This is a genomic window from Bacillus sp. ISL-41, assembly GCF_018613235.1.
Classification (GTDB): Bacteria; Bacillota; Bacilli; order Bacillales; family Cytobacillaceae; genus Mesobacillus.
Genome location: NZ_JAGGQP010000032.1, coordinates 1 through 57,671, shown reverse-complemented (window position 1 = coordinate 57,671; position 57,671 = coordinate 1). Strand labels below are relative to the sequence as shown.

Below are 57,671 nucleotides of genomic sequence, written 5' to 3'. Positions count from 1 at the left end.
GCATCGGATGCGTTGAGGATGAAAACTTGGGTATATTTAAAATAGAAAGGGTGATCATCTATGGAAATCCAAATCAGGAAGGCTGCATTGGAAGAGTTAAACAAGGTCCAATTCAGCGAAAACGAAGGAATTAGAATTCTTGCAGAGTTTGTTGGAACATGTTCGATCGCGACGGACATCCAATTGCAAATAGAGGAAAAGCGGGATGATGATGAAGTGATAACAGAAAGCGGCATTAACTTTTTTGTGCCAAAAAAGTCGGTGGAATCTCTCCCGGATAAAATCTTCCTGGATTTCAAGCCAGGGTTTGGCTATAAAATATCCTCTGCTGAAGAGACATTTGGCTATAACTTTAAGCTTAAATCACGAAACGAAAAATAACCCGAGTATGGGTTATTTTTTTTTGAGAAAAGCGGCATCCATTGCCCTTATGGAGACACAAAAAGAAGCGGAACCAGCAAAAAGCGGCATCCATTACCCTTATGGAGACACCAAAAGAAGCGGAACCAGCAAAAAGCGGCATCCATTGCCCTTATGGAGACACAAAAAGAAGCGGAACCAGCAAAAAGCGGCATCCATTGCCCTTATGGAGACACAAAAAGAAGCGGAACCAGCAAAAAGCGTCATCCATTGCCCTTATGGAGACACAAAAAGAAGCGGAACCAGCAAAAAGCGTCATCCATTGCCCTTATAGAGACACAAAAAGAAGCGGAACCAGCAAAAAGCGACATCCATTGCCCTTATGGAGACACAAAAAGAAGCGGAACCAGCAAAAAGCGGCATCCATTGCCCTTATGGAGACACAAAAAGAAGCGGAACCAGCAAAAAGCGACATCCATTGTCCTTATGGAGACACCAAAAGAAGCGGAACCAGCAAAAAGCGTCATCCATTGCCCTTATGGAGACACCAAAAGAAGCGGAACCAGCAAAAAGCGTCATCCATTGCCCTTATGGAGACACAAAAAGAAGCGGAACCAGCAAAAAGCGTCATCCACACCCCTTATGGAGACACCAAAAGGCGCAGGGTCAGAAAAAAGCGACATCCATTGCCCTTATGGAGACACCAAAAGAAGCGGAACCAGCAAAAAGCGTCATCCATCATCCTTATGGAAACACGAGAAGAAGCCATGTCCGCAAATTTTGTCTGCAATTAACGCCAAAAAATGATTGTCAGTCCTAGCTTCCGCCTTTATAATGATATTATTTCGAGTCTAGAAAGATTAGGGGGCTGTTCGGATGGATAAAAGGACCGAACAACAAGCTGGAGTTTTATACGCAGCTTTTTCTTATATATTATGGGGTGTCCTTCCTATTTATTGGAAGCTATTGAATCATGTAAATGCTGATGAAATCCTGGCTAACCGTGTGTTCTGGTCGTTTTTCTTCATTGCTGTCATTCTAGTCCTTAATAAGAAATGGGGACTTTTCACTGGGACATTACTTGGGTTGGCCCAAAATAAAAAGCAATTCGTTGCCCTGGCTGTGGCATCGATGCTAATCAGTATTAACTGGTTCATGTATATTTGGGCAGTCAATACAGACCAGATGATTGAAGCAAGCCTAGGTTATTATATCAATCCGCTCGTAAGCGTCCTGCTAGGGATGGTATTCCTGAAGGAACGTCTTTCCTTGCTGCAATATATATCGTTTGCGCTTGCAGGAATCGGTGTGCTGATCATGACAATTTCCTACGGACAATTCCCATGGATCGCTTTAACACTTGCAATCTCCTTTGGTTTGTACGGATTGGCTAAAAAACTGATAAAGGTGGATTCTGCTGTAGGTCTCGCACTCGAAACACTGGTCGTTATGCCGCTCGCAGCTATCTACATTGGTTACCTTATGATCCAGGGAACGAACTCCCTGTTTGCGGGTTCAATGTCGACTACCCTGCTGCTTGCAGGTGCAGGGGCGGCTACGGCAGTTCCCTTGCTATTTTTCGCGAAAGGAGCGCAAAGGATTCCGCTCGCAACACTGGGTATCCTGCAGTATATTGCTCCAACATTGACGCTCATCCTAGGGATTTTCGTCTATCACGAAACATTCTCGTCCGTCCACCTGCTGGCCTTTACCTTTATCTGGTCGGCATTGATTCTCTACTCCTTATCAAGGACTAAGATGGCCGCAGCATTGACGGTTAAGTGGAAAAAAGAAAAAGGAATGCCTATGTAAAAAAGAGAGCTGCGGACGATTCTGCAGCTCTTTTCTCATTGTGTAGATACAAATTAAGGGAAAATATGTTAAAATATTCTTAACAGAATAGATTGCTGAGTCGGGAGTGGTGAAATGAAGGAGAATTTAAGGTTTGCCTGGATTGCTACTTGGTTTGCGCTTGTTGGACAGCTTGTTTTCTTTCTTGGTGTCTCTGTTTTCACAGGAGAATGGAGATATGTGATGTGGAGTTTTATGGTGAGTTTATTAGCAGGAGTTCCAAGCTTGATCAATACCTGGCAGGCTCAGAAAAGAATCAATATCAATAAAATTGAGTGATAGTATTTGTTGTTAGAAGTCTAAAAAGGTCCATTCTTAAAAAGCCCAGAGTTCACTCTGGGCTTTTTTGGCCTCTAAGACTTGCCGCTTATAAAAAGCTCCTCTTCACTTTTTCCCAGAAAGAGTTGTCCTTGAGTTTAACAGTCTTGATGATTTTGTTGCTCAGCTTTACATCGAATTTCTCGACATGCTGGATGCTCACCGCTTCGTTGTCCATTCCCATGATTGGATAATCATTGCCGTCCTGGGCAACCTTGAAGGTAAGCTTGCGGTCACCGCTAAGGATAAAAGATGAGCCGAGTGTACGGTAATGGTTGTTGTTGACTGAAGCGAGCTCGCTCACCTGCATGCAAGGGAGCAGCGGGTCGACGACTGCGCCATTGACCGACTTGTTGTACGCTGTACTTCCTGTAGGAGTTGCGACGATCATCCCGTCTCCACGGAATGTTTCAAAATGCTTGTCGTCGATGAATACATCCATCACAAAAGCTTTGATGATCGCTGAACGGACGCTGAACTCATTCAGGCAGCCGAATGTTGTTTCCTCATCGATTGTTACCTCGATGGTCGGGTAGCGCCTGACCTCGATTTGGGCATTTGTGATTGCTTCAATCATTTTATCTGTGTCTTCAAGATGGAAATCACAGTACATATTCAGAGAGCCGGTGATCGAAATGCCGGCATACAGACAATCATCTCGGAAGCCTGTCTTTCTGACAGCCTGAAGGAAGGTACCGTCATCACCAATGCTTACGATGATATTTGCGGTACGATGGTCATTCACGATATTGAAATCATAGCGGCGAGCCAGCTCATATAAAGGCTCAACTTTTTCCAGCATGGTTGTGTCTGGCGTATGGTGAAAATAAATATTGCGGCGATCTGGCATTATAAATTCCTCCAAACATTATGTAATTCTTCCATATTTTTACCCACTTTTAAAAACTTTTGCTAAAATAAATGTTATTGACATCAGTTTATCATTTTTTCATAAGGTTGTGAAAGTACAGAAACTTACAAGGGGGCTTCAATATGAATGGTAAAAGGTGGGCGGCTTTAGGGATTGCCGTCGGATTATTCATTGCATCAACAGTTATAAATCTTCTGTCTACATTCGCTTTCAGTGACGCAGAAAGTGCTTTTACAGATATGTTTGCAGTATCGGAAGAAATGTTTGCGGAAGAAATTATCGAAGAAGGTGACATGCTCTCAAAAATAGCAGTATTGTCCATCAATGGAGTGATCCAGGATACTGGTGATGCTGAATCATTTTTTGAAAGTCCACTCTATAATCATAGGGCGTTCATGGAACAGCTTGATTATGTCAAGGAAGCAGATGATGTCAAGGCGATCATCCTGCAAGTGAACTCTCCTGGCGGCGGCGTCGTGGAAAGTGCGCAAATCCATGACAAGATCAAGGAAATCCAGAAGGAAACGAAAAAACCGGTTTATGTATCGATGGGGTCGATGGCCGCTTCTGGCGGTTATTATGTGTCTGCTCCGGCAGATAAAATTTTTGCCAGCCCTGAGACGCTTACTGGATCGCTGGGTGTCATCATGCAGGGAGTCAATTATGCCGGTCTTGCAGAAAAGTATGGGGTCGAATTCACAACAATCAAAAGCGGGCCATACAAGGATATCATGAGCCCATCCAGACCGATGACAGAGGAGGAGCGTGAAATCCTCCAATCGATGATTGACAACTCATACGAGGGATTCGTTAAAGTCATTTCGGAAGGACGCGACATGTCTGTTGCACGGGTCAAGGAAATTGCGGATGGCCGGATTTATGATGGACGCCAGGCAAAGCAGCTGAATTTGATCGATGGATTTGGTTATCTTGAGGATGTCATCGACAGTGTCAGGAATGACCAAAACCTTGGCGACGCTACTGTCGTTAAATACACAGAAAGCATGGGCTTTGGTTCATTTTTCAGCATGGGTGCCCAAAAAATAATGGGGAAAGACGCAGAAATGGCAGGCTTAATGAAGCTATTGTCCCAGCCTAATTCTCCGCGCCTCATGTATTTATATGCGGAATAAGGAGGGGGAAAAATGAATTCGGATGACTTTAAAGATCGGGAAAATGTACCATCTCAAACGGAAGATGGTAACGATATCATGAATAGTTCTGAACCCTCTGAAAACAGATCGGGTTATCAATCGGAAACCGACCGTCCAGCACTCCAGTCTGATTCTGGCAATATACAAATTCAGGACATTCCGGAAGCTGATATTTATATAAAAGGCGGGATTGAACCGGAGAATCATATATATGCCGGTCTCTATGCGGGTTTCTGGACACGTTTTTGGGCGTATTTGCTTGACTTGATTGTAATCGGGAGCATCAACCGGATGATCATCAATCCAGTGTTTCGGGCACTGGATGTATCCTTGATCGAAGATGGAATTTTTTCACCGATGGCCATTGCTACGGCAATTGTCTTCTATCTATACTTTGTGTTAATGACTAAATTTTCCGGCCAAACTCTCGGAAAAATGGTCTTTGGTTTGAAAGTAGTCGAACTGGACGGCAAGGGACTTTCCTGGGGAACCGTTATTTTTCGCGAATGGATTGGCCGTTTCATATCTGCGACCATTATGATTTTATATGTGGTCGTTGCTTTTACGAAAAAGAAACAGGGGCTGCATGATCTGTTCGCAGATACAACAGTCATATATGAACCACGTTAGAATGAACCTGCTGCGGCAGGTTTATTTTTTTGCCTTTTTGTTGATAATAATAAGCTGAAAGGTTGTGGAGGACGATGAAATGGGTGCTGCTTGCCATACTGCTTCTCACGGTGCTTGTACTTATAATCCTTTTTACAAAAGTTAAGATTTTCTTAGATTATTTCCACGGCAATGATAATGACCATTTTAAGGTAACGATTAAAGCATGGAGCGGTTTAATCAAGTTCAAGATAGAGGTGCCGGTTGTTAAAATCGATGATAATTCTCCCACTATCATTGCTGAACAAAAAGTCAAAACAGGTCCCGATGAAAATATGAAACAACAAAAAACCACTCAGGTTGATAAAAAGGATTTACTTGATAGCCTGCATGATTTCAAGCAGCTGATCACCCATATCGCAGGCCTCCATAAAATCATCCGGCTTTTTTTAAAGAAGGTGACCATCAGGAATATTGAATGGCACACCATGGTTGGAGTATCGGATGCAGCAGCCACAGGAGTCATTACAGGTGCCTTTTGGGCAGTCAAAGGCGGAGTGATCGGGCTTCTGAGCAACTATATGAAAATGAAAGAGATGCCTGTCATGACGATCACACCGAGCTTCCAGCAAACCGTATCAATTACTAGTTTTAAATGTATGATTCAAGTCAGAGTCGGGCATGCTATTTTAGCAGGAATAAAGCTGGTTAAATATTGGAGAGGCGGCTGGCCTGAATTTAAATCAAAGCCATTATCCGCTCTTTCCGGTGATAATTCTAATTCTGTCTAAAATAAGGAGGAAACAGGAATGTCCGACCATCCAATTCAAGGACTAATGACAACTGCCATGGAAAGCTTGAAAGAAATGATTGATGTCAACACAATCATTGGGGACCCCGTAGAAACACCGGATGGAAGTGTAATCCTGACAGTTTCAAAGGTAGGTTTCGGTTTTGCGGCCGGTGGAAGTGAATTTGTTCTGGAAGGCTCGAAGGGAGGATCTGGCGGATCTGGTGGATCAGGCGGCTCTGGGGGACAATCCGGAGGAGCCCAGCACCCATTCGGAGGAGGAAGCGGCGGCGGTGTGTCAATCACGCCAATTGCCTTCTTAATCGTCAACTCCAAGGGTGTAAAAATGCTTCATCTTGATGAAAATACACATTTGTATGAAAAGATTCTGGACCTTGCCCCTCAGGCAGTGGAAAAAATCCAGCAAATGATGTCAAAGAAAGACCAGAACAGCCAGAACAGCCAGGATAGCAGTCAGAACAAGGATCAAAAGCAAAATGACTATAATGGCCCGAAAACTGATCTTGATATTTAGGACTAGGCTGCCTTTTCAAAATGAAGAGGCAGTTTGCTTGTGTCAGGAGACTGACCGGGGCGAAGTGATTTTGCGCTTTATTTAAAATAATTGCAAAAAAATTCTTTAAAAGATATATTAACACTGTACATATAATGGACAAGGAGGATGAGCAGGTATGGCATCTGTTACATTTAAGGGGAACCCAGTTACATTGCTAGGAAATGAAGTAAAGGTAGGAGACCAGGCACCAGATTTCAAAGTGCTTGCAAACGATCTTTCCGAAGTGACACTTCAGGATTCAAAAGGACAAGTACGTTTGATCAGTGTTGTTCCTTCACTAGACACAGGAGTTTGTGACGCGCAGACTCGCCGTTTCAATGAGGAAGCTGCCAACCTTGATAACGTTAAAATTCTGACAGTCAGCGTAGACCTTCCATTCGCTCAAAAGCGCTGGTGCGGAGCGGCTGGAATCGATAATGTCCAGACTCTATCTGACCATCGCGAGCTTTCATTCGGAGAAGCTTTCGGAGTAGCAATCAAGGAACTACGTCTGCTCGCTCGCGCAGTATTTGTTGTCGATTCAAACGACAAAGTAACATATGTTGAGTATGTAAGCGAAGCAACAGACCATCCGGATTACGAAGCAGCAGTAGAAGCTGCACAGCAAGCAAACTAATACACACAACATTGGAACAAGCCGCAGAAAGGAACTGCGGCTTGTTTTACTTTGAAAATAACTGTTATCGGACAAACAGAAGGGCGAAAGCAGTGAAAATGTCCGATAGGAGGGCTCTATTGGACAAACAGAGGTCGGAGAATGGAGAAAGTGTCCGATAAAAGTGCTCTATCGGACAAAAGAAGAACGAAAACAGTGAAAATGTCCGATAGAATATCAGCATGGAATTTAGCACCTGAATCCTCTCCATTTCCTTTCCAGCCATATGCCTTGTACACAAGGCGAAACACGGCTAAAATATATAAATATCTATTCAAATCAGGAGGAAGAAAAGTGAGTATGACTCCGGTCGAACAATTATTTACTGCATTCAATACAACTGCAGATATTTTAAAAGAAGAGTTATCATGTACATACTTAGAGGCGCTGGCTGAAAGCGGGGAAAACATGTTCCAGGGCACAGTGCTCCAGGACGAACTGAACGAAGTCACAACAAAACGTCTTGAAAAAGTATATAAGGAGACTAACCTTGATTCTTTTAGCAAAGAAGAAATCCGCAAAGGTTTCCAGCTTGCAATTTTGAAAGGAATGAAGGAGCACGTTCAACCGAACCATCAAATGACACCTGATTCTGTCGGCATGTTCATTGGCTACCTGGTTAATAAGTTTGTCGACAAGAAGTCATTTAGGCTGCTTGACCCTGCGGTTGGAACTGGGAACCTGCTGGCGACGGTATTGAACCAGCAGAATGATAAGGTAATCGAGTCTGTCGGTGTTGAAATTGATGACTTGCTGATCCGGCTGGCTTTCGTAAATGCTAATTTACAAAAGCATCCGGTCGAGTTTTTCAATCAAGACAGCCTTGAACCATTATTCGTTGATCCGGCGGAAGCAGTCATTTGTGACCTTCCAGTCGGCTACTATCCGAATGACCTTCGAGCTGAGCAATATGAGGTAAAAGCAAAAGAAGGCCATACATACTCTCATCACATGTTCATTGAGCAAAGTACGAAGCATGTAAAAGAAGGCGGATATTTGTTTTTCATGATACCTAATGGTCTTTTTGAAAGTGAACAAGCCCCAATGCTTCATGAGTTCATTAAAAACCATCTAATTGTCCAGGGCATTTTGCAGCTTCCGGCTTCATTGTTTAAAAACAAGCAGGCAGCTAAAAGTATCCTTATTCTGCAAAAGAATGGTGCAGAAGTGAAAGCGCCAAAACAAGCACTCCTTGCTGAGCTTCCAAAGCTATCTGACGGCCCAGCCGTGAACAGGATGCTGAATAAAATCGATCAATGGTTTAAAGATAATAAAACGGAACAGCAATAGAACCGGATGGAATTCCGGTTCTTTTTTACTTTTATAGCGCAAGGACATTGCACCTCGAGTTTGTGCTTTTTCCTCATAGTTTCGGGTATATAAAACATGGCAATGTTTTTTTCTAATCCTTAGAAGTATCTGAATAAAAACTCATTTCCTATTTAGAAAAGCTTTGCTTGAAATGTGAAAAAGACAGTGTTTAAATGAGAAAATGAGAGATATAATTGCGGCCTGTGGCACACAATAACTGTGTACTATTAACTGTATTTTTAATCAGGTTGTTATATAAAAGGAGCGGTACAAATGTCCAAAATCATTGCAATTAATGCCGGCAGTTCGTCACTAAAGTTCCAATTGTTCGAAATGCCCAGCGAAGAGGTCATCACTAAAGGGATCGTGGAAAGAATCGGATTGAAAGATTCCATTTTCACTATCTCTGTTAATGGCGAAAAGAACAAGGAAGTTACTGATATCCCGGATCATGAGGTAGCGGTAAAAATCCTTCTTGATAAACTAACGTCTTTAGGAATCATCCAGTCTCTTGATGAAATCGAAGGAATCGGCCACCGTGTTGTTCACGGCGGTGAAGAGTTCAATGATTCGATATTAATTACCGAAGAGGTTTTACAAAAAATCGAAGAGCTTTCAGAGCTTGCGCCACTGCACAATCCAGCTAACTTGACTGGTATTCGCGCATTCCAGCAGGTACTTCCGAATGTTCCGGCTGTTGCGGTGTTTGATACAGCTTTCCACCAGACAATGCCTGAGAACTCTTTCCTATACAGTCTTCCATACGACTACTATAAAAAGTATGGAATCCGAAAGTACGGCTTCCATGGTACTTCACACAAGTATGTTTCCCAGCGTGCAGCAGAAATGCTTGGGCGTCCGGTTGAGCACCTGCGCCTGATTTCCTGCCACCTTGGAAACGGTGCAAGTATCGCGGCTATCGAGGGCGGCAAGTCAATCGATACGTCAATGGGCTTCACTCCGCTTGCGGGTGTGACGATGGGGACTCGTTCGGGTAACATCGACCCTGCTTTGATTCCATATATCATGGAAAAAACAGATAAAACGGCTGATGAAGTATTGGATGTCCTTAATAAAGAGAGCGGTATGCTTGGTGTATCAGGATTCTCAAGTGACCTTCGCGACATCGAAGACGAAGCAGAAAAAGGAAATGACCGTGCTGAGCTTGCCTTGAAAGTTTTTGCGGACAGAATCCATAAATACATCGGTTCATATGCAGCACGCATGTGCGGTGTTGACGCAATTATCTTTACGGCAGGTATTGGTGAAAATAGTACAGCAATCCGTGCACGCGTCCTGCAGGGCCTTGAGTTCATGGGCATCTACTGGGATCCAGCTTTGAACAAAGTTCGCGGCGAAGAAGCTTTCATCAGCTACCCGCATTCTCCAGTAAAAGTAATGGTCATCCCGACAGATGAGGAAGTCATGATCGCTCGTGATGTCGTGCGTTTGGCTAAATAAATCACACTTTTTCAGGCAGAAGCGCAGATGCTTCTGCCTTTTTGTGTAGAGTGGAATTTTGGATTTAGTCAAGCTCCAGCGCTTGTCGGGGCTGACCAAGGCGCTTCTGCTTTTCTTGTGCTATACTGGAAGAAAATTCAGATATGCTGGAGGTTTTTCAATGCCTTTGACTCAACGGGAACAAAAGGTGCTGGATGAATTAAGTGCTTGGGAAAACAATCTCTACGATTATGAACCGAATGATTTTGAATTGGCGTATGATCGATATCTTGAACGGTCTTTTTCGCTTTTGCCAGAAGAGGTTCAGGAACGCTTTTTTACTTTGTTCGACGGCTGGCTTTTCCATCTTCACTCTCTAATTCAGGGTTCACAGCTGCAGATGGATGCCAAGGAACGCATTCTTTCTGCCGGGCGGGTTTTCCAGCCTGACCTTGAAACGATTGAGGATTTAAGGGAGCTGCCGATTGAACAGCTTGATTTCATTGCCAGGCAGCAAATTGCCCGCCACAGACTCTATTCTTTTGTCCAGGGCGGTATGTCGGGAAGCGGTGGAAACCTTGTACTAGGGGCAGATATGCCGGCGATGGCGGTCATAAATCTGCGAATTGTCCAGCTGGTTGCGATGACGTATGGATTCGAAGTGAATACTCCATTTGAAATGATGGTCGCTTTGAAGGTTTTCCATACGGCGACAATGCCTTCAAGGATGCAGAGCGCTGGCTGGGAAGAGTTGAAAAATGACCTCGAACAGGCAGAGGACTATTATTTCTATGAAGGCAATGATGACCTGACGGACGTAACTTGGCTGGAACAGCCAATCAAACAGATTTTCAAGGGAATGGCGATCCTGATGTTCCGCAAAAAGCATGTCCAGGGCATGCCGGTGATCAGCATGGCGATTGGAGCAGGGGCAAACTATCAATTGACGAGAAGGGTTACTGACTTCGCCCATAAATTTTACCAGATGAGATATTTCAAAGAAAAAGGAGCTCTATAGGGTTATGAGTACTCAGGAACACAAGCAAGCTGCACCGAGCCAGGTGCGCTGCAAAGTCATAACAGTAAGCGACACTAGAACGCCGGAAACAGATAAGAGCGGTAAATTGATGATGGAAATGCTCGAGGCCGCAGGTCATAAGATTGTTGATTACGTGATTGTCAAAGATGAGGCAGAACCGATTAAATCAGAAGTGCTGAAAGGCTGCAATAATACTGATGTGGATGTAGTGCTGACAAATGGAGGCACTGGGATTGCAAAACGTGACGTCACAATCGAGACAGTCCAAAGCGTCTTCGAAAAAGAAATACCCGGATTCGGTGAGATTTTCCGCATGCTCAGCTATACCGAGGATATCGGTTCGGCTGCCCTGCTATCGCGCGCAGCAGCCGGAGTAGTGAATGACCGTGCCGTCTTCTCAACACCAGGCTCAACAGGTGCTGTACGCCTGGCAATGGAAAAACTGATCATTCCCGAAATTGGACACGTAGTAAGAGAATTGACAAAGGATTTATAACTAATTGTGGATGGAATCTTAACAGATTTCATCTTTTTTTGTTTTTTAAAAGGAATTTGGGTAATTTGGTTGAATAACTGAATGGAGTTTCCAGAGAAAAGGAAAATGGTTTTTTGATCTGTTAGCAGCGGCTTCAATTCAGACAAGTTTGAGTGGGAAACGAGAAAAGCTGTCAAAAGAAGAGCCAACTTAAGACAGGTTTGACTCAAACACAAGAAAAGCTGTCAAAATAGCAAGGGGGAAGCATACAAGATGTTCGAGTATCGAGAAATTATTAGAGACGAAGAGTTATTGAACCAAGTTGCGGACTTATACCAACAAGTATGGGACCAAGAAGATAGTTCCATTAGGGATCGAGTGGTGAGGCATTCGGGTTATGAGGGCTATAGAGGCATTGTGGCAATTTCTGAGCAGGGGGTTGTGGCTGGTTATGCCTATGGTTACTTTTCTCAGCCAGGTCAGTATTATCATGGGCTGCTGACAAAAGCTTTTAACCAAGAAGAGTATCGAAATTGGCTAGAAGATTGTTTTGAATTCGTTGAGTTAGGGGTGCATCCAGCATTTAGGAATCAAGGATTAGCAAAGCAATTGGTAACCCGGCTGGTAGATGGTGCAGAACATAAAACAGCGGTTTTAACAACGCAACATAATAATGAATCTGCCCGAGGTCTATATGAATACCTGGGGTGGACTGTTTTAAATGATGCCTTTTATCCAAATGAAACAGGTGAAGCTTATGTCATTATGGGAAAAAAACTTACAAGGCAGCATACATGAAGTTTGTAATCACGGTTTGTTTTTGTAATGATTGGCAGCATCCTTAATTGGTTAAACCATAGGAAATCGAAAACAATATGTTGTGATTAACAGGGGCGTTATTTTAATAGCAGCCGTTTATTTCTTCAATAAAAATAAACACAAAAAATAGCCTGGAGCTGATCCAGGCTATTTTTTATGCAAATGAAAGTATTATCGATGTATTTTCTCAGCTGAAATGTCCTGCTGGGTGCGATACCAGAGCCAGAGGTCATTGATGATGGACGCAAGCTCGGAAATTTCGCTGTTCAATTCACAGGAGCGGATGAAGTCGCTTTCATCGGAAAGCTGAGCTTGCTTCAGGTTGATTGTTTTTTCGAGCTCTGCGATCCGGTCAGGTATGCTGCCGCGAATTTTTTCCCAATGGAGGAGAATTGCGTGCCGTGTATCAAGGTTGTAATCTTCCCAGTTACCTTGTAGGTCTGGCAGGGGAATGCCCAGTCGGCTGTTAAAAAGAAAAAATTGTTCCATTTCTGATGGTGCCCCCATTCCGGTAATCTTGCTTACATTCTACTATACTTTTAATCCTGCTTCCAGACCAGTCTGATTTATGAGCAGATGTACTGGATTAAAAAAAAACATATTTTATCTTGAAATGTGCCCAAAAACCTGTTAAGTTTATAAACATGAATAAAAATTTATATTTATGTATAAATATTCGACAAAAAGGAGTATGAAAAATGACTGAAAATAAAGTGGTGCTTGCTTATTCCGGCGGGCTTGATACATCTGTTGCGATCAAATGGCTGAAGGACCAGGGTTACGCTGTAATAGCTTGCTGTCTTGATGTTGGTGAGGGAAAGGATCTTCAGTTCATAAAAGAAAAAGCTTTGAAGGTCGGCGCGATCCAATCATACGTTTTGGATGTCAAAGAAGAATTCGCCAATGAATATGCACTTTTCGCCCTGCAGGCCCATGCATTATACGAAGGCAAATATCCGCTCGTATCAGCATTATCTCGTCCCTTAATTTCTAAGAAACTAGTAGAAGTAGCTGAAATGGAGGGTGCAACAGCTGTTGCGCATGGCTGCACTGGTAAAGGAAATGACCAGGTGCGATTTGAGGTTTCAATCAAAGCATTGAATCCAGATCTTAAGGTCATTGCTCCTGTCCGTGAGTGGAAATGGTCACGTGAGGAGGAAATTGCTTATGCAGCCAACAATGGCATCCCGATTCCAATCAATCTAGATAGCCCGTTCTCAATTGACCAGAACCTTTGGGGAAGAAGCAATGAATGCGGAATCTTAGAGGATCCTTGGCAGGCCCCACCAGTAGAGGCTTATGAATTGACAGCGGAACTTGAAGACACGCCGGATACACCGGATATCATCGAGATTGAATTTGTTGAGGGTGTTCCAACAGCTATTGATGGCAAAACTTATCCTCTTTCAGAATTGATTCTTGAGCTTAACAGTATTGCAGGAAAGCATGGTGTCGGAAGGATTGACCATGTGGAAAACCGTCTAGTCGGCATTAAGTCACGTGAAGTGTACGAAGCTCCTGCTGCGATCACCTTGATTAAGGCGCATAAGGAACTGGAGGATATCACACTTGTAAAAGAGGTAGCCCATTTCAAGCCGGTTATTGAGAAGAAGATGACAGAATTGATTTACGAAGGGCTCTGGTTTTCACCGCTTCAGGATGCCCTGGCAGCGTTCTTGAAATCAACACAGAAGCATGTGACGGGTACTGTCCGTGTCAAGCTTTTCAAGGGGCATGCAATCATTGAAGGCAGAAAATCTCCATATTCTCTATACAATGAAAAGCTGGCCACTTACACTGCAGACGATGAGTTCGACCATAATGCTGCCGTTGGATTCATTAACCTGTGGGGACTGCCAACAGTTGTTCACAGTATGGTCCAGGGCAAGAAGGTGACAGTGTGAAGAAATTATGGGGAGGCAGATTCACCGGCTCCGCTGAGGAATGGGTCGATGAATTCGGGGCATCGATCGGCTTTGACCAGGAACTGGCGAAGCAGGATATCGAAGGCAGTATCGCCCATGCAACTATGCTTGCGAAGTGCGGAATCATATCAGAAGCTGAAGCAGACAACATTATTCAAGGATTAAGGAAACTGGAGAAGCAAGCAAGTAATGGTGAGCTGAAATACTCAGCCAAACTTGAGGATATCCATTTGAATATTGAGCAACACCTGACAGAATTGATTGGTCCAACCGGCGGCAAGCTCCATACGGCAAGAAGCAGAAACGACCAGGTGGCAACGGATATGCATTTATATCTGAAGGAGCAGGTATCTGAAATCGTCGAGCTGATCTCTGAGTTCCAAAGAACCCTGGTACAACAGGCAGAACAAAATATTGAGACATTGATGCCCGGGTATACTCACTTGCAAAGGGCACAGCCGATCTCTTTTGCCCATCATCTGATGGCGTACTTTTGGATGCTTGATCGCGATAAACAGCGATTTGCGGATAGCATGAAAAGAATCAATCTGTCTCCGCTTGGGGCGGGGGCGCTTGCCGGAACTACTTTTCCGATAGACCGCCATATGACAGCAGAAATTCTGGGGTTTGAGGGCATTTATGAAAATAGCCTGGATGCTGTTAGCGATCGTGATTTTATTCTCGAGTTCCTCTCAGATAGCTCGATTTTAATGATGCATCTGTCACGATTGTGCGAAGAACTTATCCTCTGGTCGAGCGAGGAATTTCAGTTCATTGAGCTTTCAGATGCCTTTACCACAGGGAGCAGCATCATGCCGCAGAAGAAGAATCCGGATATGGCTGAACTGATCCGCGGTAAAACAGGCCGTGTCTATGGAAGCCTGATGGGACTCCTAACGGTATTGAAGGGCTTGCCGCTGGCGTACAACAAAGATATGCAGGAAGATAAAGAGGGCATGTTTGATACGGTTAAAACAGTGAAGGGCTCCCTTAAAATTTTCGCTGGCATGGTCAGTACGATGAAGGTGAAATCGGGGGAAATGGGAGAATCAGTCAAAAAAGATTTTTCAAATGCGACAGAGCTGGCTGATTATCTGGCGGCGAAAGGCGTACCTTTCCGTGAAGCACATGAAATCGTCGGCAAGCTGGTCCTTGAATGTATCCAAAAAGGCTGCTATCTTGCAGACCTGCCACTGGAAGCCTACAAATCCATGAACCCATTGTTCGAAGAAGATATTTTCGAGGCATTGAATCCTTATAATGCAGTGAAAAGACGAAACAGTGCTGGAGGCACAGGTTTTTCACAAGTGAAACTTCAGATTGAGAAAGCAAAAAAGTCATTATAATGGAAAAAAGCACGAAGTATCGTAATGAAGATACTTCGTGCTTTTTGTATGTCAGTCAGGTTAATTCTCTTTGTCAGTCCGGACAACCAGGACATCACATGATGCATAGCGGGTGATGTGCTCTGAAACACTTCCGATGAAGAAGCGTTCCACTGCGTTCATGCCTGTTGCTCCGCAAATAATCAGGTCGGCGTTGTATTTTTTTGCAACATCTTTCGCAATCTTGACCTTTGGTGATCCATAATCGATGTCATACTCTACATCTTTGATACCAGCTTCGAGTGCCTGCTGTTTGTAGCTTTCCATCAACTCTGTAGCAAACTGTGTCGCACGCTCTGAGATGGTGCGGTCATATGCCTCTACAGTAGCAAAGGTGCGTAAATCGATTATGTGGGTCATGACCAGACTCGCGTCGTTTCTTTTTGCGATTTCAATGGCTTTTTTAAAAGCCCATGCTGCTTGTTTAGAACCATCAACGGCAACTAAAATGTTCTTATAATAAAGTGCCATAGTTCTCGCCTCCTTTACCTATATTATACAACAGTTTCTTTGGTATAGCTGTGACAATCCAACGAAAACTATAGATGCAAGCATCATATTTAAGGAGGATTTCACATGGATAAAAAGGAACAGCGCGGCCAGTCATTTTACGATTACGATGATCAGGGTGTCATGCAGGTAAGTCAGCAAATCATGGATTCATACAACAGCGGAGTAGTCCCGCAGGAACAGATGAAAGCAGCAGCAGAAAACAACGAGGAACATAGATAAAAGCTTTATTTCCATAGTTACAGGCTTTCATAACGCTTGCTAACCTCTCTATTGAAAATTGAAAATAGTCTGGCTGAAAGGATAGGGTGGCTTGCTGAGAACCAACGCTCGGCAAGCCTTTTCATTTTCCATTACCACTTCCTCAAAAATTAAAAATATACAGAATAGTATATTTTAGGGAAATTTGTACGAATTGTTTTGCCAAAAGCATTTTTTTCTACTAAAATGAAAGTGTTTTCATCTTGCCTCAATATTTCTTTACTCATTGAAAAAATGATATAGTGGTGGCAAGGCTGAAATGGTAGGCAATTATTATATAGGAGGTATGCAATAATGCGTATCGGTGTACCTAAAGAGATAAAAAATAATGAAAATCGTGTGGCTATGACGCCTGCAGGAGTAGTTAACCTAGTAAATTTCGGGCACGAAGTTTTCATTGAGACTGGAGCTGGAATTGGCTCAAGTTTTACAGATGAAGATTATAAAGCTGCCGGTGCTCTGATCGTTGGAAGTGCAGAAGAAGCATGGGCACAGGATATGGTCATGAAGGTTAAAGAACCTCTTGCAGAAGAATACGGGCATTTCCGTGAAGGCTTAATTTTATTTACATATTTGCATCTTGCTCCAGAACCAGAACTGACTAAGGCATTGATCGAGAATAAGGTTGTCGGTATTGCCTATGAAACGGTACAGCTGGCTAACGGTTCGCTTCCATTGCTTACTCCTATGAGTGAGGTTGCTGGCCGTATGTCTACACAAATCGGTGCACAGTTCCTTGAAAAAGTTCACGGTGGAAAAGGAATCCTGCTTGGAGGAGTTCCAGGTGTACAAAGAGGGAAAGTAACAATCATCGGCGGCGGTGTAGCTGGAACAAACGCTGCTAAAATGGCTGTCGGCCTTGGTGCTCAGGTCACAATGATCGACTTGAACCCAGACCGTCTTCGTCAGCTGGATGATATCTTCGGTTCTGACATTACAACGCTAATGTCCAACCCTTTGAATATTGCTGAAGCAGTCAAAGCATCTGACCTAGTAATCGGTGCTGTATTGATTCCAGGTGCGAAGGCTCCTAAGCTTGTGACAGAGGAAATGATCCAGTCGATGAACCCAGGATCAGTCGTTGTCGATATCGCAATCGACCAGGGTGGAATCTTCGAGACAACAGACAGAATCACAACACATGATAACCCTACTTATGAAAAGCACGGCGTTGTTCACTACGCAGTTGCCAACATGCCGGGTGCAGTTCCTAGAACATCCACAATCGCCTTGACGAACGTGACAGTGCCATACGCTGTCCAGATTGCGAACAAAGGCTACAAGCAGGCTTGCCTGGACAACGAAGCATTGCTTAAGGGAATCAACACGCTCAATGGCTATGTGACTTACCAGGCAGTAGCAGAAGCGCATAACCTTGTATACTCTGAAACAAAAACATTATTAGAGCAAATTTGATTTTTCTTGATCCGGATGAAATATTCCGGATCTTTTATTTACTCTCTTTCCGTTATAGCAGCAGTGAAAACCAATGCTATTTAGCACAAAGCTGTTTAAAATCTTTCAATTTTAGCGTATATTATTTATGGGATATACGGGTTCTAGTTGCTAGAATGACCGTGTTAATTTGTTATTGAGGAGTGTCATGATGGAAAAAGTACTTGTTTTTGGACATAAAAATCCTGATACGGATACAATCTGCTCTGCCATTGCCTATGCTAACTTGAAGCAACAGCTTGGTGTCGATGCGGAAGCGGTACGTTTGGGCCAGGTTAATGGTGAAACTCAGTATGCTCTTGATTACTTCAAAGCTGAAGCACCACGCCTTGCAGGAAGAGTTTCGGAAGAAGTGGACAAGGTAATCCTTGTTGACCACAATGAACGCCAGCAGAGCGCTGATGATATTACAGATGTTCAAATCGTTGAGGTTATCGACCACCACCGTGTGGCGAATTTCGAAACGAGTGATCCACTATATTTCCGTGTTGAGCCAGTAGGCTGCACAGCTACAATCCTAAATAAGATGTACAAAGAAAACAATGTGGAAATCGAAAAGAATATCGCTGGACTAATGTTATCAGCGATCATCTCTGATTCATTATTGTTCAAGTCCCCGACTTGCACAGACCAGGACGTTGCAGCTGCACGTGAATTGGCTGAAATCGCAGGAGTGGATGCTGAGGAATACGGTCTTGAAATGCTGAAGGCTGGTGCGGATCTTAGCAGCAAAACAATCGAAGGGCTTATTTCCCTTGACGCCAAGGAATTCCAGATGGGAGAATCTAAGGTTGAAATCGCACAGGTAAACACAGTGGATGTCAATGATGTTCTTTTGCGCAAGGTAGAGCTTGAAGAAGCTTTGATCAATAAGATAACTGAAAAGAACCTGGATCTGTTCTTGTTGGTCATCACTGATATATTGACGAATGATTCTGCAGCGCTTGCAATTGGTAAAAAGGCAGCAGCTGTTGAGGAAGCATTCAATGTAACTCTTGAAGATAATACTGCGACACTAAAGGGCGTTGTTTCCCGCAAGAAGCAGGTCGTTCCAGTATTGACAAACGTAATTGCGAAGTAAATTATGATAGAAAAACCGTCCTGGCCGATTAAACTGGCAGGACGGTTTTTTTTGGTTATGCGAATTTTTCTGTTCTGGCAGATGCTTTCTTTAGCTTTAATGTAATATAAGCAAAATAAACAAAAGCAGCAATTGAGAAGTAAACCCAGGCAGTGGCAACCTGGTCTGTTTTCCATAAGCCAGTCATCGACAGCAGTGCCGGGAATGTCAATGTCAGCCAAGACTGGACCATCGCTACTTTTCCTATATATGCATCTATTTTCTTGTTCAATCCCATTGATAAGAAGAACAGGAACCAGAGGTAGGCCCACATCAACCATGTAAGCGCGTTGACAATGTCATTAAAATGAATATAGGCAATCGCAGCATAAATGATGGCGAGGACGGCAACCCAGAGGGAATACCAGCCAAGGCCGGTGCCATCAAGGTTGTTCCACAAGGTCAATCCGACATATAAATAAGTAAAACCAAATAGAAAGATGCTTGCCAGACTGTAGACCGTCCAATTATTCTGGTCTGATACGGCAATCAAGTAAAAGGGCACAATTACTTGTAATGCCCCGATGAATAAATTGAATACTGCTACACTTTTAGCGTTAGCCTTTCCTAAAAGCATCAAGCTGTTCAGGAAGAGTGCTGCGCCTGATAGTAATAAACCTGCGTCTCCCATGATGTATGCCGCCCAATAATTGGGGCAGCTCTTTCCTCCTTAAACGTTCAAATAAGAAAGAGCAACTCTTTAGGAGTTGCCCCTTGTTAACTTAAAATAATCAATTTATACCATTTTCTTGGACATATCAACCTTATCCATATCCTTGGATGTAAAATATCCGGGAAGGATTTCGCTGATTGTCGTTTCCTTTACATCGCCATTCAGATTGGCAAGGTAAATTTTCGTTTCGTCAGTTGCGAACTCTGCAATTACCTGGCGGCAGGCACCGCAAGGAGAAACAGGACCTTCGGTGTCAGCGACTACTGCAATCGCCTTGATCTCTGTGTCACCTTCAGAGACTGCCTTGAAGATGGCTGTTCTTTCGGCACAGTTTGTCAATCCATAAGATGCGTTTTCGATATTGCAGCCCAGGAATACATTATCGTTACTTGTTATGATTGCTGCGCCAACCTGAAATTTAGAATATGGAACGTATGCTGTGCTTCTTGCTTCAATTGCTTTTTCAACAAGCGTGTTTCTATCCATCGTCCATTCCCCATTCCCTTTTGGTTTTTGTTAATCTTAGTATGAAGAGTCTGAAGTCAGGCCATTAACGATTGCCACGCCAGAGCTTGCGCCGATTCTTGTTGCGCCAGCTTCGATCATGTTCTGTGCATCTTCAAGACTTCTGACTCCGCCGGAAGCTTTAACCCCAACATCAGGGCCAACAGTTTTTCTCATTAGAGCGATATCTTCTACAGTCGCTCCGCCTGTTGAGAAACCAGTTGAAGTCTTGACGAAATCTGCGCCTGCTTTGACAGAAAGCTTGCATGCGATTTCTTTTTCCTCGTCGTTAAGAAGGCAAGTTTCGATGATGACCTTTGTCAGTGCTTTCCCTTTTGCAGCGTCAACTACTGCTTTGATATCCTTTTCAACCAAATCGTATTGCTTGTCTTTCAAAGCACCGATATTGATGACCATATCGACTTCAGTCGCGCCGTTTTCGATTGCATTCTTTGTTTCGAATGCTTTTGTTTCTGAAGTTGTAGCACCCAGAGGGAAGCCGATTACTGTGCAAACTTTTACTTCTTCAGCATCCTTAAGAATTTCAGCAGCCTTCTGTACCCATGTCGGGTTAACGCAAACAGAAGCAAATTTATATTCTTTTGCTTCCTCAGCCAGCTTTACAATCTCCGCTTCGGTTGCATTTGCTTTAAGTAATGTGTGGTCAATCATTCTTGCTAAATCGTTTGTCATTAAGTTCAAACCCTTTCTGTAAAAAAATAGTTGAAACGCTTTCATCTAAATGAAAAATATATAGCCCAAATTTATTATGTGTCACTTACATGAATAATATATCAGGTAGGTGAACATATGTAAATAACCTCGTGAACATATGTAAAAATAAAAAATGGAAATACATGAATTTGTCATATTTCCTCTCAAAATTTTCTTTTGACTTTGAAAGGGGATTTCATTATAGTTGCTATATAAAAATAAATAAATCATCCTGCATTCGCGGGAGAGGTTCATAGCGGACACCCTCTATAAAAAACTATGGCTTTGAAAAATTTCAACCATATCCCAGAGGATATGGTTTTTTATTTGATAAGCAGAGTTCCTGGGCCTCAAAAGCGTTTGCAGATCAAATAGGAGGCTTTAAAATGGCTGGAAGAAAAGATGAAGAAATGAAAGATTTGACACTGCTAGGCAATCAGGGAACAAAATACTTGTTTGAGTACTCACCTGAAATCCTTGAAACGTTTGAAAATAAGCACCCATATCGGGATTACTTTGTAAAATTCAATACCCCGGAATTCACGAGCCTTTGCCCGATCACAGGCCAGCCTGATTTTGCTTCGATTTACATCAGCTACATTCCTGATAAATTAATGGTCGAAAGCAAAGCGCTGAAATTATATTTATTCAGCTTCAGGAACCATGGTGATTTTCACGAAGATTGCATGAACATCATCATGAATGACCTGATCAAGCTGATGGATCCAAGGTATATTGAGGTTTGGGGCAAATTCACGCCAAGAGGCGGCATCTCGATCGATCCGTATACTAACTACGGCAAGCCTGGAACGAAGTATGAAGAAATGGCAAACTACCGGATGATGAACCACGATATGTATCCGGAAAAAGTGGATAATCGCTAAATAGGGAAGAGCAGCTGCTTGTGCTGCTCTTTTTTTACTGGAAAAAAACGCGGATATTTTCCAACTCGCTATAAAAAGTCGAAACTCGCTATAAAAAGGTGAAAGTCGCTATAAAAGATAAAAACTCGCTATATAAAAGTGAAACTCGCTATAATAAAAAAATTTCGTACATATAAAAATGAAAGTCGCCTATAGAAAAAGATATTTTCGCAGAAAGGCGCTATAAAAAAGAATATTTCCGCTAAAATCACCAAAACAAACCGCCTGGATTTGTGACCTCAGGCGGTTTTTGGTTTATTTTACGATACAACGACCAATTCTTTAGGGAATTTCGTTAAAATTTCGATTCCATCCTCGGTGATGACGACATCATCTTCAATTCTTACGCCTGCAACGCCAGGTACATAAATCCCAGGCTCAGCGGTGAACACCATTCCTTTTTCCATTTTTAAAGGATTCGTGCTGGTCAATGATGGATATTCGTGGACGCTTACTCCGAGTCCGTGCCCAAGGCGGTGAGGGAAGTAGTCGCCGTATCCAGCTTCTTCAATCACACGGCGTGCAGCAAGGTCAACCTCCGAGCATGCAACACCAGCTCCTGCAGTATCCAGGGCTTTCAGCTGTGCTTTTAAAACGGTGTTATAAATTTCTTCCTGCTGTTTGTTGATCTCACCGTAAGCAACGGTCCTTGTGATATCAGAACAATAGCCATCCATCACAACACCAAGGTCAAACAAGACGAGGTCACCTTTCTTGATCTTTGTCAGGCCAGGCGTCCCGTGCGGAGCTGCGGCATTTTTACCAGTAAGGACCATCGTTGAAAACGACATTTCTGTTACGCCTTTTTTCTTCAATTCATATTCAATCGCTGCAAGGACATCTAGCTCGGTTTTGCCTTCCTGGATTTCATTTACCCCTGTCTGGATGGCAAAGTCGGCCAGCTCACATGCAACTCTCAATTTCTGCAATTCTTCTTCTGATTTGATCATTCGCATCAGGCGCAGTTTTTCTTCTGCAGAAACGAATTCGGAGCCGCCAAACAGGCCAGCCATTTTTTCATAACGCTCCACATTCAATTGTTCCTTCTCAATCGCAGTTTTCTTAATAGAAGGAACGCGCTTTTTAATCGCATTATGAGCAAGCTCCATTGAATCATCCGTATCACTGTAGCCGATGATTTCAAGCTCCCATCCGGCGTTTTTCGCATTTTCCTTATCCATTGCCGGGCAAATCATGAAAGGCTCGGCATCCTGGAATACCGCTACAGCCAGCAGTCTTTCGTGAGGGTCGCTTAAAAATCCGCTTAGGTAAAATACATTGTCAGGAGATGTAACAAAAGTGACATCGACACCATTGTCCTTCATCCATCCTGATAACGCAGCCAATCTTTCCGTCATAGAAATTCCTCCTCTGATATGTACATCACACTATGAGAGTAGCAATTCACAGGTGAAAAGTAAAACTTTTAACGAAAGAGGTTGTTGGGTAAAAAGAAATTGGTAGAAGGAGATAGACAGTGCGTGTTGAAATAATTTTAGTGAAAGGGCTTTTTGTGCTAAGGCTGCAGGTTGCCGCTGGTTTGATGCAACAGCCTTTGCCAAAAAGCCTAGAATGAAAGGAGCGATAATATGAAAGTATCTTATCACGGACATTCGGTTGTTAAAATCGAATCAAATGGGAAAACAATCTTGATTGATCCATTCATTACAGGCAACGACCTGACCGATCTGAAGGTGGAAAATGTGAAGCCGGACGTCATCATCCTCACCCATGCCCATCGCGACCATCTTGGCGATACGGTCGAGCTGGCGAAAAAGCATGATGCGCTAGTAATCGCCAATTTCGAAGTGGCTACATATTTAAGCTGGAAGGGCTTGAACACCCACGGCATGTCAATTGGCGGAGCTTATGAATTTGATTTTGGTAAGGTCAAAATGACACCGGCCTTCCATGGAACAGGCATGGTCACAGAAAACAATGAAATCCTTTATGGCGGCATGCCTGCTGGAATTCTGTTCATGGCAGAAGGAAAGACAGTGTTCCATGCAGGTGATACGGGGCTGTTTTCAGACATGAAGCTGATTGGAGAGAGACATCCAATTGACCTGGCATTCCTGCCGATCGGCGACAATTTTACAATGGGGCCGGAAGATGCGGCATTGGCAGCGGAATTCCTGAACGCGAAGCAAGTGGTGCCGATTCACTTCAACACATTCCCGCCAATCAAGCAGGATCCGCATGCTTTTGTAAAAATGCTTAAGAAAAATAAAGGCACTGTTCTCGAAGCAGGAGAGTCAATTGATTTATAGAAGTTACGAGCTGCACAAAAAGTTGTGCAGCTTTTTCTTTTTGACATGCTAATTTTGGCTCTGGAAGCATAGATATAAACCAAGACAACCTGTAGGAGGGGGAAAATGAAGAAGAACCGTTACTTGCTCTACTTGCTTTTGTGCGGCATGATGCTTTACATAGGAATGCCGGAGCTCAACTTCCAGATGGGAGGAAAAGAGGCTTTATTTGCCGGTTCATGGCTGTTCCTGGCTCTGCTGGTCTTCGCGGGAAATCTGGCAGCCTTTTTATACACGCCGAAAAAACGTTCTAGTGCAGGCAGCAAGAAGATGGAAAACAGCTTAAAAAGAAAATCGCGCGTTTACACTGGCTGAGTGGATCAGCCAGTTTTTATTTTTATAGGATGTGTATGCTAAATGTTGTTTTTACATCCTGTTGATTGTAGTGGAAGGCGCGTAGACTCCTGCGGGATCAGCAAGTCATGGGGAGACCCCGCAGGCGCATAAAGCGCCGAGGAGGCTCCCCGACTGCAAGGAAGAATTGGTTTTTGAAAAATCCGGCCTTTGGGATTTTTCATTATTCTTCCCCGCGGAAAGCGAAGCGCCTGGAACGAAAATCAACAGCCTGATTTATAAGCGCATTTTAAGAAGCAAATTCCTCGATTCCTAATTAAATTGAATCCAACCCTTATAAACCTTATAATAATAATGGATAGAACTACTTTGTACGGAAAATTATTAAAAAGGGTGAAAGTCTTGGCAACTAAGCATGAACAAATACTTCAATATATAGATGAATTGCCAATAGGAGAAAAGATATCGGTACGCCAAATCGCCAAGGCGCTGAACGTAAGCGAAGGAACTGCATATAGAGCCATTAAGGATGCTGAAAATAAAGGGTATGTCAGCACGATTGAGCGTGTCGGCACCATCCGGATTGAACGGAAAAAGAAAGAAAACATAGAGAAGCTTACCTTTGCGGAGGTCGTCAATATCGTAGATGGACAAGTACTGGGCGGACGTGCCGGGCTTCATAAAACATTGAACAAATTCGTCATCGGGGCGATGAAGCTTGAAGCGATGATGCGCTACACTGGAGCGGGCAACTTGCTGATCGTCGGGAACCGCGACAAAGCGCATGAGCAGGCATTGCGGGCAGGAGCAGCTGTTTTAGTGACCGGTGGTTTTGATACTGAAGACCATGTGAAGAAATTGGCCGATGAATTGCAGCTGCCAATCATCTCCAGCAGCTATGATACTTTTACAGTAGCGACGATGATTAACCGTGCGATTTACGATCAGTTGATCAAAAAGGAAATTATCCTTGTTGAGGATATTCTTACACCGGTTACTGATACGATTTTCCTTAAGGCCAATGACCGTGTGTCAGATTGGTATCGACACAAGGATGAATCCCTGCACAGCCGTTTTCCGGTTGTGGACCAGAATATGAAAGTAATCGGGATGATCACATCGAAGGACGTTATGGGGCATGAACAGGATACATTGATTGAGAAAATCATGACAAAACAACCGATGACCGTAAGCGGTTCGACGAGTGTAGCCTCATCTGCTCACATGATGGTGTGGGAGGGCATTGAAGTTCTGCCAGTTGTGGACGATGCCAACAGGATTCAGGGCATTGTTAGCAGACAGGATGTGTTGAAGGCTCTGCAGATGATCCAGCGACAGCCGCAGGTAGGGGAGACGCTTGATGATACGGTTACGAACCAGCTGGTTTTGGCAAAAGGTAAAACAAAGGATGAAGACATTTTCCGCTGCCAGGTAACTCCGCAGATGACGAACCACCTTGGGACGATTTCATATGGTGTGTTTACAACAATCGTCACAGAAGCCGCGAACCGTGTGCTGCGGGGGTATAAAAAAGGTGACCTGGTTGTCGAGAATATGACGATCTATTTTATCAAGCCGGTACAGATTGACAGTGTCATAGAGATTTACCCGAAGGTTCTAGAGGTGGGAAGAAAGTTCGGTAAGGTCGATATTGAAGCCTTCAATGACGGCGTTCTCGTCGGTAAGGCAATGATGATGTGCCAGCTGATCGACAGACATTAATGTATGTGAAAATGCTGATCGATCGGCATTAATAGATGTAAAAAGCCGATCCATAACCGGATCGGCTTTGTTGTTTCTTAGGAAATTATAAAATTATTTAGTTGTGGATAACTTCATGCAGTTTTCTTAATCCAGCTCCAGCGCCTAGCCCCTCGAGTCGCTTCGTTCCGCCCAATGAAGTCAAAGAAGGACTTCACCGGTCGGCCCTCCAGCGCTTGTCGGGGCTGAACAAGGCGCTTGCGCTTTTTGTTGTGCTCTAATTTTCCTGGGCTTCCTTGGCAGCGTGTGGAAGGTAGAACTTGTATGCTTTCATTCCGCCCCAGACGCTCAATGAACCAATGACAATGAAAATAGCACCCACGATGTATGTGACAGCAGTCTGGAAAAGGAACAATTGATTGATTCCGAATAAGGCGACGAACAAACCCAGGGCAATGCTCGATTTGGCAGAAAGCCAGCTGCGCTCCGCAGGCCTTTTGCTGCGGACATATTTAATCTTGTAAAAGATATAGAAGACAAATGAAAGAACGATCAATAAAACGAGAATAGGCATTGCAATTCCTCCAAATTCATAATCTACTCTATTTTACAGCTTATCCATGGAGATTGCCAAGCAAAGGTTAAGACTGGGATAGAATGCCGGTAACTTGCCAGATGAGGTTTCTGCTTTTCTTTTCCAAAAAATATGTTCATAATTAAGATATGAAAAAGATGGAGGAGCATTTTTATGAAAGAGCAAATACTTGAGGCTATTGAAAATTATGAAACGATCATTATCCATCGTCATGTAAGGCCGGACCCTGATGCGTACGGTTCGCAGGGAGGGCTGGCTGAAATCCTGAAGACTTCCTATCCTGAAAAGAATATTTACACTGTCGGCACAGAGGAGCCATCGCTTAATTACTTGAGAAGGCTTGACTCTATCTCGGACGATACTTTTAAAGGCGCGCTTGTCATTGTCTGTGATACAGCGAATGCCGAGCGGATTTGTGATGAGCGTTACCGTTTAGGTGAGCAGCTTGTCAAGATTGACCATCATCCGAATGAAGATCCGTACGGTGATCTTCAATGGGTGGATACTTCAGCAAGCTCTACGAGTGAAATGATTTATGAGTTTTACCTTACCTTCAAGGACCAGGGCCTGAAGATGTCAGATGAGGCAGCCAAACTGCTGTATGCCGGAATCGTTGGCGACACTGGCCGGTTCCTTTATCCGAGCACTACAAACAAAACTTTTGCTTACGCAGGAGAACTGATCCACTATAACTTCTCGCGTACAGAGCTTTATGACAAAATGTATGAGCTGGCGCCAAATGTGGTGAAGTTGAATGGTTACATTCTCCAGAACTTTGAACTGCTGGAAAATGGTGCGGCCAAGGTAGTGATGAAACGTGAGCTGCTTGATCAATATTCAGTCAAGCCATCTGAAGCATCATTGCTTGTAAGTGAGCTGGGCAATGTTAGAGGCATCAAGGCATGGGTATTCTTCATTGAGGAAGAAGATCAAATCAGGGTTCGCCTGCGTTCCAAAGGGCCTGTTATTAATTCAATCGCCAGAAATTACAATGGCGGGGGCCATCCGCTGGCTGCAGGTGCATCCATTTATTCATGGGACGATGTTGAACGGGTTCTTGCAGACTTAATCAAAGCATGTGAGGAATAGAGAACAACAAAAAAAGGTGCGTTTCAATACTGAAGCGCACCTTACTTATGAACATCATCTGTTATTAAAATAAACCTTTAAAGCATCCCTTATTTCCGAATTCAATCCATCGGTATGGATCTTGTAGTGGTCACCGTCAAGGGAAGCTGTAAAATCAGTGATTCCCTGCTGCTTTAAGAAGTCATCGATGTCTGAAAGATGTTCACCTTGATTTTTAAGGCTTTTTTGACCGACAAAATCATCATTCACATATATATCATACTGGTCCTCATTCAATTTTACCTGGTTTTCACCATTAGCGTTGTTCATGGCGTACGCCGGGAAAACACCTCCGGCAACACCACTGCCGCTGTTTCCAGCTCCATTGTTAAAACTCATATGAATCCCTCCTGTCCATTCCTTCGCATATGCTTATATTTCCCGTTTTTATCAGGAGTCACACAAACTGAAGGGAACTGGAGATAATTCCCTTTATTTTCTGGCGGGAATTTGACAGCTACTGCTTAGAACTCCTTAAAGGTAAGCCGGAATCGTGACAGGTTTTATGCGAAAGGCTCTAAAGCTGTCATAATTAAGCTGGAATCGTGTCAGGGTATGCGTGGCAAGCTTAAAAGCTGTCAGGAAAACGTGATTATTGTGACAGGTTTCAGGGTTCAAAGCTCAAAGCTGTCAAGAAAACGTAATTATTGTGACAGGTTTCAGGGTTCAAAGCTCAAAGCTGTCAAGAAAACGTGATTATTGTGACAGGTTTCAGGGTTCAAGGCCCAAAGCTGTCAAGAAAACGCAGTTATTGTGACAGGTTTCAGGATTCAAAGCCCGAAGCTGTCAAGAAAACGCAGTTATTGTGACAGGTTTTAGGGTTCAAAGCTCAAAGCTGTCAAGAAAACGTGATTATTGTGACAGGTTTCAGGGTTCAAGGCCCAAAGCTGTCAAGAAAACGTGATTATTGTGACAGGTTTCAGGGTTCAAGGCTCAAAGCTGTCAAGAAAACGTGATTATTGTGACAGGTTTCAGGATTCAAAGCCCAAAGCTGTCAAGAAAACGCAGTTATTGTGACAGGTTTCAGGGTTCAAAGCCTAAAGCTGTCAAGAAAAATCCGGGATTGTGACAGCTATCATGCAAAACGCTCCTAAGCTGTCAAAAGCAACTGTAATCGTAAGATTTTCCCTTGTTTTGACCCAAACCAGGCACGAAAACTGGCTCCCCGATCAATCCAAACTAATCTCCACCTGGATGCTCACCGAAGTATAGATGACCATCGATTTGATTTTCAGCTTATAACGTTTGTCATTCACCTTGATGGATTTGTTCTCAATGACCTTGGTGATCAAATCCCTGCTTTTAAAAACCGAATCTAGATCCTTGGCAAGCAGCATGTTCAACTGCCCTTTGGTTTCCTCCTCGATCTCGTAGATGCTTAGGGTATCAAGCTGCTTATATTTTTTATCATTGACGATTTTCACTTTGATCTCCTGGACAGTCAAATTCTCTTGATTCTTTTTGTTTAGCTCTTCGTAATCTTCCATCCAGATCTGGATATCGCTTTTCAGGTCGGCTATTTCATCCTTCTGCTGCTCAATTTTTTTTGCCTGTTTTTCCATCCAAACACCATTAATGTATAAAAATAATACCCAGCTCAGGAGAGCGCCTATGGCCATACCAGAAAAAAATCTCTGCCACTCAGGCCTGCGGTAATATGGCGGAATCCTCATTTCAAACATGCTCCTGCGTCAGCCAGTTGATTAGCAGTGCTCCTGTCTGTGCACCGCCCATGGCTGTGAGGATCAAAAGGAATTGCTTGAAAATATCTTTCGTTTCACCGTTTAAAAGCCCGCGTTCAAAGCTGTAGACAGTATCAAAGGTACCGCCGATCGCAGCGATGATGGCCCATATCCGGATGGAACTTGAGAAGCGCGCAATTTCCGTCATTAAAGGCTGTCCTGTCAAAAAAGCGGCCAATCCGCCAATCAGCGAGCCGCCAAGCAAAACACCGAGCGCGATAAAATAAGCTTCGAACAGATGGGAAGCAAATGGCTGATTCAAATAAAACACCCTCAGTTAATGGTAGATTTTTTCCTCGTAATTCATCATATGGACAATCTGCAATCAATATGTTTAAACTTCCTTGAACAAATGAGAACATATTTTCTTTTTTTGCCTGAAAAGCCTATAATGAAAGAAGATGAACCTAACCTTTAAGGGTGTGAGAGAAATGCCATTTATTCACCTTCATGTCTATAGTGCATACAGCCTGCTCACGAGTACGGCGACAGTAGAGCAGCTAGTCCGCGATGCCAGGGCAAAAGGATTTTCCGCACTCGCACTGACGGATCGCAATGTAATGTATGGAACAGTCGCATTTTACAAAGAATGCCTGAAGAACTCGATCAAACCTTTGCTGGGCCTGACGGTTGACGTTGTCAGCCAGACTTTGGAACATGAGTCTTTTCCGCTTGTGCTGCTTGCGAAAAACAACGAAGGGTTCCAGAACCTGATCAAGATTTCAAGTGCTGTACAGACAAAATCTCCTGAGGGAATACCGGTGAAATGGCTGAAGCATTACGCTTCTGGACTAATTGCACTCACTCCGGGGACCCAGGGAGAAATCGAGTATTATTTAGCAAATGGTGAAAAAGAGAAAGCGCTAAAGACGCTGGATTTATATAAGCAGATATTCGGCAAGGATCATTTTTACCTAGCCTTACAAAACCAGGGCCTCCCGGGACAAGGGGAGCTGGTTGAACAGCTGGCAAGGATAGGTAAGGAGACCAACACCCCACTGGCTGCTTCCAACCAGGTGCATTATCTGGAAAAAGAGGATTCTTTTGCCCAGGAATGCCTGCTGGCGATCAGAAATGGCGAGAAGCTCCAGGATGATACCCGTGAAAAGCTGGGCAGCAGTGAATTTTACCTAAAGCCGGCAAAAGAAATGGGCGAGCTGTTTTCGGAGTATCCAGAAGCATTGGAAAATACCCTGAAAATAGCAGATTACTGCAATGTCATGCTTGATTTTGAAACAAGGCATCTGCCAAAGTACCCGGCAGAACCGGGGGAAAATGCTGATGGGATGCTCGAAGAATTATGTTTTAAGGGACTTGAAGAGCGATATGGAAATCCGTCCCAACAACACAAAGACAGGCTGACATATGAGTTGTCAGTCATTAAGAAAATGAATTTCAGCGATTACTTCCTGATCGTCTGGGATTTCATAAAATACTCGCGGGAAAGAGGAATCCTCATCGGACCGGGACGTGGATCCGCGGCTGGTTCAATCGTTTCATATGTATTGTACATAACGGATGCCGACCCAATTGAACATAATCTTCTCTTTGAAAGGTTCCTGAATCCAGAACGTATTTCAATGCCAGATATCGATATCGACTTCCCTGATAACCGCAGGGACGAGGTTATTGAATATGTCGCGTCAAAATACGGGGAGCTTCATGTAGCACAGATTGCAACTTTTGGAACACTTGCTGCAAAAGCAGCGGTAAGGGATGTTGGCCGCGTATTCGGCTTGAACGCGAAGGAGCTCGATCGTCTGTCTCGGCTTGTGCCATCAAGGCTTGGCATTACCCTGAAAGATGCAGTCGAGGAGTCTGCCGGGTTAAGGAGTTTTATCGAAGAATCGTCCAAGAATAAAAGAATCCTTGAAACGGCAATGAAACTCGAAGGTTTGCCTAGGCATACGTCCACACATGCTGCGGGTGTTGTGATCAGCGAACAGCCGCTTACAAATGTCGTGCCGATCCAATCCGGGCAGTCGAAAGTGTTCCTTACTCAATATTCAATGGATCACCTTGAAGAATTAGGCTTGTTGAAGATGGACTTCCTGGGCCTGAGGAACCTGACCTTAATAGATTCGATCCTTCAGTCCATCAAGCAAAAAACAAGGCGCGAGCTGGACATTCACGATATCCCGGCTGAAGATAAGCTAACCTTCGAGATGCTTGGAAGGGGTGAAACGACAGGTATCTTCCAGCTGGAATCTGAAGGGATGAGAAAGGTACTGACAAGGCTGGAACCAACGAGGTTTGAAGATATTGTCGCGGTCAATGCCCTTTATCGTCCAGGTCCGATGGAAAATATCCCATTGTTCATCGACCGCAAACATGGAAGGCAGCCTATAGACTATTACCATAAGGACCTCGAACCCATTCTCCGGGAAACATACGGGGTCATCGTTTATCAGGAGCAAATTATGCAGATTGCTTCAAAGCTGGCTGGATTTTCTCTGGGAGAAGCGGATTTGCTGAGGAGAGCAGTTTCAAAGAAGAAGAAGGAAGTTCTTGCCCAGGAACGTGAACATTTTGTGAATGGTTCTTTAAAGAAAGGATATGACTCGCAAACAGCGAATCTTATCTATGATTTGATCGTCCGATTTGCTAACTATGGCTTTAACCGAAGCCATGCGGTTGCATATAGCATGATTGCCTACCAGCTGGCGTACCTCAAAGCTCATTATCCGCTTTATTTTATGGCGGCGCTGCTGACGTCGGCAATCGGCAATGATGTTAAAATCGCACAATATGCAAGAGAGCTGCAGCAAATGGGGATCAAACTTCTTCCTCCTTCGATCAACAAGAGTGCCTTCAGCTTCCAGCCAGAAGGGGATGCAGTTCGCTACAGCCTCGCCGGAATAAAAGGAGTAGGAATCGCCTCACTGAAGGAAATATTCCAGGCTAGACGAAACCAGCCTTTTAAGGACATATTCGATTTTTGCATTCGTTTGCCCCAAAAGGCTGCTACAAGAAAAGTGCTCGAAGCACTGATTTATTCAGGCGCATTCGATGAATTTGGCCAGGACCGCGCCGTCCTTTTAGCAACGGTTGATGTTGCGATTGAACATGCACAGCTAGTAGCTCCTGATGACTCCGGCCAGATTGATATGTTCGCAGAAGCGGAGTTCTCCCTGAAGCCAAAGTATACCGAGGTCGACCCGATGCGAGTTGAGGACAAGCTTAGTCTGGAAAAAGATGTGCTTGGAGTTTATTTATCAAAGCATCCTGCTTCCATTTATGAAAAGGAATTCAACGCAGCCGGCGTCAAAAAGATAGCCTCAAAACCTCCTGGTAGCAAAGTCAGGCTTGGCGTCTATATCACTGAGGATAAGAAAATCCGGACGAAAAAAGGCGAAGCAATGGCTTTCCTTACCATTAGTGATGCTAGCGGGGAAACAGATGCTGTTGTATTCCCGGCTGTCTATAAGCAATATGGAAATGTTTTAGGCCAGGGGAAAATGGCGCTGCTGGAAGGCAAGTTCGATGAACGGGAAGGGAAGAGCCAATTTATCGTCAACCAGGTCCTTGAGCTTGATAGGGAAGCAAAAAAAGAGCCAGTTTTATATTTGCGGATTGCTAAAGGGTCGGACAGTGCCAAAAAGATGAAAGAACTCAAAGCTTTATTGAAAAAACATCCAGGTGCTGTGCAGGTAATAGTGTATAACGAAGAAACCGAAAAATCGCTGCTGCTGCCTGGTGAGTTCAGCGTGAACACAGAACGAGGAAGTATGGAAGATCTAAAGAAGGTATTGGGTGACAATAATGTTGTACTGAAAAATTAGTTCTTTACAAGTATAATAGATGTGTTATATTGGAAAAAGGATATGTGTGGTCAGACCACTGAAGACTTTTTTTTATAACCAGGTATTTTATTATTGTCGTTTTGGCGAAAATATTGCTCTTCTCTGGTTCATAGCTGAATGGAGTACGGCAAAAGCCAAATTTTGACGAAGAAAGCCTATAACTAAGGAGTGGACCTGAGTTGACTTTACGTGAAGAAGCTTTGCACATGCACCGTGTAAACAAAGGGAAATTAGAGTCAAAATCAAAAGTGCCTGTAAAGAATGCAAGGGACTTAAGCCTTGCTTATTCGCCAGGGGTGGCGGAGCCTTGCAAGGAAATATATGATAAGCCGGAAACTGTTTTTGATTATACAATGAAGGGCAATATGGTAGCCGTTGTTTCTGATGGCACAGCCGTATTGGGCCTGGGGAATATCGGTCCTGAAGCCGCACTTCCAGTAATGGAAGGAAAAGCTGTTCTTTTTAAGAGCTTTGCCGGAGTCGATGCCTTTCCTATTTGTTTGAATACAACAGATGTTGATAAGATTGTTGAGACTGTAAAGCTGCTTGAGCCGACTTTTGGCGGAGTCAACCTGGAAGACATCGCTGCTCCAAACTGTTTCGCTATAGAAGAACGCTTGAAAAAAGAAACGAATATTCCGGTATTCCATGATGATCAGCACGGAACTGCGATTGTCACCGTGGCTGGTCTCGTAAATGCCTTGAAAATTGTCGGCAAAAAAATGAATGAAATTAAAGTGGTCGCGAACGGAGCAGGAGCTGCTGGAATTGCGATCATTAAGCTTCTCTATTCTTACGGAGTCCGGGACATCATCATGTGCGATACAAAGGGTGCGATTTATGAAGGCCGCCCTAACGGCATGAATGCGATCAAGGACGAAGTGGCTAAGTTCACGAACCGTGACAATGTTGAAGGATCACTCGCGGATGCCATCAAAGGAGCAGATGTATTTATCGGAGTTTCTGTCGCTGGGGCACTGACTTCTGAAATGGTCCAGACAATGAATAATGATCCTGTTATTTTTGCTATGGCAAATCCAGTGCCGGAAATCATGCCTGATGAAGCCAAGGCAGCTGGAGCAGCAGTCATAGGTACAGGCCGATCCGACTTCCCTAACCAGGTGAATAATGTTCTTGCATTCCCGGGAATCTTCCGCGGAGCATTGGATGCCAGGGCTACCCATATTAATGAAAAGATGAAGGTAGCAGCAGTTAATGCGATCGCCAGCCTGATTGAGGAATCCGAGCTTTCAAGTGATTACGTCATTCCAGGCCCGTTTGACCCGCGTGTGGCACCTGCTGTTGCGGCGGCTGTTGCGAATGCGGCGATGGAAACCGGCGTCGCACGAATTAAAGTGGATCCGGAAGAAGTCAAAGAGCGCACCATGCGTCTTGCATTAATTGGAAAAGGTGAGTGATCTCTTAGTGGCACAGCCTGAAAAAAGCACAAAGGTATATGTGGAAATCGTCAGGCAGCTAAGGGAAATGATTAATAAAGACGGCTTAAAGCCAGGGGATAAAATTCCATCCGAACGTGAACTTTCAGAGCGCCTGAATGCCGGGCGCTCCTCCGTTCGCGAGGCATTGCGTGCCCTAGAGCTTCTCGGCTTGATTGAGACGAGAAGGGGAGAAGGGACATTCATCAGGGACTTCCGCGGCAACCAGCTTGTCCAATTATTAAGCACCTTTATCCTGCAGGATGAAAAAGCAAAAGATGATGTTGTCGAAACAAAAAATATGATTGAGGTCGATTGTCTATACCTGGCAGCTGAAAAGATACAGGAAGACGAAATCAGAAGATTAAAGGTCTGGATAGATGACCATAATTTTGAGGACGAGGAATTTTTCAGGAAAATTGCCGAACTTGCCGACAATCATCTTTTTTATCGAATCTGGTATATACTGAATGACTATTATAATGCACTTCAGCTGAAAGTATCACATGCTGAAAAAGAAGATTATCACAAACTGGCAGACTCACTTGAGACAAAAAGAGGAGATCTGATCCTGGAAAGGTATCGCAAGCTGCGGAAAATGTCGACAGAATGACGACAGGAAGTAACATCCTTTGATGAAAGGATGTTATATACTTGTGGACATGCCTATGATGCCTGGAGGGCAGCCTCTCTTTCTTTTTTGAAATAGCGGTCTGGCCACTTAGTGCTTTGTTCCTAAATTTAGGATATTACAAAACAACTAGTATTATTCGGAGGGGGTTTTAACTTGCTTAAGGAGCTTTTTACGAAAACGAAAAAGAAAAAGTACGCGACAATTCCTTCTGAAGCAGCGAAGCAGGATGTTCCTGAAGGAATCATGACGAAATGCCCGAACTGCAAGAAAATCATGTATACAAAAGAACTGAATAAAAATTGTAAGGTGTGTTTCCAATGCGGTTACCATCATCAGATGAATTCAGCAGAACGGATTGATAGCTTCCTTGATGCAGGAAGCTTCCGCGAGCTGGACCGCGAGATGGTCTCAGGCAATCCATTGGGCTTCCCTGAATATGAGGAAAAGCTCGAAAAGGACAGGGAAAAAACAGGATTAAATGAAGCGGTAGTAACCGGGGTAGGCAGTGTGAATGGCTGTGATGTCGCGATTGCGATTATGGATGCGACTTTCAGGATGGGAAGCATGGGTTCCGTCGTAGGCGAAAAGATTACGAGGGCTATTGAAAAAGCTGATGAATTATCCATTCCATTCATCATTTTTACCGCATCGGGCGGAGCAAGGATGCAAGAAGGTGTCCTCAGCTTGATGCAAATGGCCAAAACAAGCGTAGCATTGAAAAGGTTCAGTGATAATGGCGGGTTAATCATCTCGATCATGACTCACCCAACAACAGGAGGAGTTTCCGCGAGCTTTGCCTCATTGGGGGATTACAATCTTGCAGAACCAGGAGCTTTGATCGGATTCGCAGGACGAAGAATCATTGAACAAACAATCCGCGAAGAACTTCCAGAAGACTTCCAGACGTCGGAATTCTTGCTTAAGCATGGTCAGCTAGATGCCGTGATTCCGAGGACAGAACTGAAGGAGAAAATTGCGGGAATACTTGAAATCCATCAGCCAGGAGGGACATTCGAATGGCAGGAGAACTAGAATTTGAGAAACCGGTGTTGGAACTAAGAAAAAAAATCAGCGAGCTAAAGGAATTTACCAAGACAGCGGATGTCGATCTCACTTCTGAAATAGATAAACTTGAAGCGAGGCTCCAAAAGCTCGAATCGGAAATTTACGAAAACATGAAACCATGGGACAGGGTGCAGATTGCCCGTCACCCGAGCCGTCCTACTACACTTGAATATATTTCTTTGTTATTTACCGATTTCTTCGAATGTCATGGTGACAGGACATTTGGAGATGATGAAGCTATCGTTGGCGGTATTGCGAAGTTCCATGGCTATCCGGTGACAGTCATTGGCCATCAGCGCGGTAAGGATACAAAGGAAAATATCCGCAGGAATTTTGGCATGCCACATCCAGAAGGATACAGAAAAGCTCTCCGTTTGATGAAGCAAGCTGAAAAATTCAGGCGCCCAATCATCTGCTTCATCGATACGAAGGGAGCTTATCCCGGAAAAGCCGCAGAAGAGCGCGGGCAAAGTGAAGCGATTGCCCGAAATCTATTCGAGATGGCTGGACTTACGGTTCCGGTAATCTGTGTTGTCATCGGCGAAGGCGGAAGCGGCGGAGCACTGGCTCTTGGAGTCGGTAATTATATTCACATGCTGGAAAACTCGACCTACTCCGTTATTTCACCTGAAGGCGCAGCGGCCATTCTCTGGAAGGATTCTTCATTGGCGAAAAAAGCCGCCGAAACGATGAAGATTACAGCTCCGGATCTGAAGGGGCTTGGGATCATTGATGAAATCATTCCCGAAGTAAAAGGCGGAGCACATAAAGATCTGAAGCAGCAGGCGAAGTATATGGATAAAGTTTTAAAAGATTCGATGTCCGAATTGCTTGTGCTGGATGAGGAAACACTGCTGAGCCAGCGCTATGAAAAATACAAACGAATTGGAGAGTTTTCGTTTCCAACTGAATTTATAGGGGTAAAATAAAACGTGCCAATCTGCACGTTTTATTTTTTATTTTATAAAATTAAAGCTTGACAACTCGGATAAGTACCTAAAATCAGTCAACAATGCGGAGGCAGCTGGGCTAAAAACCCTATTGAAGCGCTTGCAATTACGTGATAATTCCGTCTTATTGTCAATATTGAGGATTCAGTTGAGATACGGTATTCTACGTGGTATTTTAGAAATATTCCCGGGTATTCTGTTCATAATAAGATAAGCTAATAACAGGATACTACAGTGATTAGTTTTTGGTACAGTACATACTGAATGAGGTGAAAAGATGAAAAGAATTGGTGTTTTAACGAGCGGCGGGGATTCGCCTGGCATGAATGCTGCCGTACGTGCGGTTGTTAGAAAAGCCATCTACCATGATGTAGAGGTTTATGGTGTATATGGCGGTTACGCTGGCTTGATGAGTGGAAATATTAAAAAGCTGGAACTTGGATCTGTTGGTGATATCATCCATCGTGGCGGAACTTTCCTTTATTCCGCAAGAAGTGAAGAATTCAAGACAAAAGAAGGCCAGCAAAAAGGAATCGAGCAGTTAAACAAGCTTGGTATTGACGGACTAGTCGTTATTGGCGGAGACGGTTCTTACAGAGGGGCGAAGGCGTTGACGGAGCAGGGATTCCCTTGTGTAGGTGTGCCTGGAACCATCGACAATGATATCCCAGGAACTGAATTCACAATCGGATTTGATACAGCGCTTAACACTGTCATCGATGCAATCGATAAAATCCGCGATACTGCTTCTTCGCATGAAAGAACGTTTGTTGTCGAAGTGATGGGACGCAATGCTGGAGATTTAGCATTATGGGCTGGTCTGGCAGGCGGTGCGGAAACAATCCTGATTCCTGAGGATCCGCATGATATGAAGGATATATCTAACCGCCTTAAAAAAGGGCATGAACGCGGAAAAAAACACAGTATCATTGTTGTAGCTGAAGGTGTCATGAACGGATATGATTTCGCGAAGCAACTGCAGGAAGAGACTGACTTTGACACACGCGTAACAGTCCTTGGCCATGTTCAGCGCGGCGGAACGCCTACAGCATTCGACCGTGTACTGGCAAGCAGGCTGGGAGCACGGGCAGTAGAGCTTTTATTGGAAGGTAAAGGCGGACGTGCTGTCGGAATGGAAAATAATCAGCTAGTTGATTACGATATCATTGAAGCTTTGGCAAAAGAACATACTGTTGACTTGAACTTATATAAATTATCGAAAGAGCTTTCTATTTAATCTCTTTACAGTAAACCAGGAGGTTGCAAGCTATGCGCAAAACTAAAATTGTTTGTACAATTGGTCCCGCTAGTGAAAGTGTAGACAAATTGGTTCAATTGATTGAAGCAGGTATGAATGTTTCCCGTCTTAATTTTTCACACGGAAATCACGAGGAACACGCAGCACGTATCAAGAATATCAGAGAAGCTGCAAGTAAAACAGGGAAAAATGTTGGTATTCTTCTTGATACAAAAGGCCCGGAAATCCGTACGAACGATATGGAAAACGGAGCGATCGAGCTGACGACTGGCCAGGAGTGCATCGTTTCAATGACAGAAGTTCTAGGTACTGCAGAAAAGTTTTCTGTAACTTATGACCAGTTGATTGATGATGTACATCCAGGGGCGAAGGTTCTCCTTGATGACGGATTGATCGGGCTGGAAGTCATCAGCATCGACAAGTCCAGCAATGAAATTAAAACCAGAGTTCTCAACAGCGGAACACTTAAGAATAAAAAAGGCGTCAATGTCCCTGGTGTATCTGTTAACTTGCCAGGAATCACGGAAAAAGACGCAAAGGATATTCTTTTCGGTATCGAGCAAGGCGTAGATTTTATCGCAGCATCTTTTGTTCGCCGCGCGACAGACGTGTTGGAAATCCGCCAGCTTCTTGAGGAAAACAACGGAACTCATATCCAAATCATCCCGAAAATTGAAAACCAGGAAGGCGTCGACAACATCAATGAAATTCTTGAAGTTTCTGATGGCCTGATGGTTGCCCGTGGAGACCTTGGTGTTGAAATCCCGGCTGAAGAAGTACCACTTGTGCAAAAAGAACTGATCAAGAAGTGCAACACACTTGGAAAGCCTGTTATCACAGCAACACAGATGCTTGATTCTATGCAGCGCAACCCTCGTCCTACACGCGCGGAAGCAAGTGACGTAGCAAACGCGATCTTTGACGGTACAGATGCCATCATGCTTTCCGGCGAAACAGCTGCAGGACAATATCCAGTTGAAGCTGTACAGACAATGCATAACATCGCATCACGTGCAGAACAAGCGCTTGATCATAAAGAGCTATTATCAGCTCGCAGCAAAGACACAGAGCACAATATCACGGATGCTATCGGACAATCGGTTGCACATACAGCGTTGAATCTTGAAGTCAATGCAATCATCACGCCGACTGAAAGCGGCCATACAGCACGTATGATCTCCAAATACCGCCCGAAGGCTCCAATCATTGCAGCGACTTCGAATGACCATGTTCTTCGCCGCCTGGCTCTTGTATGGGGAGTTTATCCACAACTCGGCCAGAAAGCAGAAACAACAGACGAAATGCTCGCAATCGCAGTAGAAGAAAGTGTGAACAGCGGCCTTGTTTCCCACGGTGACCTCGTCGTCATCACTGCAGGAGTCCCGGTTGGAGAAGCAGGCACAACGAACCTGATGAAGATTCATGTGGTAGGCGATATCCTTGCAAAAGCTCAAGGTATCGGACGTAAATCTGCATACGGAAGAGTAGTTGTCGCGAAGGATGCACAAGAAGCGATCAGCAAGGTAAAGCAAGGCAGCATCCTGGTAACAATCGGTTCAGACCGTGAAATGGTGCCGGCACTTGAGAAGTGCAGCGCCTTGATCACGCAAGAAGGCGGCTTGACAAGCCACGCAGCAGTAGTCGGATTAAATCTTGGAATCCCAGTCATCGTTGGCGTAGAAAACGCCATGCAACTATTTAAAGATGGCCAGGAAATTACCGTTGACTCTGCAAGAGGTGTCATCTACAAAGGACATGCCAGCGTTTTATAATCTAAGATAAGTTCCAAATTTAGCGTGAAATCAACTTTGATTTCACGCTTTATTTATGAGGATTAATGAAGGCACCTTATGGGCAGACAAAACCGAATCTGATCATGCCTGAAATGTCCCTTCGAAGTTACCACAACGGGTTGTGTTCGGCTCAAGGCTGTAGATGACACATTAAGTTCAGACAGGTTTCACAGAAAACGATGAAAAGCTGTCAAAAGTAGAATCAAGTTCAAACAATGCAGCGTGTAAACATGCTCGATGTCCGAATTCGAGCAATCCAGGTTCAGTCATGCTTTATATCTTCACTCGTTCTTCTCATTACAAATCTCCAGCAATCATATTATTGTATTCTCGCCATCCCGGCACGTATAATAGAAGGACACGCTATTCCAAAACATTGAGGTGGAGAATGAAATATATTTTTTTATTTTTAGTTATTGTTCCGGCTGCTGAGATAGGGATCCTGCTTCTTTCAGGTCAAACAATCGGCATATGGCCGACGATTCTGCTCATCGTCCTTACAGGTTTCCTCGGGGCTTTTTTGGCGAAGCAGCAGGGTTTGGAAACGATAAGAAGAACTCAGGACCAGTTAAGCAGAGGCATGATGCCCGGAGATGTCATCCTGGATGGGGTGAGCATTCTCGTCGGCGGTACCCTTCTTCTTACTCCGGGCTTCATTACTGACACTCTCGGATTTTTACTACTGGCACCACCGACCAGGAAGTTTTTCAAGGCATTAATGCTGAAATTATTCCGTAACTGGATAGATAAAGGTACGATCAAAGTCATTCGTTAACTTAGAAAAGCGCAAGCGCCTTGGTCAGCCCAGACAAGCACTGGAGGGCCGCTCAGTGAAGTCGTTTCTTTGACTTCATTGGGCGGACCGAAGTGACTCGAGGGGTAGGCGCTGAAGCTAGACAAATAGAAAAACGCCAACCCCTATCGGTTGGCGTTTTTTAGTATAAGCGTTTGATTTCAGGTCGCATCATTCAGACTGACGATAGCCTTATTTAACAATAATTTCGTCTTTGCCCTTGATGAATGTCCAAATATCCTGGAATACATTCGCGCGCTGAAGGGTATTGAAAATCACCAGGATGACTGGACCGACGATGAGTCCAAGGAAGCCGATGGTCTTGAAGCCGACGAACAGAGCGATCAAGGTCGCCAGCGGATCTAGGCCTATGCTTGATGAAAGAATTTTCGGCTCCATTATCTGTCTCTGGACCAATACAACAACATACAAAATACCTAACCCGATTGCTGTACTCATCTCGCCGGCAATCGCCTCATAGATAATCCACGGGACGAAAACCGCACCTGTACCGAGATAGGGAATGATATCGACTATACCGGTAACCAGAGCAATCGTGATGGCATAATCGATACGAAGGATCAGCAAACCAATCAGAATGATGACGGTAGTGATTGAAACCAATGTTGCCTGAGCCCTGACAAATCCGAATAAGGCTTTTTTTAAATCGTCAAAAACAGTCTTGCTGCTTGTCCTTGCGCGATTAGGCAAAAGCTTAGTGCCCATTGATGATAATCTATACCAGTCCTTACTTATAAAGAAAGTACCCAGCAGCGAGAAAATGAGGACAGTTGCTGCGTTCGGGAACCATGACAGAATGTTAGGGATTTTTTCAAAAAAGTCCTTGATAAAATTCCCAGCCGTTGTTCCGATGGTGGCGCCCACATTCTGGATATTATCCATTATGGTATCCTGCTGGCCTGACTCAAGGCTTTGGAACATACCGGTTAGCTGGTTGTAAATGGGTATGAGTTGAGCGGCAAATAAATGTTCAATATAATCAATCAGGGTAATCAGATGTTCAGGGACTACTTTCGCAAGGTATTCTGCACCCGAAGCAATTTCCACCACAAGCAATGTGACCAATCCTGCGAACAACAGCATTATCAGCAAAAGGGAAATGAATACTGCCAGGGCTCTTGGCATTTTTGCCTGTGTCTGGAAGAAATTGACGAGCGGATTCATCATAAAGGCAATCAGGAAGCCGATGATGAATGGATAAGTTACCTTGGAAATGAAAAAAAGTGCAAACGCGCCGGCCACAACGGCACCGATGACAAAAATGAAACGCAATGTTCTATAAAGGTATACGGGATTCAAACAGGTTCCTCCTTTTGGAATGGCCAACTGGTTGCCGGTACTTTTTGCATATCTTAAAATTTTGAAGCCAGTCCTGAAAATTACCTAAAATATACGGCTTTCCTTTTTAAAAGATTCGATTTATTTTTTAAAAATCCTTTAAAGTCTAAAATATCCCGTTTATGACCTGATTCAGGATTGGATCTTGTTTTCTAATGAAATCCTGGCATCCTTATCGCCAATGAAAAAGGAATTATGAATAATTAAATTTACTTTATTAAGGTAGCTTTTCGTAAAGATCCTGCATCCTCATTGTTAAAAGCAGCTTGGCTCTTTTAGAGGAGACTTCCGAACTTAAATGCGTAAAAGAGTCATAACATGGATTGCGAAAGCTGCAAAGTTTACGGAAACCGCCCATATAAAAAAAATCGAATTTAAACAAACACCTGAGGCGTATAATCAGCAGGTGCATTAATCTAAACCCTACTTGTTTGGTGTAATATTTTTAATTATGTTACAATAGTTTTAACCGTGGAAGGATGACAAAATTATGCTAGAGCCTATGCTTTTTTTACTAACTTTATTGGCGATCGCTTTTCTGGCGAAAAACCAATCACTAATCTTTGCGGTGCTGGTCCTGATTGTGATGAAGATTGCCGGATTTGAAGCCAAGACATTTTCGCTGCTGCAGGGAAAGGGTATTAACTGGGGTGTAACGGTAATCACTATTGCTGTCCTGGCACCAATCGCCAGTGGTGATATCGGCTTCAAAGATTTAGGCGGTGCTTTCAAGTCACCTTATGCATGGATCGCTCTGATTTCAGGAATGGCAGTTGCTCTGCTTGCAAAAGGCGGGGTCACCTTGCTGGCTGAAGATCCCCATATAACAACTGCACTTGTACTGGGAACAATTTTGGCCGTTTCATTATTCAAAGGAGTAGCAGTAGGCCCTTTGATTGGTGCAGGTATCGCATTTGCAGCTATGAAAATCTTTGAATTCTTTAAATAGCCTTTTTGTAAAATAATATTTTATATTGATTTAAGTTGTTTTCATTCACAAATGTCAGATAATTGTTTATAATAGGACTTGTAACTGCTTCCATCCCTCTACATAGGCCTGGGGATGGAGTGAGAATCCACGGTTTTTTTATTTAACAAAATGTAAGCATTTTCTTTTTGCCGGTTGCCTGAGCAAGCGCTCGATACCCATAGCATCATATAATGGCATTTCGGCTGAAATCGGTCTGTCGCCGGCGAATGGTCCGGCTTTTCGTATAAAGTGTCAGAAATTTCTATTTTCTGATATCGCTGTTTTTAACAGCAATCCAACATACAGACAAAATGGGATATGGGGAAATTAACTACAAAGGAGAGATTGAGTATGACAGTAACACGTGGTCTTGAAGGGGTAGTGGCAACAACATCTTCTATCAGCTCTATTATCGATGACACGCTGACTTATGTAGGCTATGACATTGACGATCTAGCAGAAAATGCTAGTTTCGAAGAAGTGATTTACTTATTATGGCACCGCAAGCTTCCTACAGCGGCAGAATTGGACGAATTGAAGAAGCAGCTTGCAGAGAATGCAGCTTTGCCAAAAGAAGTACTGGAACATTTCAAGATGTACCCGATTGACAAAGTCCATCCGATGGCTGCAGTTCGCTCAGCTGTATCTCTTTTAGGATTGTACGATGATGAAGCTGATGTGATGGAAAAAGAATCTAATTATCGCAAGGCGATCCGCCTGCAGGCTAAGATGCCGGCTATCGTTACTGCTTTCGCAAGAGTAAGAAAGGGTCTTGAGCCTATCGCGCCAAGAGAAGACCTTAATTTCGCGGCTAACTTCCTATACATGCTGACTGGGGAAGAGCCTGATGAAATAGCAGTAGAAGCAATGAACAAGGCATTAGTCCTTCATGCTGACCATGAACTTAATGCTTCAACATTCACAGCCCGTGTATGTGTTGCGACTCTGTCTGATGTGTATTCTGGAGTCACAGCAGCGATCGGTGCATTGAAAGGACCTCTTCACGGAGGAGCAAATGAGGCAGTTATGAAGATGCTGACAGAAATCGGCACTCTTGATAATGTAGAGCCGGCAATCCGTGGAAAGCTTGCGAACAAGGAAAAAATCATGGGCTTTGGACACCGCGTATATCGTCTGGGCGATCCGCGTGCGAAGCATTTGAGAGAAATGTCCAAGAGGCTGACTGGACTGACTGGTGAACCTCACTGGTACGAAATGTCCACAAAGATTGAAGAAATCGTGACAGGCGAGAAGAACCTTCCGCCGAATGTTGACTTCTACTCGGCATCTGTATACCACAGCCTTGGCATCGATCATGACCTGTTTACGCCAATCTTTGCTGTAAGCCGTGTATCTGGATGGCTTGCGCATATCCTTGAGCAGTATGACAATAACCGACTGATCCGCCCTCGTGCTGATTATACAGGCCCTGGCAAACAGGAATATGTTGCTATTGAAATGAGATAATTTAAAGAGATAGAGGAGCAATATTTTACTTTTTAGTGAAAAATTGCTGTAATAGGAGAGTAAGGAAATTCAAGCACCCTTTTCAGCTCCTTAATAGGTGAAAAGGGTGCCTGATATTTCCGTGTGCAAGGTTAGTGGCAACTTAGCCTGCTAACCTTTGATTCTGTTAATGAATGAGGATTTTGGAGGGAGAGAATAACATGCAAGGTGAAAAAATCACAGTTAAAGATGGAGTATTAAACGTACCAAACAATCCAATCGTTCCTTTTATCGAAGGTGACGGTACAGGTCCTGACATCTGGGCAGCTTCTGTCCGCGTTCTTGATGCTGCTGTTGAAAAAGCATACAAGGGTGAGCGCAAAATTGTCTGGAAAGAAGTTTTTGCTGGAGAAAAGGCATTCAACCAGACTGGTGAGTGGCTGCCAAGCGAAACTTTAGAGTTAATCAATGAGTACTTAATCGCGATTAAAGGACCTTTAACAACACCTATCGGCGGCGGAATCCGTTCCCTTAACGTTGCATTGCGCCAGGAATTGGATCTATTCGTATGCCTGCGTCCTGTCCGCTGGTTCGAAGGTGTTCCTTCTCCGGTAAAACGCCCGCAAGACACTGACATGGTTATTTTCCGTGAAAACACTGAAGATATCTATGCTGGTATCGAGTATGCAAGCGGATCTGATGAAGCTAAGAAACTTCTTGAATTCCTGCAAAATGAAATGGGTGTAAACAAAATCCGTTTCCCTGAAACTTCAGGTCTTGGTATCAAGCCTGTTTCCAAAGAAGGAACAGAGCGCCTTGTACGTTCAGCGATCAATTACGCCATCACTGAAGGCCGTAAATCAGTAACGCTTGTACATAAAGGCAATATCATGAAATTCACAGAAGGCGCGTTCAAAAACTGGGGTTATGAACTTGCTGAAAAGGAATTCGGGGATAAGGTATTCACTTGGGCTCAGTATGACAAGATTAAAGATGAACAGGGTACAGATGCAGCGAATAAAGCTCAATCTGACGCAGAGGCTGCTGGCAAGATCATCGTTAAAGATGCGATTGCAGATATCTTCCTTCAGCAGATCCTTACACGTCCGAAAGAGTTCGATGTTGTTGCAACAATGAACCTTAACGGAGACTACATTTCTGATGCACTTGCAGCACAGGTAGGCGGTATCGGTATCGCTCCTGGAGCGAACATCAACTATGAAACTGGCCACGCTATTTTCGAAGCTACTCATGGTACTGCTCCTAAATATGCTGGTTTAGATAAAGTTAACCCATCTTCAGTTATCCTTTCAGGCGTACTTCTGCTTGAGCACCTTGGCTGGACTGAAGCAGCGAACCTGATCGTCAAGTCTATGGAGAAGTCAATTGCTTCAAAGGTTGTAACATATGACTTTGCTCGTTTGATGGATGGCGCTACAGAAGTCAAGACTTCTGAGTTCGGTGATGAACTGATCAAGAACATGGGCTAAAAATGTGCGGAAGGCTATCCTTTATAAGGATAGCCTTTACATAAATAACATATATTTTTAAAAATATATTCGTTCTGAGGAGGAAGCCTTATGTCATTGAAACGCAAAAAGATTTCAGTCATTGGTGGAGGATTCACAGGAGCAACAACAGCATTCTTGCTAGCACAGAAGGAACTAGGGGATGTAGTATTAGTCGATATCCCGCAAATGGAAAACCCTACAAAGGGTAAAGCGCTTGATATGCTTGAAGCGAGCCCAGTCCAGGGTTTTGACGCTAACATTACCGGTACTTCCAGCTATGAAGATACGAAAGGCTCAGACATCGTTGTTGTAACAGCTGGTATTGCACGCAAACCTGGCATGAGCCGTGATGACCTAGTCCAGACGAACCAAAAAATCATGAAAAGTGTAGCCCAGGAAATCGCCAAGCACTCTCCTGAAAGTTTCATCGTTGTATTGACTAATCCGGTCGATGCGATGACATACACTATTTTCAAAGAGTCGGGCTTTCCTAAAAATCGCGTAATCGGCCAATCGGGAGTATTGGATACTGCCCGTTTTCGTACTTTTGTTGCCCAGGAATTAAACCTGTCAGTTAAGGACGTAACAGGTTTCGTTCTTGGAGGCCATGGCGATGACATGGTTCCACTTGTGCGTTATTCATATGCAGGAGGCATTCCTCTTGAAACACTTATTCCAAAAGATCGCCTGGATGCTATCGTTGAACGCACCCGCAAAGGCGGCGGCGAAATCGTCAACCTTCTTGGGAATGGCAGCGCTTACTATGCGCCAGCGGCTTCTTTGGTTGAAATGTGCGAAGCAATCTTGAAAGATCAGCGACGTGTATTGCCTTCTATTGCCTATCTAGAAGGAGAGTATGGATACGAAGGCATCTACCTTGGTGTTCCAACAATCCTTGGAGCAGGAGGTATCGAGAAAGTAATCGAGCTTGAATTGACTGCAGAAGAAAAAGCAGCGCTTGATAAGTCTGCAGAAGCTGTCCGCAACGTCATGGCAGTACTTGCTTAATCGATAAAAGATTACTAGTAAATAGGCTGTGTTAAAGTTTAATTGTTATTATTTTGTCCTGTTGATTGAAGCGCCTGGAACGGAAATCAACAGCCTACCTAACACAGCAAAAAAAATCGGGGAATATTCCCCGATTTTTTTACACAGTTTATAAAGTATATGAACTTGGGATCAGAACTTCTATTGCAAAGGGGTAAATGCTATGCTGCTTGGAAGAAAACGTAAGCTTGGCAGGAAAATAGAAGAAATCACTGTCGGAGAAAAATTGACTTTAACAGAAAAAATCGAGGACAAAGATCTCCTGTTGTATCTGGGATTGACGAATGATGCGAATCCTTTATATATCCAGCATGATTATGCGTCACAGACACCATATGAAAAGCCTATAGTTCCAGCAATCATGCTGAATGGAATCATCACTTCGGCTGTTTCAAAGTATCTGCCAGGACCAGGAAGCCATATTCTGAAACAGGATATTGAGTATGTTAAGCCAGTTTACCATTATGGAACAGTCCAATTCTTTTTTGAAGTAACTGAAGTGATCAAAAGCAAGCATAATGTTGAGATTACGATTATCGGAAAAAATGAAGAGGATGAGACAGTTGTAAAGGGGAAACTGCTCGTCTGTCCTCCATACCCCGTCCAGCGTATGGATGGTAAAGCACTAGAAAACTTTTAAACTTTTGGGATGCACAATATTTGTGCATCTCTTTTAGTTTTAAATTTGATTTTACCTGTTGGATTGATATTATAATGTAAATAGAGCTATTGGATGAAGGCTGTTTTCGTAAGATTGTTGTTAAAATCCTAAAGCCGATTTTAACGTGATTAAAAGACAATTTGTAGGTCGGTATTAAGTTTGCAAGCTCTTTTCTCATGAAAAACTTTAAATTTGTAGTGAAACATTGGTCATTCAATTAAATTTTGTAGTCACTAGCAGCAAAGTTTGAGAAAAGAGCCTGGATGAAACAGGGGTAATAACTTTTTTGGAGGCTCATATGAACAAGAAGGTCTTGGTTGTGGATGATGAACAATCGATTGTGACACTGCTGAAATACAATCTCGAGCAGGCTGGCTATTCAGTGGTAACTGGAATGGACGGTGAGGAAGGGATCCGCCTGGCAGCAGATGAGAAGCCGGATTTAATGATTTTGGATCTGATGCTCCCGAAGCTGGATGGTATGGAAGTATGCAAACAGCTCAGACAGATGAGAATCAATGTGCCGATTTTAATGCTTACGGCAAAGGATGATGAGTTTGATAAGGTGCTTGGCCTGGAGTTAGGCGCTGATGATTACATGACCAAACCATTCAGTCCGCGTGAGGTTGTAGCGAGGGTAAAGGCGATTCTCCGGAGGACACAGACACAGCATGAACCAGTGGAAGAAAAGCAGGAGGACGAGGGACAGATCAGAATTGGCGAGCTTAAAATCATGCCAGAATTCTATGAAGCTTATTTTATGGGACAATTACTTGAGCTGACACCGAAAGAATTCGAATTGCTTCTCTATCTGTCGAAGAATAAAGGCCGGGTTCTTACACGTGACCAGCTGCTCAGTGCTGTCTGGAATTATGACTTTGCAGGGGATACAAGAATTGTCGATGTACATATAAGCCATTTGCGTGAAAAAATTGAACAAAACACAAAGAAGCCATCCTATATCAAAACCATCCGAGGCCTTGGTTATAAGCTGGAGGAACCAAAGGGAGAATGACTAAGTACCGGACTCGTCTCCTGTTTGCCCTCATTACCTTGATCATCATCGTGTTGATAGGCCTGGGGCTGCTTTTAGGGCAATTATTCAAAAATTATTATATAAATTCATTTAATGAACGACTGAAGATTGAAATTAATCTACTGACCTCCAATATCGAGCAAAATGGAGGGCTCGCCTCACTGGATAACGAAGAAATTTCAAGGATGAGCGATCTGCTTAACGCAAGGATTACGATTGTTGATCTTGAGGGTGATATCCAACATGATACGGGAGAACTATCAAGCACTAAAATCAACCGGCACAGGGATATAATTGGCGACATCGTGGAAGACACACCGTCGGAACAGAGTGACCTTGAGGTGGGTGGGGGCTTTGATCTGCATTATTATTGGAACCCGCTTATCCATGATGGTAAAAAAGAGGGGTATGTATTTTTAACAACAAAGATTGATGAACTGCAGAAAGCTTACCGGCAAATCTGGTGGATTCTGACCATCAGTCTTGGCATGGCGTTGATTGTGATCATCCTTCTTGGTACAAGAATCACTAACCGATATACGAAACCAATCGAGTCTGCGACAAATGTGGCGATCGAGCTGGCAAAAGGGAATTATCGGGCCAGGACTTATGAAGATCACATTGACGAAACGGGCATGCTGAGTTCATCGATTAATATCCTGGCAAGAAATCTTCAGGAACTAATGAAGCTAAAGGAATCCCAGCAGGACAGACTGACGACACTTATTGAGAACATGGGCAGCGGTTTAATTCTGATAGACAGCAGAGGCTTTATCAACTTGGTCAATAAGCCATACAAGGAAATCTTTAATGTAGAACCTGCTGAATACCTGTACAAGCTTTATTATGAAGTTATTGAGCATGAAGAAATCTCCCATATGGTTGAAGAGATTTTCATGACCGAGCAAAAAGTACGGAAACAAGTTGTTTTGCCTATGGAAATCGAAAGGCGGCACTTCGAAGTATACGGAGTTCCAATCATCGGTACAAACAATGTCTGGAAGGGAATCCTTCTGGTTTTCCATGACATTACCGAACTGAAAAAATTGGAACAGATAAGGAAGGATTTCGTGGCGAATGTCTCGCATGAGCTTAAGACGCCGATCACCTCGATCAAAGGATTCTCGGAAACGCTGCTGGATGGAGCGATGAATGACAAAGATACGCTGGAAGCTTTCCTTGAAATCATTTTAAAAGAAAGTGACCGTCTCCAGTTACTAATCCAGGAATTGCTAGACCTGTCTAAGATCGAGCAGCAAGGCTTCCGACTGACAATAGGAAAGGTTGATCTTGTAAAGGAAGCTAATGAGGTCATCGAAATTTTAAAAGGAAAAGCTTCTCAAAAGGATATCCTTCTGAAACTTGGTCAATCGGGCGATAATGCGGTTATTGAAGGAGATGCAGACAGGCTGAAGCAAGTGCTGATCAACCTTGTCAGCAATGCCATCACCTACACCCCAAATGGCGGCAGGGTTGGAATTTCTTTATCTGTCCAGGAAGATTCCGTATCTGTTGTGGTCAAGGATTCCGGTATAGGGATTGAAAAAAGTGAAATAACGAGGATATTCGAACGATTTTACCGAGTGGACAGGGCAAGAAGTCGAAACTCCGGAGGGACGGGCCTTGGCCTGGCGATTGTGAAACACATAGTTGAAGCTCATAAAGGACATATCGAAGTCGACAGCCAGATAGGCAAAGGAACAACTTTTACGATCAAGCTTTTTAAGAAGCTGCCTCAATAAAGATAAGTTAGTTTTCTCGAGTGTTAATTCAATGAGCATACCATCCCAGCCCAATTCGAAACTGAATTGGGCTATTTCCTTTTTTAAAAAAGCTCTTTTCTCAAACTTTGTTGCTGTTTTCCGCAAAAAAGTATGGAATGACGATGTTTCTTTGCAAAGTTAACTATAATAATGAGAAAAGAGCATGCAAACTTTATACCGACCTACTAAAAGATTTATATTACGTTAAAATCGGCTTTAGGATTTTAACAACAATTTACGAAAACAGCCTTTAATATAGAATTTACATTCCCTTAACAACAGGTTTATTTTTCCTTAACACTTCCTTGCTACAATCATTAGTGAAAACCCCTTCATCCAAGGAGCGAGAAAGAAGCACAAGCCAACCCCGCTTGTGCTTTTTTCATTTCCTTTTTCCCCCAGTTTTTGAACCCTTCACAAAACCAAAAAACACCATTGTTTCAAAACTGTTACTCAGTTATCATTCTTTTGAAACTTTTACGGTTTTTAAACGTAAAAACAAACATAGACAGAAACATAGGAAGAGGGGAATGAGATGGTGAGCTTAAAGCAAATTTACGTGACGAGCGGGATTGTCGTCCTGGCCATTATTTTAGGTGTTTCAGCGTTCACGACATGGTATACGGTCGATGAGTCAGAACAGGCTGTCATATTGACTTTTGGAAAAGTGGAGGAAGGTATTAGCGAACCGGGCTTGCACTTTAAGCTGCCTTGGCCAATACAGAGTGTCGAGAAATTATCGAAAGAAACATTCAGCCTGCAGTTTGGTTATGAGGAAAAGAATGGGGAAATCAAAGAATTTCCTGATGAAACAAAAATGATTACTGGTGACGAAAATATCGTCCTTGCTGACCTGGTTGTTCAATGGAAAATAACTGACCCTGAAAAATATTTGTATAATGCAGATAATCCAAGAGAAATCTTATATGACGCTACATCAGCGTCTGTTAGGAGCATTATCGGAAGTTCTCTAATCGATGACGCATTGACTTCAGGTAAAGCTGAAATCGAAGCAGAGGTCCGTGACTTATTGTCCTCATTGATTGAAAAGTATGATATGGGTGTATCCGTCCTAGGTGTAAAGCTTCAGGATGTTGAATTGCCAAATGAAGAAGTGCGAAAGGCTTTTACCGATGTTACGGATGCGCGTGAAACAATGAACACGAAAAACAATGAAGCAAATAAGTACCGTAATCAGAAGATGAACGAAGCGCAAGGGGAAAAGGATGCGCTGATCTCAAGAGCGGAAGGGGAAAAAGCAGCGAGGATTGAACGGGCTAGAGGTGACGTGGCGGTATTCAACAAGCTGCTTGTTGAATACAAAACCAATCCGGACATCACAAGACAGCGTTTAATTTTGGAAACCCTTGAGCAAGTCCTGCCGGGTGCGGAAATCTATATCATGAATGATGATGGCAATACACTGAAGTATTTCCCGATTCGCCCGCTTGAAGCAGATAAATCGAAGTCAGAGAAGGAAGGCAGTGAAAAGAATAATGGCTGATCAAAACGTGATTGATATAAATGAACGCAGTGGTGGTTCCTGGCGGAAATATACCAAATTCGGAATTTTCCTGGTCATCCTTATTGCACTGCTTGTCTTCATTTTCACTAATGTTTTCATCGTGAAACAAGGCGAGTATAAAGTGGTAAGGCAATTTGGAGAGGTTGTCAGGATTATCGATGAACCTGGTTTAAATTACAAAGTCCCGTTTATCCAGAGTGTCACAACTCTGCCTAAATACCAGATGACATATGATGTTTCCCAGGCGGAGATCAACACGAAGGATAAAAAGAGAATGTTGATCGACAATTATGCCATCTGGCGAATTGAAGATCCTAAAAAGATGATTTCCAATGCGAGAACGCTGGAGGGTGCGGAATCGAGAATGGAGGAATTCATCTATTCGGTTGTCCGTTCTGAGCTTGGTAAGCTGGACTATGACGAAATCATCAATGATGAAAAGTCATCCCGCGGATCATTGAATGACAGGGTGACTGAAAAAGTCAATGAGCTGCTCGCTGGCGGCAATTATGGGGTCGTTGTGACAGATGTCCGAATGAAGAGGACCGACCTGCCAAAAGAAAATGAAATGTCTGTTTTTACAAGGATGATCTCTGAGCGTGAGTCTAAGGCGCAGGAATATCTTTCGATGGGGGATGCCCAGAAAAACAGAGTCATCGCCCAGACGGACAGGGAAGTGAAAGAGCTTCTGGCAAAGGCATCGGCAGACGCTGAAACCATCCGAGGTGAAGGGGAAGGGGAAGCTGCTAAAGTTTACAACCAAACTTTCTCCAAGGATCCAGAATTCTATACGATGTTCCGAACACTGGAATCCTATAAAAAGACAATCAATGGCGAGACCGTTATTGTCCTTCCATCTGATTCACCGTATGCAAGAATGCTGATGGGTTACACAAATTAATAGAGCCAACCAAAAGGCCGTTATTTTTCTTTCTATCATCTCTCATGATAAAATAGAAAGGAATCTAACGGTCTTTTTTCTATATAAAATCATGCAATCGAAAATTTGCAAGAACCGGATTTTTCTTTTAGGCTCTGTTAAAGGTCAATGATGTTTTTACTCCTGTTGATTGTAGTGGAAGGCGCGAAGACTCCTCCGAAAATGCTAACGCATTTTCATCGTGCGTGGGTAAGTTCGAGGAAGCTAAATCAATGGCCTGCGGGATCAGCAAGTCATGGGGAGACTCCGCAGGAGCGTAAAGCGCCGAGGAGGTTCCCCGACTGCAAGGAAGAATTTGATGTTTGAAAAAGCCGGCAGTTGGGCTTTTTCATAATTCTTCCCCGCGGAAAGCGAAGCGACTGGAACGAAAATCAACAGCCTTGTTTAACAGAGCCTTCTTAACAAAGAGGAGGAATATCATGTCTAAAAAGCTTGTGTTGATAGATGGCAACAGTATTGCGTACCGTGCGTTTTTCGCACTGCCGCTATTGAATAATGAAAAAGGAATACATACGAATGCAGTTTATGGCTTTACGATGATGCTGATGAAAATTCTCGAGGATGAGAAGCCCACGCATATTCTTGTTGCTTTTGATGCCGGGAAAACGACCTTCAGGCATAAAACCTTCAGCGAGTATAAGGGCGGAAGGCAGAAAACGCCGCCGGAGCTTTCTGAGCAGTTTCCATTTATCCGTGAATTGCTGACGGCCTATGGAATTTCGCAATATGAGCTGGAGAATTATGAAGCTGATGATATTATCGGTACCTTGAGTTTGCATGCTGAAAAAGAAGGCTTTGAAACAAAGGTCATTTCAGGTGACAAGGACTTGACCCAGCTGAGCTCTGACAAGACCACAGTCAGTATCACAAGAAAAGGGATCACTGATATTGAAGAATATACACCTGAGCATATCAAGGAAAAATATGGTCTGACTGCCGGCCAGATCATTGACATGAAAGGTCTCATGGGTGATGCATCGGATAATATACCGGGGGTACCTGGTGTAGGGGAAAAGACGGCAATCAAGCTGTTGAAGGAATACGGCACACTTGAAAACCTTTTAAATTCGGTTGAACAAGTCAGCGGGAAAAAGCTTAAGGAAAAGCTGGAGGAGTTCAGAGACCAGGCTGTCATGAGCAAGGAACTCGCAACCATCACTCGTGAAGCCCCTGTAGGACTAGAGTTGAGCGAGCTTGAGTATGAAGGCGCAGAGAATGAGAAGCTCGTGAAAATGTTCAAGGAGCTCGGGTTCAATTCCCTGCTGGACAAGCTGGGCGCAGTTGCGGAAGCAGATGTTGCAGAGCTTGAAGACATCGAGTTCAAGCAGCTGGATAAAATTGAACAAAATATTTTTGCAAAAGAAAATGGCTTTTATGTTGAAGTACTTGAAGATAACTACCATTACGCCGATATCATCGGCTTTGCTGTTGTAAATGAAAACGGCAGCTTCTACCTGCCTGTAAAAGTTGCCCTGGAGTCTGAAGAGTTCAAGAAATGGGCCGAGGATGAGTCCTGCAAAAAAACAGTTTATGATGCGAAACGATCTGAGGTATCACTGCGCCATCATGGCATCCACCTGAAGGGTGCTGACTTCGATGTGTCACTGGCATCCTATATCATCAATCCTTCCGAGTCGCCGGACGACCTTGCGGCAATCGCGAAACAGCATGGATTCACGAGCGTACAGTCAGACGATACTGTCTATGGCAAAGGTGCTAAACGAAAAATTCCGGAGGAGAGCGTCCTTGGAGAGCATCTTGTGCGCAAGGCGGCTGTACTTGTGTCATTAAAAGAAAAGCTTGAGCAGGAGCTGTGGGACAACGACCAGCATGATCTGTTCAGCAGCCTTGAAATGCCATTGTCACTTGTGCTTGCGGATATGGAATACCAGGGAGTCAAGCTTGATATGGACCGCCTGGATAAAATGGGCGAAGAAATCAAAGGGCGTTTAGCCGAAATTGAGACAAAGATTTTCGAAATGGCAGGAGAACAATTCAACATCAACTCTCCTAAACAATTAGGTGTCATTCTGTTTGAAAAACTGGGACTGCCTGCTGCGAAAAAGACGAAGACCGGTTATTCTACTTCGGCGGACGTCCTTGAAAAATTGGCGCCGAAGCATAGAATCATTGAAGAAATTCTTAACTACCGCCAGCTGGGAAAGCTGCAATCTACCTATATTGAAGGACTGCAAAAGGTCGTCAATAAAGAGACGGAAAAAGTCCATACAAGATTCAACCAGGCTTTAACAGCTACAGGCAGATTAAGCTCAACAGACCCTAACCTGCAGAACATCCCAATCAGGCTTGAAGAAGGCCGGAAAATCAGGCAGGCATTCGTCCCTTCAGAAAAAGGATGGGTAATATTCGCGGCTGACTATTCGCAAATCGAACTGCGAGTCCTCGCCCACATTGCGGGAGATGAGAAACTGATCGATGCCTTCCGGAATGATATAGACATCCATACGAAGACGGCGATGGAAGTGTTCAATGTAGGGAAAGATGAAGTCACTTCCAATATGCGCCGGCATGCGAAGGCGGTCAACTTTGGGATTGTGTACGGAATCAGTGATTATGGATTATCCCAGAGCCTGAATATCACAAGGAAGGAAGCGGGCGAATTCATTGACCGCTATCTGGAAAGCTATCCTGGAGTGAAGGAGTATATGGACGAGATTATCAAGGATGCAAAGGCCAAGGGCTATGTCCAGACATTATTGCATCGCCGCAGATATATTCCGGAAATTACCGCCCGCAACTTCAACCTGAGAAGCTTTGCGGAACGGACGGCTATGAACACCCCGATCCAGGGCAGTGCCGCAGATATTATTAAAAAGGCAATGATTGATATGGCAGAGAGGCTCCGCGAAGAGGGCGTAAAGACAAGACTGCTTCTTCAGGTACATGATGAATTGATTTTTGAAGCACCTGAGGATGAGATCGAACTGCTGAAAGAAATAGTGCCAGATGTCATGGAGAATGCCATTGAATTGAAAGTACCGTTAAAGGTGGACTTTTCATACGGCCCGACGTGGTATGACGCAAAATAGGAATTGCATCAGAATACTTACAGAGAAAGGCGGGATAAAAAATGCCTGAACTACCAGAGGTCGAAACCGTCAGACGGACGTTAGAAGTCCTGTCGATCGGCAAAGAAATCAAACAAGTCTCCGTTTTTTGGCCTAAGATGATTAAGCGCCCGAATGAGGTCGAGCAGTTTAAGGATGCATTGGAAGGCCAGACAATAAAAGAGATTGGCCGGAGGGGCAAATTCCTGATCTTTTACACGGAAGTTTTCGCGCTCGTTTCCCACTTAAGGATGGAAGGGAAATATGGAGTGTTCAATGCTGATGAACCTGTGGAAAAGCACACGCATGTCATTTTCCATTTTACCGATGGAACAGAATTGCGCTACAAGGATGTCAGGAAATTTGGCACGATGCACCTTTATGAAAAAGGGAAAGAGTTTGAAACGCAGCCTCTTGCTGATTTAGGTCCAGAGCCATTCTCGGACGATTTTTCCGTGAAATGGCTGTCAGAAAAGCTGAAAAGGACAAATCGAAAAATAAAGCCTGCTTTGCTTGACCAGAAAATCCTTGTTGGCCTCGGGAATATCTATGTGGATGAGGCACTGTTCCGGGCGCAAATCCATCCGGAAAGGATTGCTAATTCTCTGACTCCAGATGAGGAGGCAGTGCTTTATAAGGAAATCGTCAGCACTTTGTCTGAAGCTGTTGAGAAAGGCGGCAGCACCATCCGTTCCTATGTGAACTCACAAGGACAGATTGGCATGTTCCAGCTTCAGCTTTATGCATACGGGCGCAAGGGTGAACCGTGCAAGACTTGCGGAACACCATTGGAGAAAACCGTCGTTGGCGGACGGGGAACGCATTACTGTCCCTCGTGCCAGAAGCTTAAATAATAATATCAGAATTTATATCATGTCACTTCGAGATTTGTCTAGCTCCAGCGCCTAGCCCCTCGAGACGTTTCGGTCCGCCCAATGAAGTCAAAGAACGACTTCACCGGTCTGCCCTCCAACGCTTGTCGGGGCTGAACGAGGCGCTTGCGCTTTTCTATGTCCAGCTCGAGCGCCTAGCCCCTCGAGACGTTTCGGTCCGCCCAATGAAGTCAAAGAACGACTTCACTGGTCGGCCCTCCAACGCTTGTCGG

General features: G+C 43.8%; 55 protein-coding genes. 43 read left to right on the top strand and 12 right to left on the bottom strand.

What is annotated here, in order from left to right; all coding sequences use genetic code 11:
- The first annotated feature begins 60 nt into the window (after nucleotides 1-60).
- The 4 genes from J7I80_RS17195 (at nucleotide 61) to J7I80_RS17180 (ending at nucleotide 2,490) form a co-directional block, all read left to right on the top strand.
- A complete protein-coding gene (locus tag J7I80_RS17195) occupies nucleotides 61-381 on the top strand; it encodes an iron-sulfur cluster biosynthesis family protein (RefSeq protein WP_214739785.1) in 321 nt (106 codons plus the stop codon).
- A gap of 41 nt (nucleotides 382-422) precedes the next feature.
- Nucleotides 423-1,154: a hypothetical protein gene (locus J7I80_RS17190; RefSeq protein ID WP_214739783.1), complete on the top strand. Its 732-nt coding sequence runs from the start codon at nucleotides 423-425 to the stop codon at nucleotides 1,152-1,154.
- An 82-nt stretch (nucleotides 1,155-1,236) separates the two neighbouring features.
- Nucleotides 1,237-2,172, top strand: a complete 936-nt coding sequence (gene rarD / locus J7I80_RS17185; RefSeq protein WP_214739781.1) for an EamA family transporter RarD — start codon at nucleotides 1,237-1,239, stop codon at nucleotides 2,170-2,172.
- Nucleotides 2,173-2,286: 114 nt separating this feature from the next.
- Nucleotides 2,287-2,490, top strand: a complete 204-nt coding sequence (locus J7I80_RS17180) for a hypothetical protein (protein WP_214739779.1) — start codon at nucleotides 2,287-2,289, stop codon at nucleotides 2,488-2,490.
- A gap of 88 nt (nucleotides 2,491-2,578) precedes the next feature.
- Here J7I80_RS17180 and J7I80_RS17175 read toward each other — a convergent pair whose 3' ends face one another.
- Entirely contained in the window at nucleotides 2,579-3,379 is an 801-nt protein-coding gene (locus J7I80_RS17175) for an NAD kinase (RefSeq protein WP_214739777.1), read from the bottom strand.
- A gap of 143 nt (nucleotides 3,380-3,522) precedes the next feature.
- Between J7I80_RS17175 and sppA the strand changes: the two genes are divergently transcribed.
- The 10 genes from sppA to J7I80_RS17125 all read left to right on the top strand — a co-directional run bounded on the left by sppA (nucleotide 3,523) and on the right by J7I80_RS17125 (nucleotide 12,248).
- Entirely contained in the window at nucleotides 3,523-4,533 is a 1,011-nt protein-coding gene (sppA, locus tag J7I80_RS17170) for a signal peptide peptidase SppA (RefSeq protein ID WP_214739775.1), read from the top strand.
- 78 nt (nucleotides 4,534-4,611) lie between these two features.
- Nucleotides 4,612-5,184 (top strand): RDD family protein, encoded by a 573-nt coding sequence (locus J7I80_RS17165; RefSeq protein ID WP_214739914.1) that lies wholly within the window; start codon nucleotides 4,612-4,614, stop codon nucleotides 5,182-5,184.
- A gap of 74 nt (nucleotides 5,185-5,258) precedes the next feature.
- Entirely contained in the window at nucleotides 5,259-5,954 is a 696-nt protein-coding gene (locus tag J7I80_RS17160; protein ID WP_214739773.1) for a DUF2953 domain-containing protein, read from the top strand.
- A gap of 18 nt (nucleotides 5,955-5,972) precedes the next feature.
- Nucleotides 5,973-6,488 carry a GerW family sporulation protein gene (ytfJ, locus tag J7I80_RS17155; RefSeq protein WP_214739771.1) on the top strand — a complete coding sequence of 172 codons (516 nt, stop codon included), beginning with the start codon at nucleotides 5,973-5,975 and terminating at the stop codon, nucleotides 6,486-6,488.
- Between the two features lie 157 nt (nucleotides 6,489-6,645).
- Entirely contained in the window at nucleotides 6,646-7,146 is a 501-nt protein-coding gene (tpx, locus tag J7I80_RS17150; RefSeq protein ID WP_214739769.1) for a thiol peroxidase, read from the top strand.
- Nucleotides 7,147-7,479: 333 nt separating this feature from the next.
- The gene (locus tag J7I80_RS17145) at nucleotides 7,480-8,475 is read left to right on the top strand and encodes a class I SAM-dependent methyltransferase (RefSeq protein WP_214739767.1); all 996 of its coding nucleotides are present in this window, start codon (nucleotides 7,480-7,482) and stop codon (nucleotides 8,473-8,475) included.
- Between the two features lie 294 nt (nucleotides 8,476-8,769).
- Nucleotides 8,770-9,957 (top strand): acetate kinase, encoded by a 1,188-nt coding sequence (locus tag J7I80_RS17140; protein ID WP_214739765.1) that lies wholly within the window; start codon nucleotides 8,770-8,772, stop codon nucleotides 9,955-9,957.
- A gap of 160 nt (nucleotides 9,958-10,117) precedes the next feature.
- Nucleotides 10,118-10,954, top strand: coding sequence for an EcsC family protein (locus J7I80_RS17135; RefSeq protein WP_214739763.1), 837 nt, complete (start codon nucleotides 10,118-10,120; stop codon nucleotides 10,952-10,954).
- A gap of 4 nt (nucleotides 10,955-10,958) precedes the next feature.
- The gene (locus tag J7I80_RS17130) at nucleotides 10,959-11,471 is read left to right on the top strand and encodes a MogA/MoaB family molybdenum cofactor biosynthesis protein (protein ID WP_214739761.1); all 513 of its coding nucleotides are present in this window, start codon (nucleotides 10,959-10,961) and stop codon (nucleotides 11,469-11,471) included.
- A gap of 252 nt (nucleotides 11,472-11,723) precedes the next feature.
- Complete coding sequence (locus tag J7I80_RS17125; RefSeq protein WP_214739759.1) at nucleotides 11,724-12,248, top strand: GNAT family N-acetyltransferase; 525 nt, start codon at nucleotides 11,724-11,726, stop codon at nucleotides 12,246-12,248.
- Nucleotides 12,249-12,440: 192 nt separating this feature from the next.
- Here the strand turns inward: J7I80_RS17125 and J7I80_RS17120 are convergent, their stop codons facing one another.
- Nucleotides 12,441-12,758 carry a hypothetical protein gene (locus J7I80_RS17120; protein ID WP_214739757.1) on the bottom strand — a complete coding sequence of 106 codons (318 nt, stop codon included), beginning with the start codon at nucleotides 12,756-12,758 and terminating at the stop codon, nucleotides 12,441-12,443.
- A 209-nt stretch (nucleotides 12,759-12,967) separates the two neighbouring features.
- Here J7I80_RS17120 and J7I80_RS17115 point away from each other — a divergent pair, with 209 nt between their 5' ends.
- Nucleotides 12,968-14,173: an argininosuccinate synthase gene (locus J7I80_RS17115; protein WP_214739755.1), complete on the top strand. Its 1,206-nt coding sequence runs from the start codon at nucleotides 12,968-12,970 to the stop codon at nucleotides 14,171-14,173.
- On the top strand, nucleotides 14,170-15,540 hold the full coding sequence (gene argH / locus J7I80_RS17110; protein WP_214739753.1) for an argininosuccinate lyase: 1,371 nt from the start codon (nucleotides 14,170-14,172) through the stop codon (nucleotides 15,538-15,540). The genes J7I80_RS17115 and argH overlap by 4 nt, the downstream gene beginning before the upstream one ends.
- A 60-nt stretch (nucleotides 15,541-15,600) precedes the next feature.
- Here the strand turns inward: argH and J7I80_RS17105 are convergent, their stop codons facing one another.
- Entirely contained in the window at nucleotides 15,601-16,050 is a 450-nt protein-coding gene (locus tag J7I80_RS17105; RefSeq protein WP_213369080.1) for a universal stress protein, read from the bottom strand.
- 105 nt (nucleotides 16,051-16,155) lie between these two features.
- On the opposite strand from J7I80_RS17105, the gene J7I80_RS17100 reads away from it, so the two are divergent.
- The 3 genes from J7I80_RS17100 (at nucleotide 16,156) to J7I80_RS17090 (ending at nucleotide 18,886) form a co-directional block, all read left to right on the top strand.
- Nucleotides 16,156-16,311, top strand: coding sequence for a hypothetical protein (locus tag J7I80_RS17100; RefSeq protein WP_214739750.1), 156 nt, complete (start codon nucleotides 16,156-16,158; stop codon nucleotides 16,309-16,311).
- A 333-nt stretch (nucleotides 16,312-16,644) separates the two neighbouring features.
- On the top strand, nucleotides 16,645-17,766 hold the full coding sequence (ald, locus tag J7I80_RS17095; RefSeq protein WP_214739748.1) for an alanine dehydrogenase: 1,122 nt from the start codon (nucleotides 16,645-16,647) through the stop codon (nucleotides 17,764-17,766).
- Between the two features lie 190 nt (nucleotides 17,767-17,956).
- Nucleotides 17,957-18,886, top strand: coding sequence for a manganese-dependent inorganic pyrophosphatase (locus J7I80_RS17090; protein WP_214739746.1), 930 nt, complete (start codon nucleotides 17,957-17,959; stop codon nucleotides 18,884-18,886).
- Nucleotides 18,887-18,941: 55 nt separating this feature from the next.
- Here the strand turns inward: J7I80_RS17090 and J7I80_RS17085 are convergent, their stop codons facing one another.
- The 3 genes from J7I80_RS17085 to deoC all read right to left on the bottom strand — a co-directional run bounded on the left by J7I80_RS17085 (nucleotide 18,942) and on the right by deoC (nucleotide 20,795).
- Nucleotides 18,942-19,556: an AmiS/UreI family transporter gene (locus tag J7I80_RS17085; protein ID WP_214739744.1), complete on the bottom strand. Its 615-nt coding sequence runs from the start codon at nucleotides 19,554-19,556 to the stop codon at nucleotides 18,942-18,944.
- Nucleotides 19,557-19,661: 105 nt separating this feature from the next.
- Nucleotides 19,662-20,084, bottom strand: coding sequence for a cytidine deaminase (locus J7I80_RS17080; protein WP_214739741.1), 423 nt, complete (start codon nucleotides 20,082-20,084; stop codon nucleotides 19,662-19,664).
- A 36-nt stretch (nucleotides 20,085-20,120) separates the two neighbouring features.
- Nucleotides 20,121-20,795, bottom strand: a complete 675-nt coding sequence (gene deoC, locus J7I80_RS17075; RefSeq protein ID WP_214739739.1) for a deoxyribose-phosphate aldolase — start codon at nucleotides 20,793-20,795, stop codon at nucleotides 20,121-20,123.
- A 407-nt stretch (nucleotides 20,796-21,202) separates the two neighbouring features.
- On the opposite strand from deoC, the gene queF reads away from it, so the two are divergent.
- On the top strand, nucleotides 21,203-21,700 hold the full coding sequence (gene queF / locus J7I80_RS17070; protein ID WP_167832694.1) for a preQ(1) synthase: 498 nt from the start codon (nucleotides 21,203-21,205) through the stop codon (nucleotides 21,698-21,700).
- A 299-nt stretch (nucleotides 21,701-21,999) separates the two neighbouring features.
- Here the strand turns inward: queF and J7I80_RS17065 are convergent, their stop codons facing one another.
- The gene (locus J7I80_RS17065; RefSeq protein ID WP_214739737.1) at nucleotides 22,000-23,097 is read right to left on the bottom strand and encodes a M24 family metallopeptidase; all 1,098 of its coding nucleotides are present in this window, start codon (nucleotides 23,095-23,097) and stop codon (nucleotides 22,000-22,002) included.
- A 231-nt stretch (nucleotides 23,098-23,328) separates the two neighbouring features.
- Between J7I80_RS17065 and J7I80_RS17060 the strand changes: the two genes are divergently transcribed.
- The 3 genes from J7I80_RS17060 to J7I80_RS17050 all read left to right on the top strand — a co-directional run bounded on the left by J7I80_RS17060 (nucleotide 23,329) and on the right by J7I80_RS17050 (nucleotide 26,064).
- Nucleotides 23,329-24,009, top strand: a complete 681-nt coding sequence (locus J7I80_RS17060; RefSeq protein ID WP_214739735.1) for a metal-dependent hydrolase — start codon at nucleotides 23,329-23,331, stop codon at nucleotides 24,007-24,009.
- A gap of 105 nt (nucleotides 24,010-24,114) precedes the next feature.
- Nucleotides 24,115-24,363 (top strand): hypothetical protein, encoded by a 249-nt coding sequence (locus J7I80_RS17055; RefSeq protein WP_214739733.1) that lies wholly within the window; start codon nucleotides 24,115-24,117, stop codon nucleotides 24,361-24,363.
- A gap of 381 nt (nucleotides 24,364-24,744) precedes the next feature.
- Nucleotides 24,745-26,064, top strand: a complete 1,320-nt coding sequence (locus J7I80_RS17050; RefSeq protein WP_214739731.1) for a CBS domain-containing protein — start codon at nucleotides 24,745-24,747, stop codon at nucleotides 26,062-26,064.
- A gap of 256 nt (nucleotides 26,065-26,320) precedes the next feature.
- On the opposite strand, the gene J7I80_RS17045 is transcribed toward J7I80_RS17050, so the two are convergent.
- Entirely contained in the window at nucleotides 26,321-26,617 is a 297-nt protein-coding gene (locus tag J7I80_RS17045) for a YtpI family protein (RefSeq protein ID WP_214739729.1), read from the bottom strand.
- Between the two features lie 174 nt (nucleotides 26,618-26,791).
- Between J7I80_RS17045 and J7I80_RS17040 the strand changes: the two genes are divergently transcribed.
- Entirely contained in the window at nucleotides 26,792-27,727 is a 936-nt protein-coding gene (locus J7I80_RS17040; protein ID WP_214739727.1) for a DHH family phosphoesterase, read from the top strand.
- A 54-nt stretch (nucleotides 27,728-27,781) separates the two neighbouring features.
- On the opposite strand, the gene J7I80_RS17035 is transcribed toward J7I80_RS17040, so the two are convergent.
- The 3 genes from J7I80_RS17035 to ytrH form a co-directional block, all read right to left on the bottom strand.
- Nucleotides 27,782-28,105 carry a hypothetical protein gene (locus J7I80_RS17035; protein WP_214739725.1) on the bottom strand — a complete coding sequence of 108 codons (324 nt, stop codon included), beginning with the start codon at nucleotides 28,103-28,105 and terminating at the stop codon, nucleotides 27,782-27,784.
- Between the two features lie 830 nt (nucleotides 28,106-28,935).
- Entirely contained in the window at nucleotides 28,936-29,439 is a 504-nt protein-coding gene (gene ytrI / locus J7I80_RS17030; protein WP_214739723.1) for a sporulation membrane protein YtrI, read from the bottom strand.
- A gap of 1 nt (nucleotide 29,440) precedes the next feature.
- Nucleotides 29,441-29,770 carry a sporulation membrane protein YtrH gene (gene ytrH, locus J7I80_RS17025; RefSeq protein WP_031308334.1) on the bottom strand — a complete coding sequence of 110 codons (330 nt, stop codon included), beginning with the start codon at nucleotides 29,768-29,770 and terminating at the stop codon, nucleotides 29,441-29,443.
- 169 nt (nucleotides 29,771-29,939) lie between these two features.
- Here ytrH and dnaE point away from each other — a divergent pair, with 169 nt between their 5' ends.
- From dnaE to J7I80_RS16985, 8 genes are all read left to right on the top strand, one after another.
- Nucleotides 29,940-33,290: a DNA polymerase III subunit alpha gene (dnaE, locus tag J7I80_RS17020; RefSeq protein WP_214739721.1), complete on the top strand. Its 3,351-nt coding sequence runs from the start codon at nucleotides 29,940-29,942 to the stop codon at nucleotides 33,288-33,290.
- A gap of 200 nt (nucleotides 33,291-33,490) precedes the next feature.
- Nucleotides 33,491-34,729 (top strand): NADP-dependent malic enzyme, encoded by a 1,239-nt coding sequence (gene ystJ / locus J7I80_RS17015; protein WP_214739719.1) that lies wholly within the window; start codon nucleotides 33,491-33,493, stop codon nucleotides 34,727-34,729.
- 67 nt (nucleotides 34,730-34,796) lie between these two features.
- Nucleotides 34,797-35,360: a GntR family transcriptional regulator gene (locus J7I80_RS17010; RefSeq protein WP_251027834.1), complete on the top strand. Its 564-nt coding sequence runs from the start codon at nucleotides 34,797-34,799 to the stop codon at nucleotides 35,358-35,360.
- Between the two features lie 174 nt (nucleotides 35,361-35,534).
- Entirely contained in the window at nucleotides 35,535-36,413 is an 879-nt protein-coding gene (gene accD, locus J7I80_RS17005) for an acetyl-CoA carboxylase, carboxyltransferase subunit beta (RefSeq protein ID WP_214739715.1), read from the top strand.
- The gene (gene accA, locus J7I80_RS17000) at nucleotides 36,398-37,375 is read left to right on the top strand and encodes an acetyl-CoA carboxylase carboxyl transferase subunit alpha (protein ID WP_214739713.1); all 978 of its coding nucleotides are present in this window, start codon (nucleotides 36,398-36,400) and stop codon (nucleotides 37,373-37,375) included. The genes accD and accA overlap by 16 nt, the downstream gene beginning before the upstream one ends.
- A gap of 298 nt (nucleotides 37,376-37,673) precedes the next feature.
- Nucleotides 37,674-38,633 (top strand): 6-phosphofructokinase, encoded by a 960-nt coding sequence (gene pfkA / locus J7I80_RS16995; protein ID WP_214739711.1) that lies wholly within the window; start codon nucleotides 37,674-37,676, stop codon nucleotides 38,631-38,633.
- Nucleotides 38,634-38,665: 32 nt separating this feature from the next.
- The gene (pyk, locus tag J7I80_RS16990; RefSeq protein WP_214739710.1) at nucleotides 38,666-40,426 is read left to right on the top strand and encodes a pyruvate kinase; all 1,761 of its coding nucleotides are present in this window, start codon (nucleotides 38,666-38,668) and stop codon (nucleotides 40,424-40,426) included.
- Between the two features lie 409 nt (nucleotides 40,427-40,835).
- Complete coding sequence (locus J7I80_RS16985; protein WP_214739707.1) at nucleotides 40,836-41,222, top strand: FxsA family protein; 387 nt, start codon at nucleotides 40,836-40,838, stop codon at nucleotides 41,220-41,222.
- Between the two features lie 210 nt (nucleotides 41,223-41,432).
- Here J7I80_RS16985 and ytvI read toward each other — a convergent pair whose 3' ends face one another.
- The gene (ytvI, locus tag J7I80_RS16980; protein ID WP_214739705.1) at nucleotides 41,433-42,560 is read right to left on the bottom strand and encodes a sporulation integral membrane protein YtvI; all 1,128 of its coding nucleotides are present in this window, start codon (nucleotides 42,558-42,560) and stop codon (nucleotides 41,433-41,435) included.
- 529 nt (nucleotides 42,561-43,089) lie between these two features.
- Between ytvI and J7I80_RS16975 the strand changes: the two genes are divergently transcribed.
- The 11 genes from J7I80_RS16975 (at nucleotide 43,090) to mutM (ending at nucleotide 57,420) form a co-directional block, all read left to right on the top strand.
- A complete protein-coding gene (locus tag J7I80_RS16975) occupies nucleotides 43,090-43,548 on the top strand; it encodes a DUF441 domain-containing protein (RefSeq protein WP_192471420.1) in 459 nt (152 codons plus the stop codon).
- Between the two features lie 372 nt (nucleotides 43,549-43,920).
- Nucleotides 43,921-45,036, top strand: a complete 1,116-nt coding sequence (gene citZ / locus J7I80_RS16970) for a citrate synthase (protein ID WP_214739703.1) — start codon at nucleotides 43,921-43,923, stop codon at nucleotides 45,034-45,036.
- A gap of 200 nt (nucleotides 45,037-45,236) precedes the next feature.
- The gene (gene icd, locus J7I80_RS16965) at nucleotides 45,237-46,505 is read left to right on the top strand and encodes an NADP-dependent isocitrate dehydrogenase (RefSeq protein ID WP_214739701.1); all 1,269 of its coding nucleotides are present in this window, start codon (nucleotides 45,237-45,239) and stop codon (nucleotides 46,503-46,505) included.
- Between the two features lie 90 nt (nucleotides 46,506-46,595).
- Nucleotides 46,596-47,534: a malate dehydrogenase gene (gene mdh, locus J7I80_RS16960; RefSeq protein ID WP_214739699.1), complete on the top strand. Its 939-nt coding sequence runs from the start codon at nucleotides 46,596-46,598 to the stop codon at nucleotides 47,532-47,534.
- A 202-nt stretch (nucleotides 47,535-47,736) separates the two neighbouring features.
- Nucleotides 47,737-48,213, top strand: coding sequence for a MaoC/PaaZ C-terminal domain-containing protein (locus tag J7I80_RS16955; protein WP_214739697.1), 477 nt, complete (start codon nucleotides 47,737-47,739; stop codon nucleotides 48,211-48,213).
- Between the two features lie 319 nt (nucleotides 48,214-48,532).
- Entirely contained in the window at nucleotides 48,533-49,249 is a 717-nt protein-coding gene (locus tag J7I80_RS16950; protein ID WP_214739695.1) for a response regulator transcription factor, read from the top strand.
- Nucleotides 49,246-51,012, top strand: a complete 1,767-nt coding sequence (gene pnpS, locus J7I80_RS16945; protein WP_214739693.1) for a two-component system histidine kinase PnpS — start codon at nucleotides 49,246-49,248, stop codon at nucleotides 51,010-51,012. The genes J7I80_RS16950 and pnpS overlap by 4 nt, the downstream gene beginning before the upstream one ends.
- Nucleotides 51,013-51,568: 556 nt before the next feature.
- A complete protein-coding gene (hflK, locus tag J7I80_RS16940; protein WP_214739691.1) occupies nucleotides 51,569-52,537 on the top strand; it encodes an FtsH protease activity modulator HflK in 969 nt (322 codons plus the stop codon).
- Complete coding sequence (gene hflC, locus J7I80_RS16935; protein ID WP_214739912.1) at nucleotides 52,530-53,459, top strand: protease modulator HflC; 930 nt, start codon at nucleotides 52,530-52,532, stop codon at nucleotides 53,457-53,459. Before hflK ends, hflC begins: the two co-directional genes overlap by 8 nt.
- Nucleotides 53,460-53,917: 458 nt before the next feature.
- On the top strand, nucleotides 53,918-56,548 hold the full coding sequence (polA, locus tag J7I80_RS16930) for a DNA polymerase I (RefSeq protein ID WP_214739689.1): 2,631 nt from the start codon (nucleotides 53,918-53,920) through the stop codon (nucleotides 56,546-56,548).
- Nucleotides 56,549-56,589: 41 nt separating this feature from the next.
- Nucleotides 56,590-57,420: a DNA-formamidopyrimidine glycosylase gene (mutM, locus tag J7I80_RS16925; RefSeq protein ID WP_214739687.1), complete on the top strand. Its 831-nt coding sequence runs from the start codon at nucleotides 56,590-56,592 to the stop codon at nucleotides 57,418-57,420.
- The last annotated feature ends 251 nt before the right edge of the window (nucleotides 57,421-57,671 follow it).

Bases quoted from the DNA above. Each gene is read 5' to 3' on its own strand.
- J7I80_RS17195 (WP_214739785.1), top strand. From the start codon at position 61: ATGGAAATCCAAATCAGGAAGGCTGCATTGGAAGAGTTAAACAAGGTC.
- rarD (WP_214739781.1), top strand. From the start codon at position 1,237: ATGGATAAAAGGACCGAACAACAAGCTGGAGTTTTATACGCAGCTTTT.
- J7I80_RS17180 (WP_214739779.1), top strand. From the start codon at position 2,287: ATGAAGGAGAATTTAAGGTTTGCCTGGATTGCTACTTGGTTTGCGCTT.
- J7I80_RS17175 (WP_214739777.1), bottom strand. From the start codon at position 3,379: ATGCCAGATCGCCGCAATATTTATTTTCACCATACGCCAGACACAACC.
- sppA (WP_214739775.1), top strand. From the start codon at position 3,523: ATGAATGGTAAAAGGTGGGCGGCTTTAGGGATTGCCGTCGGATTATTC.
- J7I80_RS17165 (WP_214739914.1), top strand. From the start codon at position 4,612: ATGAATAGTTCTGAACCCTCTGAAAACAGATCGGGTTATCAATCGGAA.
- J7I80_RS17160 (WP_214739773.1), top strand. From the start codon at position 5,259: ATGAAATGGGTGCTGCTTGCCATACTGCTTCTCACGGTGCTTGTACTT.
- ytfJ (WP_214739771.1), top strand. From the start codon at position 5,973: ATGTCCGACCATCCAATTCAAGGACTAATGACAACTGCCATGGAAAGC.
- tpx (WP_214739769.1), top strand. From the start codon at position 6,646: ATGGCATCTGTTACATTTAAGGGGAACCCAGTTACATTGCTAGGAAAT.
- J7I80_RS17140 (WP_214739765.1), top strand. From the start codon at position 8,770: ATGTCCAAAATCATTGCAATTAATGCCGGCAGTTCGTCACTAAAGTTC.
- J7I80_RS17135 (WP_214739763.1), top strand. From the start codon at position 10,118: ATGCCTTTGACTCAACGGGAACAAAAGGTGCTGGATGAATTAAGTGCT.
- J7I80_RS17130 (WP_214739761.1), top strand. From the start codon at position 10,959: ATGAGTACTCAGGAACACAAGCAAGCTGCACCGAGCCAGGTGCGCTGC.
- J7I80_RS17125 (WP_214739759.1), top strand. From the start codon at position 11,724: ATGTTCGAGTATCGAGAAATTATTAGAGACGAAGAGTTATTGAACCAA.
- J7I80_RS17120 (WP_214739757.1), bottom strand. From the start codon at position 12,758: ATGGAACAATTTTTTCTTTTTAACAGCCGACTGGGCATTCCCCTGCCA.
- J7I80_RS17115 (WP_214739755.1), top strand. From the start codon at position 12,968: ATGACTGAAAATAAAGTGGTGCTTGCTTATTCCGGCGGGCTTGATACA.
- J7I80_RS17105 (WP_213369080.1), bottom strand. From the start codon at position 16,050: ATGGCACTTTATTATAAGAACATTTTAGTTGCCGTTGATGGTTCTAAA.
- J7I80_RS17100 (WP_214739750.1), top strand. From the start codon at position 16,156: ATGGATAAAAAGGAACAGCGCGGCCAGTCATTTTACGATTACGATGAT.
- ald (WP_214739748.1), top strand. From the start codon at position 16,645: ATGCGTATCGGTGTACCTAAAGAGATAAAAAATAATGAAAATCGTGTG.
- J7I80_RS17090 (WP_214739746.1), top strand. From the start codon at position 17,957: ATGGAAAAAGTACTTGTTTTTGGACATAAAAATCCTGATACGGATACA.
- J7I80_RS17085 (WP_214739744.1), bottom strand. From the start codon at position 19,556: ATGGGAGACGCAGGTTTATTACTATCAGGCGCAGCACTCTTCCTGAAC.
- J7I80_RS17080 (WP_214739741.1), bottom strand. From the start codon at position 20,084: ATGGATAGAAACACGCTTGTTGAAAAAGCAATTGAAGCAAGAAGCACA.
- deoC (WP_214739739.1), bottom strand. From the start codon at position 20,795: ATGACAAACGATTTAGCAAGAATGATTGACCACACATTACTTAAAGCA.
- queF (WP_167832694.1), top strand. From the start codon at position 21,203: ATGGCTGGAAGAAAAGATGAAGAAATGAAAGATTTGACACTGCTAGGC.
- J7I80_RS17065 (WP_214739737.1), bottom strand. From the start codon at position 23,097: ATGACGGAAAGATTGGCTGCGTTATCAGGATGGATGAAGGACAATGGT.
- J7I80_RS17060 (WP_214739735.1), top strand. From the start codon at position 23,329: ATGAAAGTATCTTATCACGGACATTCGGTTGTTAAAATCGAATCAAAT.
- J7I80_RS17055 (WP_214739733.1), top strand. From the start codon at position 24,115: ATGAAGAAGAACCGTTACTTGCTCTACTTGCTTTTGTGCGGCATGATG.
- J7I80_RS17045 (WP_214739729.1), bottom strand. From the start codon at position 26,617: ATGCCTATTCTCGTTTTATTGATCGTTCTTTCATTTGTCTTCTATATC.
- J7I80_RS17040 (WP_214739727.1), top strand. From the start codon at position 26,792: ATGAAAGAGCAAATACTTGAGGCTATTGAAAATTATGAAACGATCATT.
- J7I80_RS17035 (WP_214739725.1), bottom strand. From the start codon at position 28,105: ATGAGTTTTAACAATGGAGCTGGAAACAGCGGCAGTGGTGTTGCCGGA.
- ytrI (WP_214739723.1), bottom strand. From the start codon at position 29,439: ATGAGGATTCCGCCATATTACCGCAGGCCTGAGTGGCAGAGATTTTTT.
- dnaE (WP_214739721.1), top strand. From the start codon at position 29,940: ATGCCATTTATTCACCTTCATGTCTATAGTGCATACAGCCTGCTCACG.
- J7I80_RS17010 (WP_251027834.1), top strand. From the start codon at position 34,797: ATGATTAATAAAGACGGCTTAAAGCCAGGGGATAAAATTCCATCCGAA.
- accA (WP_214739713.1), top strand. From the start codon at position 36,398: ATGGCAGGAGAACTAGAATTTGAGAAACCGGTGTTGGAACTAAGAAAA.
- pfkA (WP_214739711.1), top strand. From the start codon at position 37,674: ATGAAAAGAATTGGTGTTTTAACGAGCGGCGGGGATTCGCCTGGCATG.
- pyk (WP_214739710.1), top strand. From the start codon at position 38,666: ATGCGCAAAACTAAAATTGTTTGTACAATTGGTCCCGCTAGTGAAAGT.
- J7I80_RS16985 (WP_214739707.1), top strand. From the start codon at position 40,836: ATGAAATATATTTTTTTATTTTTAGTTATTGTTCCGGCTGCTGAGATA.
- J7I80_RS16975 (WP_192471420.1), top strand. From the start codon at position 43,090: ATGCTAGAGCCTATGCTTTTTTTACTAACTTTATTGGCGATCGCTTTT.
- citZ (WP_214739703.1), top strand. From the start codon at position 43,921: ATGACAGTAACACGTGGTCTTGAAGGGGTAGTGGCAACAACATCTTCT.
- icd (WP_214739701.1), top strand. From the start codon at position 45,237: ATGCAAGGTGAAAAAATCACAGTTAAAGATGGAGTATTAAACGTACCA.
- mdh (WP_214739699.1), top strand. From the start codon at position 46,596: ATGTCATTGAAACGCAAAAAGATTTCAGTCATTGGTGGAGGATTCACA.
- J7I80_RS16955 (WP_214739697.1), top strand. From the start codon at position 47,737: ATGCTGCTTGGAAGAAAACGTAAGCTTGGCAGGAAAATAGAAGAAATC.
- J7I80_RS16950 (WP_214739695.1), top strand. From the start codon at position 48,533: ATGAACAAGAAGGTCTTGGTTGTGGATGATGAACAATCGATTGTGACA.
- pnpS (WP_214739693.1), top strand. From the start codon at position 49,246: ATGACTAAGTACCGGACTCGTCTCCTGTTTGCCCTCATTACCTTGATC.
- hflK (WP_214739691.1), top strand. From the start codon at position 51,569: ATGGTGAGCTTAAAGCAAATTTACGTGACGAGCGGGATTGTCGTCCTG.
- hflC (WP_214739912.1), top strand. From the start codon at position 52,530: ATGGCTGATCAAAACGTGATTGATATAAATGAACGCAGTGGTGGTTCC.
- polA (WP_214739689.1), top strand. From the start codon at position 53,918: ATGTCTAAAAAGCTTGTGTTGATAGATGGCAACAGTATTGCGTACCGT.
- mutM (WP_214739687.1), top strand. From the start codon at position 56,590: ATGCCTGAACTACCAGAGGTCGAAACCGTCAGACGGACGTTAGAAGTC.